The sequence below is a fragment of the Phenylobacterium sp. genome (assembly GCF_965284355.1).
Classification (GTDB): Bacteria; Pseudomonadota; Alphaproteobacteria; order Caulobacterales; family Caulobacteraceae; genus Phenylobacterium.
On sequence record NZ_OZ260078.1, the window covers coordinates 1,116,053 to 1,173,341 of the forward strand.

General features: G+C 68.7%; 49 protein-coding genes and 1 pseudogene (2 of these 50 cut by a window edge). 29 read left to right on the forward strand and 21 right to left on the reverse strand.

Annotated elements, in window-relative coordinates:
- The 3 genes from ACQ66R_RS05420 to ACQ66R_RS05430 form a co-directional block, all read right to left on the reverse strand.
- Positions 1-805 carry the 5' portion of a TSUP family transporter gene (locus ACQ66R_RS05420; protein ID WP_430419918.1) on the reverse strand. It extends 107 nt beyond the left edge of the window, so 805 of the gene's 912 nt are visible here — the first part of the coding sequence; its start codon is at positions 803-805; its stop codon lies beyond the left edge, outside the window.
- Between the two features lie 209 nt (positions 806-1,014).
- Positions 1,015-2,094, reverse strand: a complete 1,080-nt coding sequence (gene recA, locus ACQ66R_RS05425) for a recombinase RecA (protein ID WP_430419919.1) — start codon at positions 2,092-2,094, stop codon at positions 1,015-1,017.
- A gap of 152 nt (positions 2,095-2,246) precedes the next feature.
- Complete coding sequence (locus ACQ66R_RS05430) at positions 2,247-3,371, reverse strand: hypothetical protein (protein WP_430419921.1); 1,125 nt, start codon at positions 3,369-3,371, stop codon at positions 2,247-2,249.
- Positions 3,372-3,552: 181 nt separating this feature from the next.
- Between ACQ66R_RS05430 and ACQ66R_RS05435 the strand changes: the two genes are divergently transcribed.
- Positions 3,553-5,250 carry a class I adenylate-forming enzyme family protein gene (locus tag ACQ66R_RS05435; protein ID WP_430419923.1) on the forward strand — a complete coding sequence of 566 codons (1,698 nt, stop codon included), beginning with the start codon at positions 3,553-3,555 and terminating at the stop codon, positions 5,248-5,250.
- Between the two features lie 103 nt (positions 5,251-5,353).
- Positions 5,354-7,558: a catalase/peroxidase HPI gene (katG, locus tag ACQ66R_RS05440; protein WP_430419925.1), complete on the forward strand. Its 2,205-nt coding sequence runs from the start codon at positions 5,354-5,356 to the stop codon at positions 7,556-7,558.
- A gap of 49 nt (positions 7,559-7,607) precedes the next feature.
- Here the strand turns inward: katG and ACQ66R_RS05445 are convergent, their stop codons facing one another.
- Complete coding sequence (locus ACQ66R_RS05445; RefSeq protein WP_430419927.1) at positions 7,608-9,866, reverse strand: TonB-dependent receptor; 2,259 nt, start codon at positions 9,864-9,866, stop codon at positions 7,608-7,610.
- Between the two features lie 90 nt (positions 9,867-9,956).
- Positions 9,957-11,036, reverse strand: coding sequence for a Gfo/Idh/MocA family protein (locus ACQ66R_RS05450; protein WP_430426214.1), 1,080 nt, complete (start codon positions 11,034-11,036; stop codon positions 9,957-9,959).
- Positions 11,037-11,170: 134 nt separating this feature from the next.
- On the opposite strand from ACQ66R_RS05450, the gene ACQ66R_RS05455 reads away from it, so the two are divergent.
- Positions 11,171-12,448: an MFS transporter gene (locus ACQ66R_RS05455; protein WP_430419929.1), complete on the forward strand. Its 1,278-nt coding sequence runs from the start codon at positions 11,171-11,173 to the stop codon at positions 12,446-12,448.
- Here ACQ66R_RS05455 and ACQ66R_RS05460 read toward each other — a convergent pair.
- Positions 12,434-13,510: an LLM class flavin-dependent oxidoreductase gene (locus tag ACQ66R_RS05460; protein ID WP_430419931.1), complete on the reverse strand. Its 1,077-nt coding sequence runs from the start codon at positions 13,508-13,510 to the stop codon at positions 12,434-12,436. The genes ACQ66R_RS05455 and ACQ66R_RS05460 overlap by 15 nt on opposite strands.
- The gene (locus ACQ66R_RS05465) at positions 13,507-14,415 is read right to left on the reverse strand and encodes an aldo/keto reductase (protein ID WP_430419933.1); all 909 of its coding nucleotides are present in this window, start codon (positions 14,413-14,415) and stop codon (positions 13,507-13,509) included. The genes ACQ66R_RS05460 and ACQ66R_RS05465 overlap by 4 nt, the downstream gene beginning before the upstream one ends.
- A 151-nt stretch (positions 14,416-14,566) precedes the next feature.
- Here ACQ66R_RS05465 and ACQ66R_RS05470 point away from each other — a divergent pair, with 151 nt between their 5' ends.
- A complete protein-coding gene (locus ACQ66R_RS05470) occupies positions 14,567-15,568 on the forward strand; it encodes a YeiH family protein (protein WP_430419935.1) in 1,002 nt (333 codons plus the stop codon).
- Here ACQ66R_RS05470 and ACQ66R_RS05475 read toward each other — a convergent pair.
- The 5 genes from ACQ66R_RS05475 to ACQ66R_RS05495 form a co-directional block, all read right to left on the reverse strand.
- Entirely contained in the window at positions 15,565-16,578 is a 1,014-nt protein-coding gene (locus ACQ66R_RS05475) for a LacI family DNA-binding transcriptional regulator (protein WP_430419937.1), read from the reverse strand. The genes ACQ66R_RS05470 and ACQ66R_RS05475 overlap by 4 nt on opposite strands.
- A 29-nt stretch (positions 16,579-16,607) precedes the next feature.
- The gene (locus ACQ66R_RS05480) at positions 16,608-18,482 is read right to left on the reverse strand and encodes a ShlB/FhaC/HecB family hemolysin secretion/activation protein (RefSeq protein ID WP_430419939.1); all 1,875 of its coding nucleotides are present in this window, start codon (positions 18,480-18,482) and stop codon (positions 16,608-16,610) included.
- Positions 18,479-22,150 carry a filamentous hemagglutinin N-terminal domain-containing protein gene (locus ACQ66R_RS05485; protein WP_430419941.1) on the reverse strand — a complete coding sequence of 1,224 codons (3,672 nt, stop codon included), beginning with the start codon at positions 22,148-22,150 and terminating at the stop codon, positions 18,479-18,481. Before ACQ66R_RS05485 ends, ACQ66R_RS05480 begins: the two co-directional genes overlap by 4 nt.
- 17 nt (positions 22,151-22,167) lie before the next feature.
- Complete coding sequence (locus ACQ66R_RS05490) at positions 22,168-24,576, reverse strand: CHAT domain-containing protein (RefSeq protein ID WP_430419943.1); 2,409 nt, start codon at positions 24,574-24,576, stop codon at positions 22,168-22,170.
- Between the two features lie 79 nt (positions 24,577-24,655).
- The gene (locus ACQ66R_RS05495) at positions 24,656-25,447 is read right to left on the reverse strand and encodes an SDR family oxidoreductase (protein WP_430419944.1); all 792 of its coding nucleotides are present in this window, start codon (positions 25,445-25,447) and stop codon (positions 24,656-24,658) included.
- 342 nt (positions 25,448-25,789) lie between these two features.
- On the opposite strand from ACQ66R_RS05495, the gene ACQ66R_RS05500 reads away from it, so the two are divergent.
- Positions 25,790-27,550, forward strand: coding sequence for a tetratricopeptide repeat-containing protein (locus tag ACQ66R_RS05500; protein ID WP_430419946.1), 1,761 nt, complete (start codon positions 25,790-25,792; stop codon positions 27,548-27,550).
- On the opposite strand, the gene ACQ66R_RS05505 is transcribed toward ACQ66R_RS05500, so the two are convergent.
- Both ACQ66R_RS05505 and ACQ66R_RS05510 read right to left on the reverse strand, forming a co-directional pair.
- A complete protein-coding gene (locus ACQ66R_RS05505) occupies positions 27,547-29,505 on the reverse strand; it encodes a tetratricopeptide repeat protein (protein WP_430419948.1) in 1,959 nt (652 codons plus the stop codon). The two genes, ACQ66R_RS05500 and ACQ66R_RS05505, sit on opposite strands and share 4 nt — an antisense overlap.
- 3 nt (positions 29,506-29,508) lie before the next feature.
- Complete coding sequence (locus ACQ66R_RS05510) at positions 29,509-30,588, reverse strand: PEPxxWA-CTERM sorting domain-containing protein (RefSeq protein WP_430419950.1); 1,080 nt, start codon at positions 30,586-30,588, stop codon at positions 29,509-29,511.
- Between the two features lie 284 nt (positions 30,589-30,872).
- On the opposite strand from ACQ66R_RS05510, the gene ACQ66R_RS05515 reads away from it, so the two are divergent.
- The 13 genes from ACQ66R_RS05515 to ACQ66R_RS05575 all read left to right on the forward strand — a co-directional run bounded on the left by ACQ66R_RS05515 (position 30,873) and on the right by ACQ66R_RS05575 (position 41,447).
- A complete protein-coding gene (locus ACQ66R_RS05515) occupies positions 30,873-31,448 on the forward strand; it encodes a helix-turn-helix domain-containing protein (RefSeq protein WP_430419951.1) in 576 nt (191 codons plus the stop codon).
- Between the two features lie 323 nt (positions 31,449-31,771).
- Positions 31,772-33,733: a methyl-accepting chemotaxis protein gene (locus ACQ66R_RS05520; protein ID WP_430419953.1), complete on the forward strand. Its 1,962-nt coding sequence runs from the start codon at positions 31,772-31,774 to the stop codon at positions 33,731-33,733.
- A gap of 3 nt (positions 33,734-33,736) precedes the next feature.
- A complete protein-coding gene (locus ACQ66R_RS05525) occupies positions 33,737-34,015 on the forward strand; it encodes an STAS domain-containing protein (protein WP_430419954.1) in 279 nt (92 codons plus the stop codon).
- A gap of 5 nt (positions 34,016-34,020) precedes the next feature.
- The gene (locus ACQ66R_RS05530) at positions 34,021-34,386 is read left to right on the forward strand and encodes a response regulator (protein WP_430419956.1); all 366 of its coding nucleotides are present in this window, start codon (positions 34,021-34,023) and stop codon (positions 34,384-34,386) included.
- A gap of 56 nt (positions 34,387-34,442) precedes the next feature.
- The gene (locus ACQ66R_RS05535; protein WP_430419957.1) at positions 34,443-36,668 is read left to right on the forward strand and encodes a chemotaxis protein CheA; all 2,226 of its coding nucleotides are present in this window, start codon (positions 34,443-34,445) and stop codon (positions 36,666-36,668) included.
- 2 nt (positions 36,669-36,670) lie between these two features.
- Positions 36,671-37,150, forward strand: a complete 480-nt coding sequence (locus ACQ66R_RS05540) for a chemotaxis protein CheW (protein ID WP_430419959.1) — start codon at positions 36,671-36,673, stop codon at positions 37,148-37,150.
- Positions 37,151-38,035, forward strand: a complete 885-nt coding sequence (locus ACQ66R_RS05545; protein ID WP_430419961.1) for a CheR family methyltransferase — start codon at positions 37,151-37,153, stop codon at positions 38,033-38,035.
- Positions 38,032-39,054: a protein-glutamate methylesterase/protein-glutamine glutaminase gene (locus tag ACQ66R_RS05550; RefSeq protein WP_430419963.1), complete on the forward strand. Its 1,023-nt coding sequence runs from the start codon at positions 38,032-38,034 to the stop codon at positions 39,052-39,054. The genes ACQ66R_RS05545 and ACQ66R_RS05550 overlap by 4 nt, the downstream gene beginning before the upstream one ends.
- A 1-nt stretch (position 39,055) precedes the next feature.
- A complete protein-coding gene (locus ACQ66R_RS05555; protein WP_293363916.1) occupies positions 39,056-39,445 on the forward strand; it encodes a response regulator in 390 nt (129 codons plus the stop codon).
- On the forward strand, positions 39,442-40,005 hold the full coding sequence (locus tag ACQ66R_RS05560) for a chemotaxis protein CheD (RefSeq protein WP_430419965.1): 564 nt from the start codon (positions 39,442-39,444) through the stop codon (positions 40,003-40,005). Before ACQ66R_RS05555 ends, ACQ66R_RS05560 begins: the two co-directional genes overlap by 4 nt.
- Positions 40,005-40,370 (forward strand): hypothetical protein, encoded by a 366-nt coding sequence (locus tag ACQ66R_RS05565; RefSeq protein WP_430419966.1) that lies wholly within the window; start codon positions 40,005-40,007, stop codon positions 40,368-40,370. Before ACQ66R_RS05560 ends, ACQ66R_RS05565 begins: the two co-directional genes overlap by 1 nt.
- Before the next feature lie 4 nt (positions 40,371-40,374).
- Positions 40,375-40,974, forward strand: coding sequence for a response regulator (locus tag ACQ66R_RS05570; protein ID WP_430419968.1), 600 nt, complete (start codon positions 40,375-40,377; stop codon positions 40,972-40,974).
- Positions 40,974-41,447, forward strand: a complete 474-nt coding sequence (locus tag ACQ66R_RS05575) for a hypothetical protein (RefSeq protein WP_430419970.1) — start codon at positions 40,974-40,976, stop codon at positions 41,445-41,447. Before ACQ66R_RS05570 ends, ACQ66R_RS05575 begins: the two co-directional genes overlap by 1 nt.
- Positions 41,448-41,496: 49 nt before the next feature.
- Here ACQ66R_RS05575 and ACQ66R_RS05580 read toward each other — a convergent pair whose 3' ends face one another.
- Positions 41,497-41,850: a hypothetical protein gene (locus ACQ66R_RS05580; RefSeq protein ID WP_430419972.1), complete on the reverse strand. Its 354-nt coding sequence runs from the start codon at positions 41,848-41,850 to the stop codon at positions 41,497-41,499.
- A gap of 545 nt (positions 41,851-42,395) precedes the next feature.
- Between ACQ66R_RS05580 and ACQ66R_RS05585 the strand changes: the two genes are divergently transcribed.
- Entirely contained in the window at positions 42,396-44,636 is a 2,241-nt protein-coding gene (locus ACQ66R_RS05585) for an ATP-binding protein (protein WP_430419974.1), read from the forward strand.
- Between the two features lie 16 nt (positions 44,637-44,652).
- On the opposite strand, the gene ACQ66R_RS05590 is transcribed toward ACQ66R_RS05585, so the two are convergent.
- A complete protein-coding gene (locus ACQ66R_RS05590) occupies positions 44,653-45,888 on the reverse strand; it encodes an acyl-CoA dehydrogenase family protein (protein ID WP_293363922.1) in 1,236 nt (411 codons plus the stop codon).
- 138 nt (positions 45,889-46,026) lie between these two features.
- On the opposite strand from ACQ66R_RS05590, the gene tauD reads away from it, so the two are divergent.
- The gene (tauD, locus tag ACQ66R_RS05595; RefSeq protein WP_430419976.1) at positions 46,027-46,899 is read left to right on the forward strand and encodes a taurine dioxygenase; all 873 of its coding nucleotides are present in this window, start codon (positions 46,027-46,029) and stop codon (positions 46,897-46,899) included.
- Positions 46,900-46,935: 36 nt separating this feature from the next.
- Here the strand turns inward: tauD and ACQ66R_RS05600 are convergent, their stop codons facing one another.
- The 3 genes from ACQ66R_RS05600 to ACQ66R_RS05610 all read right to left on the reverse strand — a co-directional run bounded on the left by ACQ66R_RS05600 (position 46,936) and on the right by ACQ66R_RS05610 (position 49,608).
- A complete protein-coding gene (locus ACQ66R_RS05600) occupies positions 46,936-47,154 on the reverse strand; it encodes a hypothetical protein (protein ID WP_293363924.1) in 219 nt (72 codons plus the stop codon).
- Between the two features lie 85 nt (positions 47,155-47,239).
- Positions 47,240-48,262 carry an aromatic ring-hydroxylating oxygenase subunit alpha gene (locus ACQ66R_RS05605; protein WP_430419979.1) on the reverse strand — a complete coding sequence of 341 codons (1,023 nt, stop codon included), beginning with the start codon at positions 48,260-48,262 and terminating at the stop codon, positions 47,240-47,242.
- 29 nt (positions 48,263-48,291) lie between these two features.
- Positions 48,292-49,608, reverse strand: coding sequence for an amino acid permease (locus ACQ66R_RS05610; protein ID WP_430419981.1), 1,317 nt, complete (start codon positions 49,606-49,608; stop codon positions 48,292-48,294).
- 115 nt (positions 49,609-49,723) lie between these two features.
- Between ACQ66R_RS05610 and ACQ66R_RS05615 the strand changes: the two genes are divergently transcribed.
- From ACQ66R_RS05615 to ACQ66R_RS05635, 5 genes are all read left to right on the forward strand, one after another.
- Positions 49,724-50,098, forward strand: coding sequence for a BlaI/MecI/CopY family transcriptional regulator (locus ACQ66R_RS05615; RefSeq protein ID WP_430419983.1), 375 nt, complete (start codon positions 49,724-49,726; stop codon positions 50,096-50,098).
- Entirely contained in the window at positions 50,088-50,909 is an 822-nt protein-coding gene (locus ACQ66R_RS05620) for a M56 family metallopeptidase (protein ID WP_430419985.1), read from the forward strand. The genes ACQ66R_RS05615 and ACQ66R_RS05620 overlap by 11 nt, the downstream gene beginning before the upstream one ends.
- Positions 50,910-51,076: 167 nt before the next feature.
- Complete coding sequence (locus ACQ66R_RS05625; RefSeq protein WP_430419987.1) at positions 51,077-51,988, forward strand: M56 family metallopeptidase; 912 nt, start codon at positions 51,077-51,079, stop codon at positions 51,986-51,988.
- A 21-nt stretch (positions 51,989-52,009) separates the two neighbouring features.
- A complete protein-coding gene (locus ACQ66R_RS05630) occupies positions 52,010-52,558 on the forward strand; it encodes a hypothetical protein (RefSeq protein WP_430419988.1) in 549 nt (182 codons plus the stop codon).
- A gap of 81 nt (positions 52,559-52,639) precedes the next feature.
- Entirely contained in the window at positions 52,640-53,674 is a 1,035-nt protein-coding gene (locus ACQ66R_RS05635; protein WP_430419990.1) for an amidohydrolase family protein, read from the forward strand.
- A 128-nt stretch (positions 53,675-53,802) separates the two neighbouring features.
- Here ACQ66R_RS05635 and ACQ66R_RS05640 read toward each other — a convergent pair whose 3' ends face one another.
- Positions 53,803-54,384 (reverse strand): TIGR00730 family Rossman fold protein, encoded by a 582-nt coding sequence (locus tag ACQ66R_RS05640; RefSeq protein WP_430419992.1) that lies wholly within the window; start codon positions 54,382-54,384, stop codon positions 53,803-53,805.
- A gap of 186 nt (positions 54,385-54,570) precedes the next feature.
- Between ACQ66R_RS05640 and ACQ66R_RS05645 the strand changes: the two are divergent.
- From ACQ66R_RS05645 to ACQ66R_RS05655, 3 genes and pseudogenes are all read left to right on the forward strand, one after another.
- A pseudogene (locus tag ACQ66R_RS05645) lies at positions 54,571-54,759 on the forward strand (cold-shock protein); the annotation flags it as partial.
- Positions 54,760-54,939: 180 nt separating this feature from the next.
- Positions 54,940-55,158, forward strand: a complete 219-nt coding sequence (locus ACQ66R_RS05650; protein ID WP_366558486.1) for a cold-shock protein — start codon at positions 54,940-54,942, stop codon at positions 55,156-55,158.
- 109 nt (positions 55,159-55,267) lie between these two features.
- Complete coding sequence (locus tag ACQ66R_RS05655) at positions 55,268-55,789, forward strand: hypothetical protein (protein ID WP_430419994.1); 522 nt, start codon at positions 55,268-55,270, stop codon at positions 55,787-55,789.
- Here ACQ66R_RS05655 and ACQ66R_RS05660 read toward each other — a convergent pair.
- Positions 55,786-56,877, reverse strand: a complete 1,092-nt coding sequence (locus ACQ66R_RS05660) for a phosphatidylinositol-specific phospholipase C1-like protein (protein ID WP_430419996.1) — start codon at positions 56,875-56,877, stop codon at positions 55,786-55,788. The genes ACQ66R_RS05655 and ACQ66R_RS05660 overlap by 4 nt on opposite strands.
- Positions 56,878-57,034: 157 nt before the next feature.
- Between ACQ66R_RS05660 and ACQ66R_RS05665 the strand changes: the two genes are divergently transcribed.
- A protein-coding gene (locus ACQ66R_RS05665; protein ID WP_430419998.1) for an EAL domain-containing protein crosses the window boundary here: on the forward strand, positions 57,035-57,289 show its start. It continues 1,308 nt past the right edge of the window; only the first 255 of its 1,563 coding nucleotides appear in the window; its start codon is at positions 57,035-57,037; its stop codon lies off the right edge, out of view.

Below are 57,289 nucleotides of genomic sequence, written 5' to 3' on the forward strand. Positions count from 1 at the left end.
CGATGTAGGCGGCGACCAGGACCGCCGGGATGCCGCCCAAGGTCAGGCCGAGCGCGGCGCGCGGGCTGTAGCGGCCGCTGGCCACGAACCGGGATCCGCCGACGGGCATCAGGAAGGCGCATGAGCCCATCATGATGGGAAACGCCACCAATGGGCTCATGCCCAGCAGCGCGACCAGGATCAGGCACGGCGCATAGAGGCCGATGCCCAGCATCATCAGCGCGCCGAGAATGAAGTTGGCCCCCAGCGCGAGCGCCAGCTTCGCGCCGGTCAGGCCCTTGGCGTCGCCGCCCACGGGCATGACGCCCAACACGGCGGCGAGAAACAGGCCGGCCGCCACCAGTAGGGCGATGCCCATCGCCAGCTGGATGGTCCGGGCCGGCGCGCGGGCGACGAACGCGCCGCTCAGCCAGGCGCCGGCGACCGCAGCGGCGATCATGCCGACGAGCGTGACGGGATCGACCTCGACAACGGCGATGAAGATGAGCGCCTGGGCGATGGTCGGCAGGGCATGGCCGGCGTTGAGGGTGCCGGGGATCTGTTCGTCGGGCACGCGGCGGAACAGCTTGAAGGCTGCGGTGGTCGTGGCGAAGGCGCCAATGCCCAAGGTGTCGAAGAAGTTCGCGACAGCGCCGATGGCAAGATCGAGAAAGCCGGGCCGGTGCGGCGCGCCATCGGCCGCCCGTGAGCGCTCCACCTGCCACCACCAGGCGGCGAATCCCAAGGCCAGCGCTAGCAGGGCCGCCAGGATGAACGGCGTGACCGGCGGCCCCTCGAACAAGCCGGGGTTCGGTTCCGATGGCATCACGGTCCCCCCAGGTCGAACGCAGGCCGGTGATGACCTTAGCGCCCCTCGCCGCGCCCGATAGCGGTTTCCGGTCCCAGGGGATGCGTTGGGTGTTCAGGCCGCGAGAGCGGGCGCCGAAGGACCGTGACGGGTCAGATGCGTCGCAAACAAAGACGCCCGGGAGGCCCCGGGCGTCGATGTCTTGCCGCAGTGGGTGAGGCCTGCGCCTACAGAGAGCCGTCCTCGGCGTCCGCGTCCTCGGCGGGACCGACGAGCAGCTGCTCCTCGACCACGTCCTTGGCGCCACGGACCTGCTTCTCGATCTGGTTGGCCATGTCGGGGTTCTGCTTGAGGAACTCCCGCACGTTGTCGCGGCCCTGGCCGATTCGCTGGCTGTTCCAAGAGAACCACGAGCCCGACTTCTCAATGACCCCGGCCTTCACGCCCAGGTCGATGATCTCGCCCAGCTTGGAGATGCCCTCGCCGTACATGATGTCGAACTCCACCTCGCGGAACGGCGGGGCCACCTTGTTCTTCACCACCTTCACGCGGACATTGTTGCCGACGATCTCGTCGCGCTGCTTCACCGAGCCGGTGCGGCGGATGTCGAGGCGGACCGAGGCATAGAACTTCAGCGCGTTGCCGCCCGTGGTCGTCTCGGGCGAGCCATACATCACGCCGATCTTCATGCGGATCTGGTTGATGAAGATCACCAGGGTCTTCGCCTTGGAGATCGAGGCGGTCAGCTTGCGCAGCGCCTGGCTCATCAGGCGGGCCTGCAGGCCGGGCAGGCTGTCGCCCATCTCGCCTTCGATTTCGGCGCGCGGCGTGAGCGCCGCCACCGAGTCGATCACGATCACATCGACGGCGTTGGAACGCACCAGGGTGTCAGTGATTTCCAGGGCCTGCTCGCCCGTGTCGGGCTGGGCGACCAGCAGATCGTCGAGATTGACGCCCAGCTTGTGGGCGTAGCCCGGATCCAGCGCATGCTCGGCGTCTACGAAAGCCGCGGTGCCGCCGGCCTTCTGGACCTCGGCGACCACATGCAGGGCGAGCGTCGTCTTGCCCGAGCTTTCCGGCCCATACACCTCGACGATGCGTCCCTTGGGCAGGCCGCCGATGCCCAGCGCCAGGTCGAGGCCGAGCGAGCCGGTGGAGTACGACTCCATCTCGACTTTGCCCTTTTCGCCAAGGCGCATGACCGAGCCCTTGCCGAACGCCCGATCGATCTGCGTCAGCGCCGCCTCGAGCGCCCGCGACTTTTCCGAATCTTCCTTACCCACGAGCCTCAACGCTGATTGCGACATGCTTTAGCGCCCTTCTATCCCACGATTCCGCCAACCGGATGGGCCAACCGCAGGCCCCGCTCGGGATGACCCAAGACGTACTCGCTTTGCCGGATGTTCGCAAGACGTTCCCAGAACATCATGCGTCCGATTTTGACGTAGGTTAGGCCGCCCTAGTCACGAGCGTGGCTGGCGATGAAGTCGCGTAGGTCGCGGTAGGCGTGGGCCTCCATGGCGCGCAGGGCGTCGATCTTGGCGTCGAGGCCGCCGCCGTCGAACTGCGCGCGCGCCTGCACCGCGGCGGCGTTGTACCCGGCGAACCGCACCAGTTCCGCCGAGGGGTACAAAGCGTCGTTGAGGGCCCGCAGGCCCAAAACGACGCCGACGGCTGCGAGAGCCACAGCCGCCGCCGCGCGGGTTACAAGCGTTTCGGGTCCGTGGCCGAGCAAAAGCGCCAGGCCGGCGCCCCCGCCCGCAACGGCCGCGACCACCATCGCGACCTTGGCCAACGCGGCGTTCGCCTCGGCGCGTCGGCGCGGCGCGCCCATCGATTCGCCCAGCTTGCGGCGGCTGTAGGCGATCTGGACGTCGAACCGCTGGGCCCGCAGGCGCTCCAGCAGCCGATCAAGATCGGGGCCTGGCGTGGGCGGCGGGGGCGGCTCGCGCCATTCGGGCAGGATCCAGACCTCGTCGTCGGAGACGTCACGGGCCAGGGCCCGGACCCGGTCGGCCATGTCGCGGGCGGGCGGCAGCGCTTCCAACGCCCGGGCGCGCGTGGCTTTCCAGCCGGCCAGCGCGGTGTTGTCGGTCATCGCCGCAACCGCCTGATCGAGATTGTTGATCAGCACCTGGAAGTAGAGGCCGCGCGCGCGCTCGGTCCAGTAGCGGCTGCCCAGCCAGAGCTCGGTCGAGCGCGTGACCAGTCTGCGCGCCGCGAACAGCGCGCCCGCGACGGCGGCGAGTGTCAGCGCGACCGCGCCCACCACGACGGCGGCTCCCTGCGGCACGAGCAGCGCCACGGCGGCGACGGCCAGGGCCAACACGCCGCAACCCCCCGCCATCAGGCCCAGCTGACGACCGCGCCGGACGTGCTGGTTGGCCGGGCCCTCGTGCTGCTTGAACAACGCCCGCAGCTCGGGCCAGTCGAGAACCCGCAGCAGCTGCGGCTGAACGGCGCCCAGCGCCTGGCGGGCGTCCTTGTCCAGCAGGATGTCGTCGTTGTGCCAGCCGGCCAACGGATCGGCGAAGGCGGCCAGTCTGGAGTCGCCCCCGTCTCTCGGCGCTGAAGCGTCGGCCATGAGCATGTCTCGTGAATCCCCTGCCCGCCAGAACTCCCGACCCACAGCCCGCGGTCAAGGCCCGGCATGCCGATGCCCGGCCCTCACCTTACGTCGGCTCGCGCTGCGGCGCCCCACGCGCTACCAAGGGCAGGCGCGAGCCGACCCGAGATGTCCGCCGCCGCCTTGCAGGGATGAGACGATGCACTACGCCGAGCTGAACCGGGCCTGGGCCGAGCTGACCGCGCCCGGGGCGCCCTTCGAGATCGCGATCCAGGAGGTCGGCGGCGCGCCGATCCGCACGTTCAAGAATGCGCCCCCGAACGTGAGGGCGCTGTGGCTGTCGACGGCGCAGTTCGCCGATCGCGACTATCTGGTCTTCGGCGATGAACGGATCACCTACGGCGAAGCCCACCGGCAGGTCGCCTCCATCGCCAACTGGCTTATCGCGAAGGGAGTCAGGCCCGGCGACCGCCTGGCGGTCGCGATGCGGAACTACCCCGAGTGGATGCTCATCTATTGGACCTGCGCCAGCATCGGTGTCGCCTGCGTCGGCATGAACGCGTGGTGGACGGCGGCGGAGATGGCCTACGGCATGACCGACGCCGGGCCCAAGGTGCTGTTCGCCGACGCCGAGCGGATCGCGCGGCTGGACGAGCAGCCGGGCATGCTGGGCGACACGCTGCTGGTTGCGGTTCGGGCCGAGGCCCCCGCCGGCGCTGCATCGTGGGCCGAGGTGGTGGCGCACGGCGGGACACTGCCCGACGTGGCGATCGCCCCCGACGACGACCTCTGCATCTTCTACACCTCGGGCACGACCGGCTTTCCGAAGGGCGCGCAGCTGACGCACCGGAGCTGCGTCTCCAATCTCATGAACATGATGTTCGCCGGTCAGGTCTCGACGCTGGCGACCCAGCGGGCGACGGGCGTGACGCCCGATCCGACGGTGGCCCCGCCGATCCCGGTCACCCTGGTGACCACGCCCCTCTTCCACGTCACGGCCAACAACTGCGGCGCCTACGCCACCACCGCGGCGGGCGGCAAGATGGTGCTGATGTACCGCTGGGACGCCGGCGAGGCGCTGAAACTGATCGAACGCGAGCGCTGCACCTCGGCGGGCGGCGTGCCGGTGATGGCGCGCGAGCTGATCGGTCACCCCGACTTCGCCAAGTACGACACCTCCAGCCTGCTGTCGGTCGGCGGCGGGGGCGCCCAGCTGCAGCCCGACCTGGTGGACAAGATCGACAAGGCGGTGGCGACGGCCCGTCCCAACACCGGCTACGGCATGACCGAGACGTCGGGGATCATCACTTCGATCTCGGGCGACTTCTTCGTCGACAAGCCGGCGAGCTGCGGGCGCGCGATGCCCACCTTCGAGGTGCGCGTGGTGGGCGACGACGGCCAGCCGCTGCCCCCGGGCCAGCCGGGCGAGCTGTGGGTGCGCGGGTCGTCGGTCATCAAGGGCTACATCAATCGGCCCGAGGCCACGGCCGAGAGCATCACCGACGGCTGGCTGCACACCGGCGACGTGGCCTACCTCGACGAGGACCAGTTCATCTATCTGGTGGACCGCAAGAAGGACATGGTCCTGCGCGGCGGCGAGAATATCTACTGCGCCGAGGTCGAGGCAGCGCTGCACGGCCATCCGGGCGTGGCGGAATGCTCGGTGTTCGGGGTCGCTGATCCCCGCTTGGGCGAGGAAGTGGGCGTGGCCGTCTTCCTCAAGCCGGACGCCGACGTGACGCCCGACGCGCTGCGCCAGCACTGCGGCGCGGCGATCGCGAAGCACAAGGTGCCCCGCTACATCTGGATGATGAGCGAGCCGCTACCGCGGAACGCCAACGGCAAGTTCCTGAAGCGCGAGTTGCGAGACACCCTGAACGTCGAGGACGCCGTCTAGGGGCGTCGCATAGGAAATATCGATCGATCAGATAAGAACGATCGTTTTGTCAGATGTCCTGGGGCGGCCTAGCTTGGGGGAACCAACCCAGCGAGGTGACCCCATGGACGACGCCGCTCCCACCGGATGCCCGGTCAAACACTCCGGCGCCCGCCGCACGCTCACGGGCCGCACGAACCGCGACTGGTGGCCGAACCAGCTGTCGCTCGACATCCTGCACCAGCACGGCGCCTCGGGCGATCCGATGGGCGCGGGCTTCGACTATGCCGCCGAGTTCAAGAGCCTCGACTACGCCGCGGTGAAGCGTGACCTGACGGCGCTGATGACCGACAGCCAGCCCTGGTGGCCGGCCGATTACGGCCACTACGGCCCGTTCTTCATCCGCATGGCCTGGCACAGCGCCGGAACCTATCGCACCGGCGACGGGCGCGGCGGCGCCTCGGCGGGCGGACAGCGGTTCGCGCCGCTGAACAGCTGGCCCGACAACGCCAATCTGGACAAGGCGCGCCGGCTGCTCTGGCCTATCAAGCAGAAGTACGGCCGCAAGCTGAGCTGGGCCGACCTGATGATCCTGGCCGGCAACGTCGCCATCGAGTCCATGGGCGGGCCGGTGTTCGGCTTCGGCGGCGGCCGCGCCGATATCTGGGAGCCCCAGAAGGACATCTATTGGGGCGGCGAGGAGGAGTGGGTCGGCCTGACCCGCATCGACGAGGACGCCGGCCGCGCGCTGGAGAACCCGCTGGCGGCGATCCAGATGGGCCTGATCTACGTGAACCCCGAGGGTCCGGGCGGCAACGCCAACCCGACCCAGTCGGCCCGCGACATCCGCGAGACGTTCGCCCGCATGGGCATGAACGACGAGGAGACGGTGGCCCTGACCGCCGGCGGCCACACGTTCGGCAAGTGCCACGGCGCGGGCGACGCCTCGAACGTGGGTCCCGAGCCCGAGGGCGCGGACATCGCCGAGCAGGGCCTGGGTTGGCGCAGCGGCCACGAAAGCGGCCTGGGCGACCACACCATCACCAGCGGCCTCGAGGGCGCCTGGACGCCGAACCCCACCCAGTGGGATGGCGACTACTTCCGGATGCTCCTGGATTACGAGTACGAGCTGGTCCACAGCCCCGCCGGGGCCCGCCAGTGGCAGCCCGTAGGCCAGAAGCCGGAAGACCTAGCCCCCGGCGCGCACAGCCCCGACAAACGCCTGCCCACCATGATGACCACCGCCGACATGGCGATGAAGGTCGATCCGGCCTACCGCGCGATCTCGGAACGGTTCCGCGCCCATCCCGAGCAGTTCGCCGACGCCTTCGCCCGCGCCTGGTTCAAGCTGTGCCACCGCGACATGGGTCCCAAGGCCCGCTACCTCGGACCCGAAGTCCCGGCGGAAGACCTGATCTGGCAGGATCCGATCCCGGCGGCCCAACATCCGTTGGTCAGCGAAGCCGACATCGAGGTCCTGAAGGACAAGATCATGGCCTCGGGCCTGTCGGTCGCCGAACTGGTGCAGACGGCCTGGGCTTCGGCCTCGACCTATCGCCGGTCGGACCATCGGGGCGGCGCCAATGGCGCGCGCATCCGCCTGGCGCCCCAGAAGGACTGGGAGGTGAACCGGCCGGCTCAGCTCGCCAAGGTGCTGACGGTGCTCGAGGGCATCAAGGCCGAGTTCGACGCGTCCGCCGGTGGCGGCAAGACGGTGTCGATGGCCGACCTGATCGTCCTGGGCGGCGCCGCGGCGGTGGCCAAGGCCGCCCGCGAGGCGGGCTTCGACGTCGGCGTGCCCTTCACGCCCGGCCGCACCGACGCGACCGCCGAGCAGACCGACGCCGACAGCTTCGCGGTGCTCGAGCCCAAGGCCGACGGCTTCCGCAACTACCAGCAGACAGCCTTCAGCGTGTCGCCGGAAGAACTGCTGATCGACCGCGCCCAGCTTCTCGGCCTGACGGCGCCGGAGATGACGGCGCTGGTTGGCGGGCTGCGCGTGCTGGGGGCCAACCATGGCGACAGCCGGCACGGGGTGTTCACGGACCGGCCGGGCCAGCTGACCAACGACTTCTTCATCAACCTGCTCGACATGGGCGTGGCGTGGAAGCCGGCGGACAGCGACGGCGCCTTTATCGGCACGGACCGCGATACGGGACAGCCGAAATGGACGGCGACCCGCGTCGACCTGATCTTCGGTTCAAATTCCCAGCTGCGGGCATTGTCGGAGGTCTATGCGGCGGCCGATGCCGGCGAGGCGTTCGTCCGGGCGTTCGTGGCCGCCTGGACCAAGGTGATGAACGCCGACCGCTTCGACCTGACGGCGTAGGCGACGGCACCGTGACGCCGGGAAGCTCCCGGCGTCACGGACCCCTGGATCAGAAGTTCACGCGGGCGGTGACGCCGTAGTAGCGGTCGGCTTCGCGCGGGATCAGGTAGCGGAAGCTGCCGCCCGGTCCGCCGCTAGTGATCGCGGACGGGAAGCTGGTGTCGAACAGGTTCTTCACCTGCAGCAGCACGCGGTAGCGGTCCTGCGGATCGGCGATGCCGGCCGAAAGGTCCACCAGCGCATAGCTGTCGATGGTGGTCGCCGCGCGGATGACCGGGTTGGCGTCGAACTGGCTCAGCTGCTTCGACTGGAACGAGCCCTGGGCGCCCAGCACCACGTCCACCGGGCCGACGTCGCGGATCCGGTAGTCCATGGCCAGCGAGCCCTTCCACTTCGGCGCGTACCCCAGGGTGGTGCCCGAGGGCACGACGCCAGTGATCACGCCGTTGGTGGGCAGCTTGAACTGGTCGACCTTGGCGTCGGTGTAGGCCAGGCCGCCCGAGAAGCTGAGGTCGTCGATCGGGCGGAACAGAAAGTCCAGCTCGCCGCCACGGGTCGAGATCGTGCCCGCGTTGGTGAAGCGGGTCACCAACACGCCGGCCACGACGTCGGGGTTGTTGGCCTGGAAGTTGTGGTACTTGGCGTAGTAGGCGGCGAGGTTCAGGACCAGCCGTCCGCCCATCAGGGTGTTCTTGAGACCCACCTCAAAGCTGTCGGCCGTCTCGGCGTCGATGACGTTCGTGCCGGTGGCGGTGAGGTTGTAGAAGACGTTGTAGGCCGGACCCTTATAGCCGCGCGAGTACGTGGCGTAGGCGGTCGACGCGTCCGACAGGTCGAACTGGGCGCCGGCCTTGCCCGACAGGTTCTCGTTCGAGGTCGAGTCGGCGAACGGCCCGAAGCTGGGCTGGATGCCCGGGCCCGCCAAGGTGGTGATCCGCTGGTGGTAGACCGACAGCTTGTCCGAGGTGAACCGCAGACCGGCGATCAGGCGGAAGCGTTCGCTGACGTTGATCACGCCCTGGCCGAACAGGGCGTAGTTCTTGAAGACCGAACCGAAGGTGGCCGTCCCCGCCGGCGTGGTGACCACCGTGCCCGGCGCCGTGCAGGGCGTGATGACCGTGGAGGCCGGCGTCAGCGAGCAGACGATATCGTTACGCGTGAACGTGCGGTCGGTCTCGGCGCGCGAGTAATAGGCGCCCAGGACGTAGCTGACGGTCTGGTCCGCGGGCGAGGTCACCCGCAGTTCCTGGGTCATGGTGTTGCTGGTCTGGGGGCCCAGGTCATGCAGCTGGTTGAAGCCCACGTAGGCGCGCGGCAGCCAGTCGCCGTCGCGGACCTCGGTGTTGTCGTACTCGCGATACGAGCCGATGTAGGTGACCACATGGTCGGCCACGTCCCAGTCGGCCTGCAGCGAGACACCGCCGCTCTTTTCCGTGGTCGAGGTGATCAGGTCCTGCGCCACGCGCCGGGTGCGGTCGCCACGCGGGGTGGGTAGGACGGTGGCCGTCAGGTTGGTCGGCACGGTCCCGATCAGCTCTGCGCAGCAGTCGTCGTCGCTCTCGCGGTAGTCGGCGATGAAGGTCAGCGACAGGGTCTCGCTGGGGTCGGCGACGATCATGCCGCGCACCCCCCAGTGCTCATAACCGTTGACGCGGGTGTCGCGCGTCACGTTGCGGATGTTGCCGCCGTAGGTCCCGTAGAAGGCGGTGAAGCGGCCCTTGACGGTGTCGCTGAACGGCACGTCGATGCCGCCGCGCAGGCGGTACTCGCCGCCGTTCGAGAACGCGCCGCCGTCCACATAGCCGCCGGCCTCGTTCCCCGGCCGCTTGGTGACGATGTTGATCACGCCCGCCGAGGTGTTCTTGCCGAACAACGTGCCCTGGGGCCCGCGCAGAACTTCGATACGCTCGACGTCGATGAGGTCGCTGAAGGCCTCGCCCGCGCGGCTGTAGACGACCCCGTCCACCACCGTCGAGATCGAGGGTTCGCCGGCGATCGAGAACGTCGAGGTGCCGACGCCGCGCAGGAAGAGCGTCTGGTTGATGGTGGTGCCCGACTTCCGGAAGTTCAGCGTCGGCACCAGGTACTGCGCGCTCTCCAGGTTGACCGAGCCGCGCGCCGCAATGGCGTCGCCCGACACCACCGAAACGGCGGCCGGCACGTCCTGCAGACGCTCTTCCCGCTTCTGCGCGGTGACGACGATCTCGGTCAGGTCGGTGGCGCCCTCGCCGCCGGTCTGCGCCAGCGCCGGGCCCGCGGCGACTATCGCTGCGATGGCCGCGCTCGTGATGAGGATGGTCTTCTTCATAGCTCCCCCGATTCCTTGTTCTCGTTGGATTTGTCTGACGCTGTCATAGCGACAGCAGATTTGTTCGTTCCGTCTGGTCCTGGCTTCGGTTCAGAAACCCAGTTCGCTCATCTCCACGACGCGCTTTTCTCGCGCGCTGATCTCAGCGGCGGTCCCGATGGCGACCGCCATCAGCCCGTCGTGAGCGGTGACCTCCACGGGACCGGCGCCGCGCACCGCGGCATTGAACCGCTGGTGCTCGTAGAAGGTCGAGCCGTGGTGCGTGCCGGCCTTCAGCGCGGTGGCGTCGACATCCACGATGCGCTGTTCGACCTGCTTCGGATTGCGAAACCCGACGCGCGGCGCATATACTATTGATCCAGTAGGAATTAAAACATCCAATCGACCGGCATCGCCGACGGCCGTGATTTCTTCCTGGTTCTCGGCCCCTTCCGCGAACATGCAGAGGTCGAGCATCGCCCGGACGCCGTTGGCGAAATCGACGGTGGTGTAGCTGTTGTCGATGATGTCGGGGCGGTGGCCGTCGTAGCGCTCGTCCAGGTGGTTCACGTCCATGGCGCCCGAGCAATAGACCCGCACCGCTTCCGAACGGACGATCAGGCGCATCAAGTCAAAGAAATGACAGCACTTTTCGACCATCGTGCCGCCGGTGTTGACCGAGAAGCGGTTCCAGTCGCCAACCTTGGAAAGGAACGGAAAGCGGTGCTCGCGGATCGACAGCATCCGCAGCGCGCCGATGCGCCCGCCGTGCACCTCCTCGATGAAGGCCGCCGCCGGCGGCATGTATCGGTACTCCATCGCGGTCCAGAACGGCGCGGGGCTCCTGGCCGCCCGCTCGACGATCCAGCGCGCATCCTCCAGCGTGGTGGCGAGCGGCTTCTCGCACAGGATGGGCAGGCCGGCATCGAACAGCGGCTCGAGGACGTCGCGGTGCGTGTAGTTGGGGCTGGAGACGATGACGCAATCCACCTCGCCGCTGGCCGCCAGCGCCGCACTGTCGGCATAGGCCTTGGCCTGCCCGGCGCGATCGCCCAGGGCCTCGCGCGCCCAGCTCAGCGACGTCTCCACCGGGTCGGCAAGCGCCGTCACGACCGCCCCCGGCGTGACCGCCAGGTTGTGGATGTGCTCCACGCCCATCATGCCCGTGCCGACCAGGCCGTAGCGCACCACCTCGGGCAAAAGCCCCTCCCCGGAATCCATATGACAACGCTGACTTATTATGAGCATTCTCCCAGACCGCCCGGCGGGGCAAGCTTAAATGTTGCGCAGACGACAGCCCTGCCGGGATCGAGGGGAGGCCTGACTTGACGAGCTCCACGCGCGCCGAATCCCGCGAGCCCAGCCTGCGGATGCGTTGGATCCTGTTCGGATTCCTCGCGGCGTCGGGCGTGCTGGCGCTGGTGGATCGCCAGATCATCTCGGTTCTGAAGCCCGAGATGGCCGCCGAGCTGGGCTGGACCGACGACGACTATGGCACCCTTGGAGCCTGGTTCCAGGGTGCGACGGCGGTGGCGCTGCTGGCGGCCGGGCCGCTGGTGGACAAGCTGGGCGTGAAGTGGGCCAACCCCATCGCCGTGTTCAGCTGGAGCGTGGCGGCCATGTTCCACGGCATGGCCCACAGCCTGGTGCAGTTCACCCTCTGTCGCATCGGCCTGGGCGCGACCGAGGCCGCCGTGACGCCGACCGCAGTGAAGACCATCGCCACGATCTTTCCACCCAATATGCGATCCACCGGCGTCGGGCTGCAGAACGCGATCGCCAGCTTCGGAGCGATCAGCGCCCCCTTCATCATCCCTCTCATCGCCGCGCCGTTCGGGTGGCGGGGCGCCTTCCTGGTGGCGGGCGCTATGGGCATCGTCTGGTCGATCGGCTGGCTGCTGGTCACCCGCCGGGTGAACTTCGGCGACACCGCGCCCGCGACCCCGGCGGAGATCGCCCTGCCCCGCGGCGCCTTCTTCCGGGACCGCGCGGCCTGGGCCGTCGCCGGCGCCAAGTTCCTAAGCGATTCGACCTGGTGGCTGCTGCTGTTCTGGATGCCCGACTTCCTGAACCGGCAGTTCGGCCTCTCGGGCGCCGGAATCGCCGCGCCCCTGGCGCTGGCTTACACAGGCGCCGCGGTGGGCTCGCTGGTCAGCGGCGCGCTGGCCACGCGATTCCTGGCGATGGGGGTTCCCGTGAACCGGGTGCGCAAGGTGGCGATGCTGATCAGCGGCCTGCTGGTGCTGCCCATGCCGCTGGCGCTGCAGGCGACCAGCCCCTTCGCCGCGGCAGGCGTCCTGGCGCTGGTGCTGGCCGCGCACCAGGGTTTCTCGACCAACCTCTTCGCCCTCATCACCGACGTGACTGAGAAGTCGAAGATCGGCCGCATGACCAGCTTCGGCGTCTTCAGCGGCAACATCGGCGGCATGCTGATCCTGAAGATCGCCGGCATGGTTCTGGCCGCAGGCTTCGGATACCTGCCGCTCTTCCTGTTCGCGTCGATGTCGTATCTGCTGGCGCTGGGCTGGATCCACGTGATGCTGCCGAACATCCGGATGGTCGACGCCAGCGAGCGGGGCGAAACGCCGCTAGGGTTCCACTGAGAGCGGACCGTGTTCCAGCTTGGGCAGGACGTGGCGGGCGAACAGGTCGGCCTCGGCCGCGTGCGGATAGCCTGACAGGATGAAGGCCTCGATGCCCATCTCGCGGTAGTCGTTGAGCTTGGCCAGCACCTGGTCGGGGTCGCCCACGATAGCCGCGCCACAGCCCGAGCGGGCCCGGCCAACACCGGTCCACAGGTTGGGCTCGGCATAGCCGTCGTCGGCGGCGCTCTCCCGCAGAGCGGCCTGCGCCTGGACACCGACCGAGGTGGAGTCGAGCGACTTGGCGCGGATCGCCGCGCCCTGAGCGTCATCCAGTTTCGACAGCAGACGATCGGCGGCGGCGCGGGCCTCCGCTTCGGTGTCACGCACGATCACGTGGGCGCGGTAGCCGAACTTGAGCTTGCGGCCGTACTTCGCCGCGCGCGCCGTCATGTCGGCGATGATGTCGGCCACCACCTCCTTGCGGTCGGGCCACATCAGGAAGACGTCGCAGCCCTTGGCCGCCGCCTCGCGGGCGTCCTCCGACAGACCGCCGAAATAGAGCAGCGGGGCCTGGCCCGAGACGGTGGTGACGCGCGGCGGGTCCAGCTTGAGCTTCCAGTGCTCGCCGTCGTGATCCAGAGGCTGCCCATTCAGCATGGTCTTCAGGATGCTCATGGCCTCGACCGTGCGGCCGTAGCGCGGGGCCGACGCCATCTTCTCGCCGGGCATGTCGGACGAGATGATGTTCACCGTCAGGCGCCCCCCCAGCAGCCGGTCGATCGTGGCGATCTGACGGGCCAGCTGCGGCGGCCACATCTCGCCGATGCGCACGGCCATCAGCAGGCGCATCCGCTTCAGCTGCGGCGCGATGGCGGCGGCGAAGGCGGTGGTGTCGATGCCCAGCTCGTAGCCCGACGGCAGCAGGATGTTGTCGAAACCGCCGGCCTCGGCCTGCAGCACGATATCGCGGCAGTGCTCCCAGCTGGACTTCAGCATCGGGTCGGGCACGCCCAGGAACTCATAGTCGTCGTCGCACAGCGCCGAGAACCAGGACACTTCGCAGGGAGGACGGGTCGTCATGGCAGCGGCGCTCCGAGGCTTGCGACGAGGACCGCGTACCACTCGGCGCGGGTCCAGCGGGGGATGTAGGCTTGCGGGATCTCCGCGATGCGCGCGGGGGCCTGGGTGCCCACGATCGGGATCGGCTGCGCGGGATGGGCCATGATCCAGCTGTAGGCGGCGGCGGCGCGGCTGACGCCGGCCTCCTCCGCCTTGGCGTCCAGGGCCTGCGCGACGGCGCGCGTGCGCTCATCGGAGGGGTTCGCGAGGCGCCCGCCGCCCAGAGGCGACCAGGCCAGCACGGCCATGCCGCGCGCGACGGCCTGATCCAGCACGCCGTCGCTCAACGGGCCCACGGCCAGCGGGGAAAACTCGGGCTGGCACGACACGATGGGCAGCGGCAGGTGGGCGGCCAGCGCCTCGACCTGCCAGGCCGTGAAGTTCGAGACGCCGACCGCGCCGATCTTGCCCGCGTGATGCGCTGCCAGCAGCGCCTCGCCGATCTCTGCGGGGTGGGTGAGCGGATCGGGACGGTGGATCTGCCAGAGCGCCACGTGGTCGACGCCCATCCGGGTAAGCGACGCGTCGATGGCCGAGGTGAGATAGCCGGCGCTCGAATCGTAGGGCACGCCCATCGAGATGCCGCCCTTGGTGGCGATGACCATCCGTTGCGCGAGCGCCGGATTCGCGGCCAGCACGCGGCCCAGCAGCGCCTCGGCCGCGCCGAATGGCTCGCCGTTGTCGGGGCCGTAGATGTCGGCGGTGTCGAAGAGAGTCACGCCCGAATCCAGGGCGGCCTGCACGCGCGCCTCCGCGGCGGCGACGTCATCCCCGGCGAAACGCCACATGCCCCAGGCGATCGAGGAAACCTCGGGGCCGCCGACATACAGGGCGCGACGGGTCGGCGGTACGGGGAGATGGGTCATGGGCCTCTTCGTCACCAGCCTGAAGACTGCGTTTCTGCGACGCCAAACCGGCGGCTTGCCCCGGATGACGCCGTATGACTACGTTGTCATATTGATAGGTGAGCGGACGGGCCCTTGGCAAGCGGCGCCTGTCCGAAAGGGGGCGGGTCCGGTGAGCGAGAGCGAGGTCATGAAGGGCGGCGTGCGGGCGCATCTGCCCGGGCTCGCGGTCACGATCCTGGCCACGCTGGCGGCGGCCTACGTTTCGGACCACTACGGCGCGCCGCTCACGCTGATGTGCCTGCTGTTCGGCCTCGGCTTGAACTTCCTGAGCGCGGACCGGCGTCTGGACCTGGGACTGGCGTTCGCCTCGCGCACCCTGCTGCGCTGGGGAATTGTCTTCGTCGCCGCTCGGGTCACCCTGGTGGAAATCGCCGATCTCGGGCCCATCGCGCTCCTCTGCGTGGCGGCGATCGTGGCGGCCACCCTGACGACCGGTGTATTGGCGGCGCGGGGGTTGGGTTTCAGCGGGGCGTTCGGAGCACTGTGTGGCGGCGCGGTGGCGATCTGCGGGGCGTCGGCGGCGATGGCGTTCGCGAGCCTGCTGGGCGAGCGCCGCGTGAGCCAGGCGCAGCTGACCCTGGTGCTGGTGGGCGTGTCGGCCGCAAGCGCGGTGACCATGACGCTCTACCCGGTGCTGGCGCACCAGCTGGCGTTCAGCGACGTGCAGGCCGGCTTCCTGATGGGCGCCTCGATCCACGACGTCGCCCAGGCGCTGGGAGCCGGCTACGCTTTCTCGAACCCGGCCGGAGAAACGGCGACGATCGTCAAGCTGGCGCGGGTGGCTCTGCTGGCGCCGGCCATGCTGGCGGTGGCGCTGTTCATCCCGCGCGAACCGGGCACGAAGATCGCCGCGTTCGTCCTGCCCTGGTTCGTGCTGGGCTTCTTCGGACTCGCCGGTGTGAACTCGCTGGGGTGGATCCCGCCACAGGTCGCCGACGTCTCGGCCGACGCCAGCAAGGCGCTGCTGGCCTGCGCCGTCACGGCCACCGGCGTGCGCTCCAACCTTCAGACGCTGACCGCCGAAGGTTTGCGACCGCTGCTCGCCGTCGTGGCGGCCACCCTGGTGGCGCTGGCCCTGGCGACCGGCGCGGCGGCGTTCCTGATCGGTTAGGGCTTCTTCGGCGCCGCTGTGGAGCCGCGGATCACCAGTTCATGCGGCAGACGGCGGTGCACCACCTCCCCCTCCGCGCCGAACAGCAGGCTGGCGGCCGCATAGGCCAGTTCGCGGGTTGGCTGGCGGACAGTCGTCAGCGGCGGCCAAAGCTGGCTGGCCAGCGCCGTGTCGTCGAAGCCCGCGACCGACAGGTCGCCCGGCACGCTCAGGCCGCGCCGGTGGGCCACGGTCAGCACGCCGGCCGCCATGTCGTCGTTGCTCGCGAAGATCGCGGTGGGCGGCTGCGGCAGGTCGAGCAGGACGTCGGCCGCCGCCTCGCCCGAGGCGAAGTCGAACTGGCCCGGCCGCACATACTTGGGCTCGAACGCGAGACCCGCTCGGTCCATCGCCCGGCGATAGCCGAACAGGCGCAGGTCGCTGGCGGTGTGGTTGGTGTGGCCGATGATGAAGCCGATGCGGCGGTGGCCCAGCGCGATCAGGTGGCTGGTCATGTCGTCGGCGGCCTGGACGTCGTCCATCGAAACCGACGAGCTGCGATCATGCTCGGTGCCCGGTGAGATCCGGACGTAGGGCACCCCACGGCGGTCCAGCTCAGCGAGGGCCACCGCCGCATCAGTCACGGGCGACGACAGGATCACGCCGTCCACCTGGGTCTGGTCGATCAACCCCCCTATCTCGCGCGCCAGGTTCGCCAAGGCCACGTCGGTCGGCTGGGCCAGCATGCGGACCCCCTCCTCGATGCAGCGGGCCCAGACGCCGGTCTGGATCTGGTGGATGTAGTGGGGGCTGTGGTTGTCGTAGATCAGCGCGATCTGATAGCTGCGGCTGCCCTTCAGGATGCGCGCCGCCACGCTGGGCTGGAAGTTGAGCTGGGCCACGGCGCGCTCGACGGCCAACCGCGTCTTCTCAGAGACGTACTTCTCCTTGTTGAGCACACGCGAGACCGTCTTCATGGACACGCCGGCGATGTCCGAGACGTCTTTGATGGTCGGGCGCATGTCGCTCATCTATGGCCTGCCTGACCGGCTCGCGCCACCTAAGGCAACAGCAGCGGCCGCACGGTGATGCGGAACGACACGCCACGGTCCTGCAAGTCGCGCCGGCCTGCCGATTCGACGCCCTTCAGCGCCTCGGCGTAGGTGATCCGGGCCGAGAGCGCATCGGCGGGAGTCCAGGCCAGTGAGCCGCCGACGCTGTAGATGCGATGCACCGGCTGCGGATCCTCCACGTTGGTCATGTAGGCCGCATCGGCGAAACCCGAGATGGTGAAGGCGCCCCAGTCGAAGGTCCGGCCTGCCCCCTGGCGTCCGCCCAGGCGGATCGGACGGGCCAGCTCGACCGAACCCACCGCGCCCCTGTCGGCCAGAAGCAGGTTCTCGCGATAGCCGCGCACTGTGCTCTCGCCCCCGGCGGAGAAGCGCTCGCCCGAATAGAGGACGCCATCGGCCCATTGGCCGTAGACCCGGGCCCGCAGTTCCAGGCCGTCGTCGGTCAGACGCCGCGCGTAGTTCACCTGGGCCAGCACGGCGCGGAAGTCGCGCTCGGGGACGGGCAGTCCCGCAACGTCGGACTTGGTGCCATCCAGCCCTTGTGTCCCGGTGACCGAGACCGCGAACACCTGGTCGACGTTGCGGACCACGTAGTCACCCACGAACCGCAGAGCCCGGTACTCGGTCTGGCCATCGACGGCGCCCGGCGCGAACGAGAACCGCTCGCCCAGCAGGTAGGCGGTGGACTGGCGCCACGCGAACATCATGCCGGCGGTCAGCGTGCGGGCCGAACGCCAGCGACCCGGCTGCGCGGCGGGCAGCAGCGGGGCGTCCAGCAGCTTGCGGGTGACCCCCGCCTCGAACGCCAGGTCCTTGGCCTTGATGTCGAGCGGCGCCAGCAAGGCGTCGGTGACCGCCGCCTCGTTGATCGCGCCGCGCACCGAAATGGTGGTTTTCGGCGACACGAACGGGAAGGCGTAGGCGACGGTGGCGTCCTCGACCCCGTCGGTCAGGCCGGCCTCGACGCTCAGCCGATCGCCCGCGCCGAGCACGTTGCGCATCGCGCCGCCGACGGCCTTGCGTTCCCCGCCCACCGAGGGCGAGCGGTTGTTGGCGTAGGTGACGTACAGGTCGAAACGGTCCTGCGGCAGGACCGCCAGCGCCAGGCTGGCCTCGCCGGGCCGCGAGCCTGGACGCAGGTCGGCGTTGATCGTGCGGATCGCCGGGTCCTCGGCCAGCAGGCGGAAGTCGCGCTCCAGCTCGACGGCGCTCAGCGGCCGGCGGCCCGCGGCGGGCATGCGGTCTTCGATATAGCGGGCGTCCAGGCCCTTGGCCCGACCGCCGATCCACTCGACGGTCAGGGGCGGAAGATCGCCGCCGGGCGACGCCAGCGCGCCGTAAATGATCTCCAGCTCCAGGACGCCCGGCGCGCTCGACGGCCGCACCACGACGCCTGAATTGATGTAGCCGGCGCCCAGGAAGGCGCGGTTGGCGGCCTGGACCACGGCCAGCGCCCGCGACACGCCCCCGCCAGGCACGCCATTGTTGGCGAACTGGCGGCGCAGCCACGCCTCGTCCAGCGCCTCGCCCGGAGTGTGGTCCAGGCGCAGACCGCCGATGTCGGCCGGCGGGGTCCATTGAGGCGGCGGGACCGCATCACGGTGCGGACCCGAGACCTTGATGCGCAGATCGGTGACCGGCGCACCACCGGTCGGCGCGACGCCGACCAGACCGGAGGCTGAGGGCGCCGGCGCAAGACCGGGCGCCGGCTGCGCATAGGATGGCGTCATCGGCGGCGTCGACTGGGGGCCGGTCCGCCCTTGCGACAGGTCGGCCGGTTGCGCCGCGGCGGGCGCGGCGGGCGCGGCGGCGGCCAGGACGACGAACGCGGCGGCCGTCGAAGCTTCGGACCAGCGCCTCAACGGCAGCCTCCGCTGGGCGTCTCGGCGGACGGGCTGGGGGCCGCGGGCTGGGCCTCGCGGGCGTAGGGGCCAACGGGCCGGGTGATCAGCTGGCTGACCGCGCCGGTGGAGCGCGCCGCCGGGCACTGACCGCGCAACACCTTCGAAGCGTCCAGCACCGACAGGTCGCGACTGACCGTGCCGCTGGAGACGTCATACAGCCCGGTCTGAAGCCGGAAATCGCCATCGACGTCCACCACGTTCAGCCGGTCGGTGGAGTTGATGAAGTAGCGGCTCTGGATCACCACGTTGGCGCCCCGCTGCTGGCCCAGGGCGAGGATGCGGCCGCCGTTCGAGATGATCGCGAGGGGATCGACGATGGTGATCGCGCCCCCCGTGCCCGGTCCGGACGACGTCTGGATCACACCGGGCGCCTCGGCGCCCTCGAGGACGAAGAGGCCGGGCCGCTTGATCGCGATGTTGATGTCCCCCGCCGCGCCCGCAAACGAATTGGTGCTGACGCGACCGCCGTTCGAGATCGTGAGGTTGTCGGTGGACACCCGGATACTGCCCGCGTCGCCGCCAGGGCCGGGTTGGCCGCCGGGCTTAGGCATGCCGGCGCCGTTTTCGCTCGAGATGATCGACAGCTCGCCATCGACCAACAGTGTTCCGGCGGTGATTTCGATACGTCCGGCCTGCTTGGGATTGTCGGAGTAGGTGGATATGGCGCCACCATTTTCGACCCGGAGCGATTCAGTCGCCGTAATCCGCACGTCACGCGCCGCGCCCGTCGAGCCAGCGTCTGCGGACGAGGAGATGTCGCCGCCGCTGACCTGCAGCCGTTTGGCAGTGATGTCGACAAGCCCCGCATCGCCCAGGCTGAGGGTGGAGGTCGTAACGCTGGCCCCCTTGCTGACCAGGACATCGTCGGCGCGGATCGCGATAGAGCCGGCGTTGCCGCCGTCGGAGACGCCTGTGGCCGCGGAGATGATGAGCGTGCCCTCATCCATGACCAAGCTCTTGGCCTGGATGTCGATAGAGCCTGCGTTGTCGAAGCCTTGGGTGCTGGAACTGATAGCGCCGAGATTCTTTAGGACGATGCTGTCGGCCTTGATTTTGACGTCGCCAGCATTGCCGACGAGGAGCGTGTCCGACGATATCTGGCCGTAGTCGACGAGCAGCGATCGCACATTCAGGCTGATGTTACCCCCGCCACCGCCGAATCCCGCCGACGTGATGGCTGAGGGGAGGAACTCGCCGCTCGATCGAATCTCGAGTTTGTTCGCCGAGATCTCGATATCGCCGGATCGCCCGTCTCCAGCGGCAATGGCCGCGATGCCGCTGTTATTGAGCAGCAGCAACTCGTCGACGTCGATCTTGATGTTGCCTGCGTCAGACTCGCCTTGGCTGATGGTCGAGACGACGGCGGTGCGGTCGACGGTGAGCTTCCGCGCAACGATTGCGACGCTGCCCCCCTCGCCGCCGAGGTTTGACTCAGATGCGATTGCAGTCGCCTCGAAGCCCTCGCCATCGAGCAGAATGTCGTCGGCCGTCACGACCACCGAGCCGGCCCTGCCGGGGCTGCTTGTCGTGGACGAGATGGTGCCGCCGCGAAGCACCGTGAGGCGGTCCACATCGATGTTCACAGTTCCGGCGTCGCCCCTGGCCCCATTCCGGGAGTCGGACGAGATCGACGAGTCTCGCATGCTTAGGGTGTCGGCGCTGACGGTCACCTCGCCAGCTGCGCCGGTGCTGCCCGACAAGGCGTCCGAGCGAAGCGCTGAGCCGAAGTTAAGGCTGATGTTGCGCGCCTCGGCGCGCACATCACCGGCCCTGCCTTCGCCGCCTGTGTTCGAGGTGACGAACGTCGCTGCGTCCATGGTCAGGTCGCCGGTCGCCTTCACAAGCACCCGACCGGCGTCTCCCACCGAGATCGTGTCGGTCTGGATAATCGAGCTCTCCAGCTCGATGTTGCGCCCCCTGACTTCGATGACGCCGCCATCTGCGGCGCCGTTCGCATTCGAACGCAGGAACGACGTTCGCATGAAGACATCGCCAGTCGCGTTAAGCCGGAACAGACCCGGCAATGCGCCGGCTCCGTCCTTCGCGTCCCCGACGAAAGTAAAGTCGTCGAAGATGGCGTTGCCGGTATCGATGATCACGCGTCCAGGCGCGCCAAGACCGCTCGCCTGAGTGAAGAGGTTGCTTTGCAGCATCACCAGCTCGGAAGAGCGGATCGTGATGGCGCCCGCGGCGACCGTGTCGCCGAAGTCATTGAAGGTCGAGACCCCAATGAAGGCCCCCTCGGCCTCGAAGCGTCCTGTCAGATTGATACTCACATTGCCCGAGTCTGACCTGCCGCCGGGCGTCGAACCCATCGACCCGCCCGACATGACCAGCGAGCCGCCTTCGAGCACGACGTCGCCAGCGCGCCCCGCGCCGAAACCCTGAGTGGTGATCGTTGCCGCGCCCAGTTCGAACGCATTGGCGCGCAGGCGGATGCTGCTACCGCGACCCGTGCTGCCGGGCAGGTTCGCCGTGTTGATGATCGCCGTGTCGATGACAAGGTTCTTGGCCGTGATCTGAATGTCGCCGGCGTCGGCCGCGCCACCGACGTTTGAACCGACGAAGGCGCCGCCCTGGAGACGGACGTTGTCCGCCGTCAAACTGACCAGACCCGCCGGCCCGGCGACCGTGGCCACAGATGCAATCCCCGCCACGAACGTCGTGCTGCCCGTGCCATCGATGACGAGGTCGCCCGCGTTGACCTGAACCTGACCGCCGCGCCCGGTTCCTCGGGAGGAGGTCACGAACAAGCTGTTCGCGCCGAGCCGAACCGAGCTGCCCTTGATGCGAATATCGGCGCCCTCCGCCGCGCCTGCGGTATCCGTGGTCAGCCGCGCGTTGTCGAAGTTGATGGACCCGCCGTTCAGCCTGAACGACCCGACAGGCGCGCTTGTGTTGGCCGCGACCAGCGCGCTGTTACCGAGCTGGATCGCACCCGTTTGCGCGCCGACCAGCGGATCGGTGAGCGAAACCGTCGTGGCGGCCGCGCCGACTGCGGTCAAATCGAGACCGGCCACGCTGAAACTGGCGTTGGTGAAGGCGATGTTTGCGGCCGAGAACGACAGCGGTTTGTCGCCCGCCGTGAACGCAGCGCCCACGTCAGCGACCGTGATGTCCCCCTGCCCGCCCACGAAGCCCCAGGCCTCAGGCGTCGCCACCGACAGCGTGGATCCGTTCGGCGTGGCGATGGCGAAGCGCTCGCCATTGGCGAAGCGGAGTTCGCCGGCGGTCGAGAAGTGCGCCACCGAGGGGACATTCACCTGGGCGCCCGGGCCGAAGACGATGCCCGCCGGGTTCACGAAGTAGAACGTTGCGTTCGGCAGGGCCGTGGAATCGATCGTCCCGTTGATGCGCGAAGCCTGGCCGCCGGTGACCCGGTTGATGACGTTGGTGACCGCCGCCGCGTCGCCGCCGCCGACCCAGCGGGCCGTATCGCCGGCGCCAAGGTCGAACTGGCTGAAGCTGTGGAACAGGTTGCCCCCGGCGCGCGTGCCGCCGGAGATCGTGTAGGTGACGCCCGCCTGACCAACGGTGGTGCCCAGGGCGCGGCCGGCCACGACGTCGGGACTGATGACCGTCTGGCCGACGGCGGCCAAGGGCCAGCCGGCCAGAACCAGGCCCATGGCCGCGACCGCGCCCCTCAACGCCACGCTCCCAGCAGGGTGAAGGCCGCCCAGATGTTGGGGTTGGCCAGGTCGCCGCCCTGGGCGATCAGGGCCAGCTGAGCCTCGCGCAGGGCCTCGGACTTGGAACGGCCCTCTCGATAGCGGCCGTAGAAGCTCTTCATCAGTTCCGCCGTGCCGGCGTCGCTGACGGGCCACAGCGAGGCGATGGCGCTGCGGGCCCCCGCCTGCACGGCCGCGCCGGCCAGGCCCATACTGGCTTCATCGTCGCCGACAGCCGTTTCGCAGGCGCTGAGGATCAGGAGGTCCAGCTCCCCGCCACGGGTACGGTTCGCGCTCAGGATCTGGCGCAGTTCCGACAGCAGGATCACCTCGCCGTTGGCGACGATGAACGCTCGGTCCGAGCGGCCGTTGAACGAGGCGTGAGTGGCCAGATGCAGCACGTCGACCTGCTCACGGGTCAGCGCGCTCACGAGGTCGGCCTTGCTGAAGTTCTCGATCACCCACGAGCGCTGGATGCGGTTGCCGTCGGTGACGGCGGCCAGACGGGCCTCGGCGCCGGTGCCGTCCAGCTTCTCGAAGCGGCCGGCCGGGACGCGGACCTCCATCTCAAGGGAGGCGGCGACCAGCTGCTGGTTCTGGGCCTGGATGCCGCCCGCCTGGGAGTAGGCCAGTGCGGGAGCGATCGTGACGCGCGTCTTTTCGACCAGGTAGCGGTTCTGGCTGTCGATCAGCACCGAGAACGGCAGGCTGCGGAGCGCCCCGTCAGGCACCACCGCCAGCAGCGACCCGGGGGTCAGCTCGGCCTCGATGGGCTTGATCAGGATGTCGTAGAGCTGCCGCGAGGCGGCGCGCCAGCTGTCGTCCTCGCCGCCGCTCAGCGACACCACGGCGGCTTCGACGAGACGCGCCACGTCCTGGCGATTGACGCTGCGATTGGGCGGCAGACGGCGGAACTCTGCGCCGGCCTGACCTCCGGCCACGTAGAGCATCTCCAGCCGGTCGGGCAGGAGGATCGGGTAGAGCAGCACCTCGCCCGGTCGCAGGGCCTCGGGCTTCAGGGGGTCGCGGGCGGGGATGCACTCGCTGCCGAACACGCTCTGAAGCTCGGCCTGGCGATAGGCCTCAAGGATCTGCTGGGCGCTCTTCACCCGGATCGCGGCGCCGGCGTCGGTGGCGCCGGCCAGTTGCACGTCGACGGCGCCCTGGAACACCCGGCGCATGTAGAGCGAGAACGCCGTCTCCTCGGTCAGCGGATCGAACCGCGGCAGCAGCGGGCGGATCGCCTCCAGCGCCTCGTAAGCGGCCAGCACGTGGGCCTCGCGGTTACCCGGATCGAATTCGGAGAGCAGCAGGTGGAACTCGGGCAGGCGCGCCGGCAGGCTGCGCTGGGCTTCGAGCAGCAGCGCCTGGTCCATCATCTGGCGGGCCGCGGCCGTGTCGCCGGCGGCGGCGACCATGCGGGCCTCCAGCGCGGCGGCATAGGCCTGCGCGGCCGGGGTTTGGACTCGCCGGATCTCGGGGATCAGCCGGCCAACATCGGTCGTGGCACCGGTCGTCGCGCCACTCGCGTCGAGGGACGCCGAGATGAGTCGGCCCAGCAACTCGGCGCGCAACTCGGGCTCGCTCACCCTCAAAGCCGCGTCGATGCCGCGACGGCTATCCGCCAGCGCTTCGGTGCGGAAACTGGCGGCGGTCGCCGCGTTGGTGTCGGCCACCGAGAGCCGCAGGCGGGTGAGGCGCAGCTCCGCCAACGCGGCCGTGCGGTAGTCGCCCGCCGCCTTGGCCTGGGCGGCGGCGCAGCCCAGCGAAGCCACCGACAGCGAGAGGCTGGAGTTCACCACGAAGCTGGTGCGCATCAGCGCATCGCAGGGATTGTCGCCCCCCTGCTGCACGACCTCGCGCGCTGCCTCGGAAGGACCACGGCTGGCGCGGCGTCCGCCCCCTCGCGTCCCCGTGGCGGGCGCGCCGGACAGAGAGACCAGGCCCAGGCGATAGGCGGCGACGGACGCGGGACCCTGCAGATTGGCCCGGCTGGCCGCCTGGAACGCGCCCAGCAGGTAGGTCTGGGCCTGCAGTTGGCTGCCCTGCGCGCTGACGCGCATCAACTCGCCGGCGGCCGAGCAGTATTCCGCGATCGCAAGCGGCGAAGGGCGCTCAGAGCCCGACCCGCGCAGCTCAAGAGAGGGCGCGATGTCGGCGAACGGATCGGCGGCGCCACGGCGGGCCAGGCGGGACTCCGCCAGTTCGGCGGCCTGTTGCAGATCGCCGGCGCTGGGATAGCTCGCCAGGGTGGCGTTGCCGGACGGCAGGCACAGGTCGTCGGTCAGGGCCGCGCGGGCGACGTCGGGCGACGCCGCCAGCACTCCAGACACCACCGCGGCTCCCGCCGCGGCCCACAGCCGTGTGACGCCCCCGCGTCCCATGTGCACCCCCAAGAACTCCCCGGTAGTGTGCCCGCGTATCGGGGGGCACTGTCAATGTACGGCGGCGCTGATCGCACGGTCAGGCCATCCCGCGCGCCAGATCGCGGCGGCTGGCGTCGCCCAACTGAGAGCCGCCGTCGCAGTCCAGGATCGTCCCGGTGATGTAGCTGGCCGAACAGCTGCAGAGGAAGACGGCGGCCTCGGCCACCTCGTCGATGCGGCCCCAGCGCTTGAGCGGGATACGCTCCTGGTGGCCGCCGTCGGCCGACGCGCCGGGCGCGAGCCGGCTCATGCCCTCGGTGCCGGCGATCGGGCCCGGCGAGATGCCGTTCACGCGCACTTCGGGGCCCCACTCCATGGCCAGCACCCGGACGGCCTGGTTGATGCCGGCCTTGGCGGCGCACGCGTGGATCTGCAGCGGCGAGGCGTTCACGGCCTGACCCGCGGTGATGGCGATCAGCGAGGCGCCGGGCCGCGCCAACAGGTCGTAGCAGCCGCGGAAGACGTTGAACGTGCCATTGAGGTCGATGTCGACCACCGTTCGGAAGGCGTTGGCCGACATGCCCAACGCCGGCGCCAGGAAGTTGCCGGCCGCGCCCGAGATCACGATGTCCAGCGCGCCCATCTCATTGGCGGCGTGCTCCATGGCCCCACGGATGGCGGCGTAGTCGCGCACGTCGGCGGTGAGGCCCAGCGCCCCCTGCCCGATCCCGGCCGCGGCGTTCGCGGCCTTCTCGGGGTTGCGGCCCAGCACGGCCACCTTCGCGCCCAGTTCGGCGAAGCGCTTGGCGATGCCCAGGTTGATGCCGCTGGTGCCGCCGGCCACGAACGCCGTCTTGCCGACCAGCAGGTTGTCCTTGAATGCGCTCACGTCCCGCTCCCTTCGAATGTGTGGGCCATGAGATGGACGTCTGCCGCTACGGATGGGAAGGCGGTTGGCGCCCGCGACGGCAGGATCTCGCCGGCACGGCCAAGTACACGCCATGCGACGTCCGCCTCCACCGATGGACGCAGCCGGATTGTCGCGATAGCGTCCCCGTAGCAATTGAGGCCGGGAACGCCGCCTCTATTGGACGGGACCAGAGGACGGGGCTGGAGTGCAAGGTCAGAGTAGCGATAGCGGCCCCGTGAACTTCGGCGGATGCACGCGGTCTTCGGGATCGCGTCTTTGCAGAGGTTTCGGCGAGGCGTGTTTCACCTCTAAGGACGCGGCGTGACGATCCCACAGTCTCCGCCGACCCCCGAACATCGGGCCGCCTCGGTGCGCGCCGCACTCGCGCGAGGCGACCTTTTGGGCGCCTACGACGAGGTCGCGCGCCGCGGCAGCACCGATCATCACGGCCTGAACTACCTTGAGGTGCTGACCCTCGCACGGCTTGGCGACACCGAGCGCGCGCTGCGTCTCTATGACGATTACGGCCTGGCCGAAGTGGACGACGTCGACTCTCTGTCGCTGAAGGCGCGGCTCCTCAAGGACCTGGCGTTCCAGGCCGACGGCGAGCCCAACCACGACAGGCTGATGGCCGCCTGCGAACTGTATCAGGCGGTGCACATCCGCACCCATTCCAGCTATCCGGCGATCAACGCCGCCAGCCTGGCGCTGATCGCAGGCCAGACCGAGCTGGCGCGCAGGCTGGCCCAGGAGGTGGCGCAGGAAACCGCGCCCGAGCGGCGGCGCGGCTATTTCTCGCTGGCGACTCTGGCTGAGGCGCTGGTGGTGCTGGGCGACGTGGCGGGCGCGCGCGATGCGCTGAGCCGGGCGCTCCAGGCCGAAGACGCCGACGTGGGCGCGAGGTCCACCACCGTGCTGCAGCTGCAACGTCTCGTGGCGGCCAAGAGCGTGGCGCCGGGGATGGAAAGCCTGCTGGAACTGGTCCAGCCGCCGCGGGTGGCGATGTTCTGCGGCAACATTTTTGTCGGCGGCGAGGCCCTCGAATCCAAGCTGGCGGCCGAGATGTCGGCGCTGATCGCCCGCGAGAACGTGGGCTTCGCCTATGGCGCACTGGCCGCCGGCAGCGACATCGTGATCGCCGAGCAGCTGATCGCGCGCGGCGCCGAGCTGCATGTCGTGCTGCCCTTCGCCGAGGCCGACTTCCTCGAACAGTCGGTCGCGCCGGCCGGCGAGGGCTGGGTCGCCCGCTACCACGCCTGCAAGGCCGCCGCGACCGAGGTCACCTATGCCAGCAACATGACCTACATGGGCGGGATGGAGCAGTTCGCCTACGGATCCAAGGTGACCATGGGCATGGCCCGCCTACGCGCCCGCCAGCTGCACGCCGAGGCCATCCAGCTGGTGATCGTCGAGGACCGAGGCGACGGCACGCTTTCGGGTTCGGACGTCACGGCCTGGCGCTCGACGGGCGGCCGCGCCGAGGTGGTGGCGGCGCCGCCTCTGACCCGGCCGGTGATGCCGCCGCCACCGCCCAAGCTGAATGTGGACCGAGGCGACTACGGCCTGATGTTCACAGACTATCCCGGCTTCTCGAAGCTGGACGAGCGCGTCCTGCCCCTCTTCTGGGAGGAGGTGATGGTGCGCTCGGCCGGGATCCTCGAGGCCTACGGCGAGGTGATCCGCCAGGGCAACACCTGGGGCGATGCGATCTTCGCCGTCTTCGGCGACGCGCCCACAGCTGCTGCAGCGGCGCTCGATCTCTGCGAAGGTCTGGCCAAGGTGGACTGCAAGCGCTTGGGCGTGCGCGAGGGCACCGCGATGCGGATCGCGCTGCACTACGGCTCGACCTACTCGGGCTATGACCCTGTGACCAAGCGGATGAACTACTACGGCAGCGAGGTCTCGAAGGCGGCGCGGATCGAACCGGTGACGCCGTCGGGCAGCGTGTACGTGACCGAGCCGTTCGCTGCGGTTTTGGAGATGCAGAGCGACCACCCGTTCGTCTGCAACTATGTGGGCAAGATCGCCCTGCCCAAGAACTACGGGACCTTCCCGCTCTATCGCCTCAGCCGCGCCGGCTAGTTCGCCGCGACCCGGCGCTCGCCCTGCTGGGCAATCGCCTTGCACTCAGCGCCCAGCTGTCGCGTGAAGCTGGCGTCGGCGCCCAGGGTGTCGGTGAGGATCGCCATGCCCGCAGCGCAGTCCTTGCGGGCCTCGGTCAGCCGGCCGGCCTTGGCGAGGATCTTGGCCCGGTTGACCAGCAGGTCCCCATGGTTGGGGTGGGTCTTTCCGTAGCTGGCGTCGTAATTCTTCTTGGCGTCGGCGAGCGTGGCCAAGGCTGCGTCGGGCTGGCCGCGCTCAGACTCGATAAGGGCAAGGTAGACCTCGGCGATGCCGATCAGGAAATGCGGGCCGCCGAAAGCCTGGCGGTAGATGGCCACCGCCTCGCGCAGAGACCGTTCGGCCTCGGTGAGCTGACCCAAGCCCTGGAATATCTGGCCTTGCATCGAGAGGGTGTCGGCCAGGATGGGGTTGTCGCGGTCCAGGACCTTTCGCTCAATCCTGAGGGCCTCCGCGATCTGGCGCTGGGCTTTGCGCAAGTCTCCCGCGTTGAACGAATTCTGGGCCAGCGCGAACCACGCCTTGCCCGACTGCAGATGCTCTGGGCCCAACTCTTTCTGGAAGAGCGCCAGCGACTCCTGGAGGGAGGCCTCGGCGGCGGCAAACTGGCCGTCGTCCGAGAGCAACAGGCCGCGGTTGTTCAGCACCCTGGCCACCGAGCCCGGCGGCGCGTCCTCGGCGCGGCGGAAGTGGTACATGGCCTGATCGAACGCCGCGACGCCCTCCTTCAGACGGGAAGCGTTGACCAGGATGCGACCGCGCGTGAGCGCGGCTGCGCCGCGCAGATTCGCATTGGACTCGGGGTTCGGCCCGATGAGCCCCTCGCTTCGACGCACGGTCTCCAGCGCCTTGTCGAGCGAGCCCTGCGCCCCATAGGTCTGGGCCAGAACCAGCAACGCATCGACCCCGTCGGGCCCCGCCTTCTCGAGCGTGGGCATGGCGCTTTCAAGCGACGCCTGAGCTTCGTTCAGGAGCCCCAGGTTGATGTAAGCGCGGCCCAGAGTGGCCAGCAGGCGCGCCTCGATCGCCGGCTGCCCGGCCAGTTCGCGACGGGCCCGCTCGGCGCTGCGGCCAAGGATGGTGAGGGCCGTGATGGTGCGCGGGTTTTCGGTGGCGGGATTCGACAGTTCGAACGTGCCCACCAGATAGTCGGACGCGGCGCGGGCGGCGGCGGCCTCGTGCTGGGCGATCGTGCGCTGGCGATCCGCCTCGATCCGAAGCGAGTTGGCGTAGAAGGCCAGGCCGCCGGTGACCACCATGCCCATCACCGCACCGACCGCCACCGCGGTGGCCTGGGCGATCCGCCGCTGGGTCTCGCGCTGAACCAGATCGTCGAGCTTGAGGCCGGTGAGGCCGGCGATCAGCTTCTGGGTGGCCAGGCGCGGGCCGTCGGCCTCGCGCCGGTAGTCGGCTGCGATCGGCTCGGCCGGCACATCCGACAGTTGGCCATCCGGGCCCACCCGCAACCGCAGGGCCTCAGGGAAGCACTCGCGGTGGTCGAGGCCGGGGACTTCGGTGGCGTTGGGTTCGCCGTCGACCACCAGCGCCAGCACGCGGCTGTCGCCATGGACCGCCTTGAACTGCCGGATTTCCTCGTTGACCCAGCGCGACCGCGCCGAGGCCGGCGAGCAGATCACGATCAGGAACATCGACTGCTGGAGGGCCCGGGTCAGTTCTGCGCTGAGATCGCCCGAGGCCGGCAGTTCCTCGCGGTCGCGAAAGATCGGGCGCAACCGACGGGGCGTCCGGCCGAGAGCCGTGACCTTCCCGATCAGCTTCGAAGGGATGCGATAGGATTCGATCGCCCGGTGCAGTCGCTGGGCGATCTCCTTATCCCGATGGGAATAGCTGATGAACGCCCGGTAGGCGTAGGCGGTGTCCGTGCGAGTTGCGGATTCCGTATCAGCCAGCGTCATACCCTAGCTGTACGACGGCGTACGCCGGCGCCGCAACGCCGCTCCCAACAGACCGAAGCCAAGAATGAGCGTCGTCCACGTGGCAGGTTCCGGAACCGCGCCGCCCGGGTTCAGTTCCAGGGGCACGAACGCTTGCGGGCTGAACACGATGCCGGTGATGCCCTGCGGGCCGTCGAGGCTTTGAGCGCCGAACCCACCGCGGCCGAGACTGGACATCTGCATGTTGTCCTGCAGCGAGGCCGCGAACGACGCGCCGCCGCCGCGGCCGATGGGGTCGCCGAAACCGGAGTAGGCCACTAGGCAGGTCGTCGGCGTGATGCAGTCGGCGCGCGTGTAGCTGGTCACGCGGGTGCGGTACTCGATCAACCGGCTATCGCCTTGTTCGAGCAGAGCGTTCAGCGGCAGCACGATGTGGGTGGCGTCCCAGGCGAACGCATAGGCGAGGTCGTTGTCGTAAGCGGTGACCAGGCCGTCGAGCGCATTCGGGTCGCTGAGCCAGAAATTCCGCTCGACGTTACCGTAGTAATCCATGCTGAGCGAGGCATAGCCGCTCAGAGTGTAGAGGGTGACGTCATTGCTCACGACGCTGAACTCGAAGTCCGAGTAAGCGAACGGCCCTGCCTCGACGGTCGGGTTGAGGTCCTCGAAGGTCAGTCCCGAATAGGTCTGGCCATAGCCCGTGAAAATGTTGTTGCCGGTTGCGGCTCCGCTCCTCTCCTGAAGGTAGAAGCCCATGCCCGCCGGAATGATCGTCGAACCGAATTCCTCGATTGAGACCAGGCTGCTGGTGTTGTTGTAGAGCGTGATGTCGACGCCCGAGTACGACGTCGCCGAAGCAAAGCCGCCCGACACCGCGACGCCGCTTTCGAAGCTGATGGTCACGGGACTGATGTTTACGATCGCCTCGACGCTGCCGCCTTCGCCGCCGCCGACCCAGTAACCCGTGGGCGGCGTGACAGGAATCGTCACGGTATCTTGCGTGATCCCGCCGCTTGCCACGCCGGTCGCTTCGATTGTCTGAGCTTGCGCGCTCGCAGTAGATAGCAAGGCAACGGCCGCAGCCGTGATCATCAGGGCCCGCATCAACTCTCTCCAGCTCGCTTAGCGAGGCGGCGCTCAATTCGCCGGACCCGCACCCACATTTCATCAACCCTAACATGGCCTGTATGGCGCGCGATGCCGTTCTTGTGTGGGTTGAATTATACTCGCGCTTCTCTCTTGAGGGGTCTCGGCGGGCGCCGCTTAAACAGGCGCGCTTTCGCTCAAAGTGGGCGCCCTCGTCTGCGGCCTCGCGTGCCGCGCGATGTGAATCGGCTTAGCTTAGTATGACTTATACCTAGAGGAATTTCGCGCGCATGCGCCCCCGCATGTCCGATCGAACCGGCGCTGCTATCCGAAAACTGCGGCTGGCGCGCGGCTGGAACCTCGCCACGCTCAGCGCTGAGAGCGGGGTGCCGATCTCGACGATCTCTCGGGTCGAGCTGGGCCAGAACGCCCTCAACTATGAAAAGCTGATGCGCCTCTGCCGCGCGCTGGACGTGGACCTTGAGGGCCTGGTGACGCGCGAAGCTGAGGCTGCGCATGGCCGGTCGGGCCGTCGCGCCGTGATGCGGGCAGGCGACGGACCGCCCACCCGCATTTCAGGCAACACAGGCCGCCGCGCGGCCGCTGACCTGAAGGCCAAGAGCCTGTCGCCGATCGTCGTGGACGTCACCGCCGCCAGTCTCGGCGCGCATGGCCCGATGACGGCTCACGATGGTGAAGCCTACCTCCTGGTCCTGGACGGCGAGGTCGAGTTCCACTCCGAGCACTATGCGCCCCTGCGGCTGGCGGCCGGCGACGCCATCTACTTTGACGCCACATCGGGCTACGCCTTGATAGCCCCCACGCGGCCGGCCCGGGCGCTCGTGGTCGCGGCTGGCGAGACCGCCTTCGGGCCCTGATTCCCGTATAGCGCCCTCGGGTTGCGCAGTCGGCCCAGTCAGCTCAAGTCACGGTTGAGAATAGGCGTGCGTCAAAACAGCCATTCCCATTCTCCGGCTCCGTTTCCCACTATTTACCAATAATCAAACCGCGCCTGGGATTGTCGGTATCAGCGGGGCCAATCGGCTTCGCTCCAGCCCCGAAACGGCAATGGCGAACCACCCCATGCGGCGCTTCCGTTCCCCAGAACACGACAATCGCGCCGTGTCGCGCGGTGTCGACCGCGCCTGGGCGTTCGCGAACCTCGCGTTCATCTACCGCCGCTAAACGCTCAGAGATGATGATGGCATTTCTCAACAACGTGAACATCTCCAAGAAGCTGATGGTCGGCTTCGCGGTCGTGGTGACCGTCGTCGCCGTCATGTGCGCGGCGGTGTTCGCCAGCCTCATGAGCATCAAGAGCGCCGTGTCGCTCAACAGCGAGACGGTAGCTGAACGCGAACTGGCGGACGGCTTCCTCTACGCCCGGGTGGAGCGTCAGAACGCGATCCGCGGCCTCGTCGCCAGCGGGGACCCCGCGTTCCTGAAGACGATTGAGGAGGCCGAGAAGAAGTACGCCGACAAGCTCGAGGCCTTGGAGCGCGCCGCCCCGGAAGACGCGGCCCTGATCGGCGCGATCAAGGCCGCCGCCGCCAAGGTGCAGGCCGAAGAGGCCGAACTGATCGCCGCGGGCCAGGATCCGACGCGTCAGGCCGAGGCGATGATGCAACTCGGCACGAAAGGCCGCCTCACAGAATACCGCGCCGCCGTCGCGGCCCTCGTGAAGCAGCAGGAAGCGACCCTGAACCGTCGCGCCGACGCAAAGGATGCCGCACAAGCCTTCGCCGTCACGGTGCTGGCCGTCGGCTCGCTCCTCGCCGTCGCGCTGTCGGTGCTGATGGGCGCAGTGCTGTCGGGCGCCATCGCCAAGCCGGTGGCCGCCATGACCAACGCCATGGGCAAATTGGCGTCGGGCGACACCAACGTCGATGTGCCGGCCGTCGGCCGCAAGGACGAGGTGGGCCGCATGGCCGCCGCCGTCCAGCACTTCAAGGACGCCGCCATCGAAAAGGCCCGCGTTGAAGCCGACGCCGCCGAACACCGCCGTTCGGCCGACGCCCTGCGCCAGCAGAGCGACGAGGAACGCGCCGCCACCGCCGCCGAGCAGGCCAAGGTGGTCGAAGGCCTCGCTCAGGGCCTGGATCGTCTCGCCGCCGGCGTGCTGACCTTCCGGCTGAACACCGCCTTCCCGTCGCACTACGAGCAGCTGCGCGCCGACTTCAACCGCGCCATGGATACGCTGCAGACCACGATGCGCGAGGTCACGGTCAACGCCACGGCCGTCCGCTCGGGCGCCGGCGAGATCACCTCGGCCTCGGACGATTTGTCGCGCCGCACCGAGCAGCAAGCCGCCAGCCTTGAAGAAACCGCCGCGGCGCTCGACGAGATCACCGCGACCGTTCGCAAGACAGCCGAAGGCGCCGCCCAGTCGCGTGAAGCCGTTGGCGCCGCCAAGGGTGACGCCGAACGCTCGGGCATCGTTGTACGCGACGCCGTGGCCGCCATGAGCGAGATCGAGGGATCGGCCAAGCAGATCGGCCAGATCATCGGCGTGATCGACGAGATCGCCTTCCAGACCAACCTGCTGGCCCTGAACGCCGGCGTCGAAGCGGCGCGCGCCGGCGATGCGGGCAAGGGCTTCGCGGTCGTGGCGTCGGAAGTCCGCGCGCTGGCTCAGCGCTCGGCCGAGGCCGCCAAGGAGATCAAATCGCTGATCTCGGCCTCTTCTCAGCAGGTCGAGCGCGGCGTGGGTCTGGTGGGCGAGACGGGCAAGGTGCTGGAGCGGATCGTCTCGCAGGTCACCCAGATCAGCGGCGCGGTCGCCGAGATCGCCGCTTCGGCCCAGGAACAAGCCACCGGTCTGCAGCAGGTGAACACCGCCATCAACCAGATGGACCAAGTGACCCAGCAGAACGCCGCCATGGTCGAGCAGGCCACCGCGGCCAGCCACGCCCTGGCTTCCGAGAGCGAGGCCCTGACCCGCCTGATCTCGCGCTTCGACACCGGCGCCGGCGCCAGCGCACCGGTCGCGGCTTCAGCTCCGGCTCCGGCCGCGGCTCCGGCCCGCGCGCCCCGGGCGACTCCGCAATTCAGCGCCCCGGCCCCGGCCCCCGTCACCACGACCGCCATGAAGCAAACCGGCCGCGGCGGCGCCGCGATCAAGTCGGTGACCGACATGGATGAAGACGCCTGGGATGAGTTCTAGACCATGACCCACACCGTGACCCTGGGCGACGCCCTCGACATGACCGCCGCCGCCCCGCTCGTCAAAGAGCTGCTAGGCGTCCGCGGCCGGCCCGTCTCGCTGAACGCCTCAGGCGTCCGCCGGATCGGCGGCCAATGCCTGCAGGTTCTGCTGTCCGCCCAGACGACCTGGGCGGCCGACGGCCAGCCCTTCACGATCGTCGAACCTTCGCCCGAGTTTACGGAAGGCCTCGCCCTGATGGGTGCGACCGACCTGTGCCCCATCTCCATTGTCCAGGACTGAACCCCATGAGCATGACTGTCCTTACCGTCGATGACTCCCGGACCATGCGCGAAATGCTGCGCCTGGCCCTAGCTGACGCCGGCTTCCGCGTCGTCCAGGCCGAAGACGGCCTCCATGGGCTCGAAGTCCTGCAGGCCGAACACCCGCAGGTCATCGTGACCGACATCAACATGCCGCGCATGGACGGCTTCGGCTTCATCGAGGAAGTCCGTGGCGACCAGCGCTATCGCGCCATCCCGATCCTGGTGCTCACGACCGAAAGCGACGCGGAAAAGAAGAACCGCGCGCGGATGGCCGGCGCCACCGGCTGGATCGTGAAGCCCTTCAATCCCGACAAGCTGGTCGACGCCATCCGCCGCGTCGCCGCCTGACGACCTGAACGCGACCACCCCTTCGCCCGCCCAAGACGAGTTCAAGGAAACGCCCAGTGGATCCGCTAGCCGCAATCCGGGAAACATTCTTCCAGGAATGTGAGGAACAGCTCGCCGAGCTGGAATCCGGCCTGCTCGCCATGGAAGGCGGGGACCAGGATCCCGAGACCATCAACGCGGTCTTCCGCGCGGTACACTCGATCAAGGGAGGCGCCGGAGCCTTCCAGCTGGAAGCGCTGATCCGCTTCGCGCACGTCTTCGAGACCGCCCTGGACGAGATGCGCTCTGGCCGGGTGCCCATCACGCCAGACGTCCTGAAGACCATGCTGCGGGCCGCCGACGTCCTGGCCGACCTGGTCCGTGCGGCGCACGAGGGATCGGAAGCCGAGCATCCCCTCGCCTCCAGTCTCGTGGACGAACTGAAGGCCATGAGCGGCCAGGCCGCAGACGAGGACGAGGCCGAAGAAGACTGGGGCGACTTCGAATTCCAGCCGATGGCCGCGGCCGTCGACATGCCCGAGGCACCTGCGGGCCCCGCCGGCTTCGTGGTGAAATTCAAGCCGCGCGGCGACCTTTACGCCAAAGCCAACGAAGCGGCCCTGCTGCTGCGCGAACTCGCGCGCCTGGGCCAAGCCGTGGTGGAGTTGGACGCCCACGAGGTGCCGGCCCTGACCGACATCGACCCCGAGGCGGCCTATCTCGCCTGGACCATCACCATCACCGGCGACACCGACGAGATCGCGATCCGCGAAGTCTTCGAGTGGGTCGACGGGGACTGCGAGCTCGAGATCACCAAGCGGGGCGAGGCCGACGGCGGCTTCGATATGGCCGCTCTGATGGCGCGCGTGCAGGACGAAGCGCCCGCAGAAGACGAGGGGCCCGCAGTGGTCCCCGCCAACGCCGGCGAAGTCGATGTGGCCTCGCTGATCGCCAACCTCTCGCCGACCACGGCGCCGGAACCCGAGCCCGCGCCCGTTGCCGCCGCGCCGGTCGCGGCCGCGCCGACCCTGTCGGTCGTGGCGAGCGTCCCCGCTCCGGCTGCTCCCGAAGCTGCGCCGGAATCGCAGGCCGCCGGCGGCCCGCGCAAGACCGAGGCGGGCGCGACCATCCGCGTGGACCTCGATCGCGTCGATCGCCTGATCGACCTCGTGGGCGAGCTGGTCATCAACCAGGCCGTGCTGGCCCAGCGCGTGATGGAGGCGGGCCTGGCCCGCGCCAGCGCCGTCGCCATGGGCCTTGACGAGCTGGAGCAGCTGACCCGGGAGATCCAGGACAGCGTAATGGCCATCCGCGCCCAGCCGGTGAAGTCGGTGTTCCAGCGGATGCCGCGCCTGGTGCGCGAAGTGGCCGCCATGACCGGCAAGCCGGTCCGCCTGGTCACCGAAGGCGAAGGCACCGAGGTCGACAAGACCGTCATCGAGCGCCTGGCCGACCCGCTGACGCACATGATCCGCAACGCGATCGACCACGGGCTGGAAAGCCCCGAAAAGCGCGCGGCCGCCGGCAAGCCGGCCGAGGGCGTGGTCAAGCTGGCCGCGTTCCACCGCTCGGGCCGCATCGTGATCGAAGTCTCGGACGACGGCGGCGGCATCAACCGCGAACGCGTCAAGGGCATCGCCATCGAGAAGGGCCTGGTTGCGCCCGAGGCGACGCTCTCGGACGAGGAGATCGACAACCTGATCTTCATGCCGGGCTTCTCCACCGCCACCGAGGTCTCCGACATCTCCGGCCGCGGCGTGGGCATGGACGTGGTCCGTCGCTCGATCCAGGCCCTGGGCGGCCGGATCAACATCGTCTCCAAGCCCGGAAAGGGCTCGACCTTCACCATGAGCCTGCCGCTGACGCTGGCGGTCCTGGACGGCATGGTGGTCTCGGCCCACGGCCAGACGCTCGTCGCCCCGATCACCGCGATCGTCGAGACGCTGCAGCCGAAGGCCGAAGACGTCCACAGCCTGGGCGGCCACGCCCGGGTCATCTCGATCCGCGGCGGCTTCGTCCCCCTGATCGATGTGGGCATGGCGCTGGGCTACCGGCGTGATCCCCTCGAAGCGACCCAGGGCGTCGCGCTGCTGATCGAAGGCGAAGGCGGGTCCCGCGCGGCCCTGCTGGTCGATGCGATCCAGGGCCAGCGCCAGGTGGTCATCAAGTCTCTGGAAGCGAACTACCGGCAGGTGCCGGGCGTCGCCGCCGCCACAATCCTGGGCGACGGCCGCGTGGCCCTCATCCTTGATATCGACACCATCGTCACCGTCTCCCGCGGCGACATGCGCAAGGCATCCTGATCATGAACCAGATCCTCACCTCCAACGGCCAGACGCAGGCTGGCGGCATGAAAGAGCTGATCTCCTTCCGGATCGGCGCGCAGGAATTCTGCGTCGACATCATGGCCATCCGCGAGATCCGCGGCTGGACAGCCGCCACGGCGCTCCCGCAATCCCCCTCCTTCGTGAAGGGCGTGATCAACCTGCGCGGGGCCGTGCTGCCCATCGTCGACCTGGCCTCGCGCCTGGGCTTCGAGAGCACCGAGGCCAGCGACCGGAACGTCATCATCGTCGCCCAGATCGGCGAGCAGGTCGTGGGCCTGCTGGTCGACGCGGTGAGCGACATCCTGACGGTCACCGACGACGTTATCCAGCCGACCCCGGACGTCGCGTCGGAAACGGCCAAGTCGTTCATCCGCGGCCTCATCGCGATGGATGGCCGCATGATCAGCCTCATCGGCCTCGATCGCGTCCTGCCCGACATGGAGCTGGAAGCCGCCTAGATGACCGTCTCTACGACCACATCAGCGCGCCAGGGCGCCAATATGGTCGAAGGCGAGTTCGCCTTCACCGAAGCCGACTTCCGCAAGATTTCGGCGATGGTCCATGGTGACGCCGGCATCTCGCTGCCGGAGGCGAAGGCGACGCTGGTCTATTCGCGTCTGGCCAAGCGCCTGCGCGCCCTCGGCCTGACGAGCTTCAAGGACTATTGCGAGCTGGTGGCCGACGGCAACGGCGTGGACGAGCGCCAGAAGATGCTTGCCGCGCTGACGACGAACGTCACCCGCTTCTTCCGCGAGCCGCATCACTTCGACCATTTGAAGGAAAAGGTGCTTCCGCCGCTGCTGGATGCGGCGCGGCGCGGCGGCAAGGTGCGGATCTGGTCCGCCGCCTGCTCCAGCGGGCAGGAACCCTTCTCGATTGCGATGACCATCCTGTCGCTGATGCCCGAGGCCGTCGACAAGGACGTCAAGATCCTGGCCACCGACATCGACCCGAACATGGTCGCCGAAGGCCGTGGCGGGGCCTACGCGCCGCACCTGCTGGAGGGCATTCCCGACGCCTACCGCAAACGCTGGACCTCCAGCGCCGGCGACGGCCGGGTGCGCATGAGCGACGACCTCCGCTCGATGATCACCTTCAACGAGCTGAACCTGATCGGCGATTGGCCCATGAAGGGAAAGTTCGACGCCATCTTCTGCCGCAACGTCGCAATCTACTTCGAAGACGACACCCAGGCTCGCCTGTGGAGCCGCTTCGCCCCCCTCAACCAGGTGAATGGCGCCCTCTACATCGGCCACTCCGAACGGATCCAAGGCCCGGCTGTAGCGGCCTACAAGCCGGACGGCGTCACCACCTATCGCCGCGTCCAGGAGGGCGCTCGATGAACACTCGTGTACTCGTCGTCGACGACTCGACCGTCATGCGGCAGCTGATCGGCGCCGCCCTCTCGGCCGACCCCGAACTGGAGGTCGTTGGCGAAGCCGGCGACCCCTTGCAGGCCCGCGAAGCCATCAAGCTGTTGAACCCCGACGTCATCACCCTCGATGTCGAGATGCCGAACATGAACGGCATCGACTTCCTGGAACGGATCATGCGCCTGCGGCCGATGCCGGTGGTGATGGTCTCGACCCTGACCGCCCGGGGCACCGACGCCACGCTCGCGGCCCTGGAGCTGGGGGCCGTGGATTGCATCGAAAAGCCGCGAGGCTCTGACGCGGAAGGCTTCCGCCAGATCGCCGAGAAGGTGAAGATGGCCGCCAAGGCCCGGGTCCGCCAGCGCATCAAGCGCGAAGAGCCTCAGGCTACCGACGACTTCACCCCGAACGACAAGATCGTGGCGATCGGTTCGTCGACCGGCGGGGTCGAGGCCCTGCTGACGATGATCGAGCGGCTGCCCGCCAACTGCGCGCCGACGGTAATCACCCAGCATATGCCGGCCAGCTTCACCAAGAGCTTTGCCGAACGGCTGAACCGCGCCAGCGCGGCTACCGTCTCGGAGGCCCGCGATGGCGACCCACTGGTCCCCGGCCGCGTCTATGTAGCCCCGGGCGGCGATTTCCACCTCGAAGTCGAGGGCACGCGGCACTTGCGCTGCAAGGTCACCCGGGGCGACCCGGTCAGCGGCCACTGCCCCTCGGTCGATGTGCTTTTCAATTCCGTCGCGCGGTGCGCGAAGGACCGAAGCGTGGGCGTCATCCTGACCGGCATGGGCCGGGACGGCGCCAACGGGCTGCTCGCGATCCGCCAGGCCGGCGGTCGCACCCTCGGGCAGGACGAAGCCACCTGCGTTGTCTACGGCATGCCCCGCGCCGCCTACGAACTGGGCGCGGTGGAACGCCAACTCCCCCTGGAACGGCTGGGACCGGCCGTTCGAAACCTGACCAACAAGGAAATGGAACGCTGAGATGCCGGCGAGCTCTTCCCTCACCTGCCTGATCGTCGACGACCAGCAAACCATGCGTTCGCTGGTTCGCACAGGCCTTCAACAGCTCGGCTTCCGGACCATCTATGAGGCTCCGGATGGCGAAGAAGGCCTTCGCCAGATGCTGGCGCGGCCGATCCACCTCGTGATCTCCGACTACAACATGCCCAAGCTGGACGGCCTGGGGCTGCTGCGCGCCATTCGCTCGCACCCGCCGATCCAGAAGACGGCCTTCATCATGCTCACCGGCCGCGCCGACAAGGAGCTGGTGCAGCGGGCGGTGCAGTTCGGGGTCAACAACTACCTCGTGAAGCCATTCACCGTGGGCACCCTCAAGGAAAAGATCGAAGCGATCTTCGGCGTCCTCGCGTGAGCTTCGGTTCCCACGCACAAGACCCCGTCCATGACGCGGAACTGCGCAAGATCCATGTGATCCAAGGGCAGTTCCACGTCGCGGAAGGCGAAGATGTGGTCCTGACCACGATCCTGGGGTCGTGCGTGGCCGCATGCATTCGCGACACGGCGCTGGGTATCGGGGGCATGAACCACTTCCTGCTGCCCGGCGCGACCGGCGACGAAGGCCTGCGCTACGGCGTGCAGTCGATGGAACTCCTGCTGAACGCCCTTCTGCGGAGGGGCGCGCGGCGCGAGCGACTGGAGGTCAAGCTGTTCGGAGGGGCTCATCTTTTCGACGGCCTGTCGGATGTCGGCGCCCAAAACTCGGCGTTCGCCGAACAGTTCGTGCGCGACGAAGGCCTGAACTACCTGGGCGGCTCCCTGCGCGGAGATCGCGCGCGCCGGATCCAGTATTGGCCGGTCAGCGGCCGCGCCCGGCAGATCCTTCTCGCGCCGACGGAATCCAAGGTCTTCGCCACCGAGCGTCGCCAGCCTGTCGCCAAGGTGGAAGACACCGGCGCCCTGGAACTCTTCTGATGAGCGGGCGCGCCGCGACTCAACCCTGCCTGCGAGAATCCCTGGACCTTGTGGCCCAGGAGGCCAGCGACCTGGTGAATCTGGGCGACCAGCTCCAGGGCCTGATCTCGCGGCTCGTGGGTGCGGCGCTGCCCAGCGATCCGAGCCTGATCATCGACGCCCAGGCGGCCGATCTGCTCAGCCAACGCCTGTCCGGCCTCGCGAGCTTCGTGGGCGCCCTGGCCGAGGCCGCGCCGGCCGGTCTGGCCGCCGACATTGAGGCGGCGATTCGCACCCTGACCCTGGCCGAGCAGGCGCGACGCCTGTCCGGCCCGTCGATGAGCCCCGCCCCGGAGGCGGGCGAGCAGATGACCTTCTGGGACTGACGTCGTGAGCCTGCCGCAAAGCAAGTCACAACGGGTCAACCTCTCGACCGCCGAGGTGATGCTGGCCTGCGGCGATCCTGAAGGGCTCAATATCCTGGCCGAAATGTTCGCCGGCTTCGGCGTGCACACCCCTCGCCGCTGCCTCACCGGCGCCGAGGCCCGCACGTCGGTCAACGAGCGGATCCTGAACCTCGTGGTGGTCGACAGCGCCCTGCAGGACCAGACCGGCTACGACTTCATCCATTGGCTGCGGCGCAGCGACATTGCGCCGAACTGCTACGCGCCCGTCATTCTGCTCACCGGCCACACCAAGCCGTCGCAGATCTTCAAGGGTCGTGACGCGGGCGCCAGTTTCGTGGTGCGCAAGCCGGTCGCACCGATGGTGATGATGCAGCGGATCCTTTGGCTGCTGAACGATCAACGCAAATTCGTAACCTCGCCCGGCTACTGTGGGCCCGATCGCCGCGTGAAGGCGCTGGGTCCGCCCGTCGGAGTCAAAGGCCGCCGACACGACGACCTGTCAGCAGAAGTCGGGGCCGCCTCCACGCCAAACCTCGAACAGGACGAAATCGACGCCCTGTTCAAGCCGAAAGCCATCGTCTGATGTCCACTGCACGCATCTTCACCGTCGAGAACCAGCTCGCCAAGCTCGTCGACAGGCCCGGCGGCAAGACCGTCGCGGACCACGTCAGGGCCGCCGAGATGCGGGTCCAGGGCGTCCGCGATGTCACGCTCGCCTCACTCATCGAGAAGGCCGAGGCCATGGCGACGGCCGTCACCGCGGGCAAGAACGGCAGCGATCCCAAGGCGTTCGACACGATCTACGACATTTCCAACGCCATCTTTGGTCTGGCCGGCACGTTCGGCCTGAAGGGCTTGGCCGAGGCCGCGTTCAGCCTCTGCGACCTGGCCGACAGCTTCCGCAGCGGCGAAACCGTGAACTGGCCGGCGATTGACGTACATGTCGACGGCATCCGGCTGCTCGCCACCCTGGGCGACAAGGCGGAGGCCGCCGGCGCCGATACGATCCTGGACGGCCTCCGCCGCGTTCGCGCCCGGGTGCTTCCGACCGGCTGACGCCGCGACGGCGTCTCTTCAGATATAGCGGCTGAGGAGTCGGGCGACGCTATTGTGGGCGCTGCGACCCGGCGTTCGCGTCCTCGTCGAGATCGGGCAGCGCATCGGCGGCAGCCTGCAGCGCCTCTTCCAGAACGCCCATCAGGGCCATTTGCGCCGGCAGAACCTGCAGCCGCGCCCGAGCGTCTTCCAGCACCTCGACAGTCCGGATCGCCGAGAACTCGTGGGCCCGCTCCAGCTCTTCATCCAGGGCCAGCTCCGTCGCGGCGCAATGAGCCGTCGAAAGGGTCGCAACCGCGTGCAGCGCCGCGCGGCTCAGCGCCAGGGCGGCTTCAATGTCGGCGCTCATGGTGCAGACGGCGCGACGAAGATCGTCATTCGTCGAGTGGATCGGGTGCGACACGGGGGGTCCTCTTGGTCTTGCCCGCAGCGTTACGGCGCGACTGTTAACGCGTGGATACTGTTGCAGGCCGGCGCCCCATGTCCTGTTGCGGCCGGTTGTCGCACCAGCGCGAAAGTCAAGGGGTGAGGCGCAAATTGAGGACCCGACCGGAGCGGGGGGTGAGGCTCCGGCCGGGTCAACGTCGCATCCCGGCTATGGTGGCGCCGGGCGCGCCGAACTCGTACGCAGAAGCAATCATGAGTTCGTTGCCTGGTCGTTAAGATGACAGGCATGGTCAGACCGGACGATGTCTAAAGGCATGCGCCAGATCGTCGCACATCTGCCTCCAATTCTATCGCGTCCGGAATCTCCTCCAGACAAAACTCCCGTTACTCGAACGCTCGGCCCGCAGATTGGAAATTTGTCCCGGCTCCTACACCTGGAACGTCTCCAGATTCCCACAATTAACTGCGGATTAGGCCGCCCCGCCTAACTCTCAGTTTGAGTAGCTCGGCGAGGCATCAGGCGATGCGTATCCCTTCTGGCGTCCGCGGAATGACGGTCCCATGACCGTCAGCTCCGCCGTGCGCCAGCTGCAGGACGAGAGCGGAAGCTTCCAGGTGGTGCTGCGTCGGCGCGTCCGCGCGCACCTGACGCGGGCGGGCGAAGCGGGCCTTGTCGGCGCCCTGTCCTGGCTCGCCACCGGCAACAACTGGGTGGGCGTCTGGTTCGCCGTCACCCTGGCCGCCGGGTTGATCGAAACGATCGTGAGCCGCCGCGCCCTGGCCGCGGCGGATCCCTGGATCCACCGGCGCTCGGCTGCCGCGGCGCAGAGCGCGAGCGCTGTGATCTTTGCGAGTCTGGCCGGGGTCATCATCATGACGCCGACGGCCACCGCGCTTTGCGGCGCCTGCTTCCTGCTTTGTGCGGTGTCGCTGGCGAATGCGCTGAAGGCGTCCGGCTCGCGGCTCGCCATGTGGGCGTTGGTTCCGCCACCCGCCGTCGGTCTGATCGCGGCCCCGCTCTGGGTGGGGTTCGCGGGTGGAACCGACGTGCCGCTCGGCGACACGCTGCTGATGGCGGTGGGCGGCGTGGGCTACACCATCTTCATCGTTCGGGCGGCGATGACGCTGGCGGCCGAGCGCAGCGCAATGCGGGCGGCGATGCGCGAAGCCGAGGCGGGCAGGCATCGCTGGCGCCAGGTGTTCCACCACAGCCCCATGGCGCGGGTCTGCTTCAATGCCGAGAAGCTCTACGCCAGCCTGAAGGCGGCGGCGCGTGGCCGCACCAGGCTGGGCGACGTACTGCTTGAGCTCTACCCCACCCGGGCGTCGGTATTCGAAGCCGTGCAGATGATCGAGGCCAACGAGGAGGCGCGCGGCCTGTTTGCGCGTTATGGCGGCGCGGGCGGTTTTGGCGAGGACTTCCTGCCTGCCTTTGCGGAGGCGATGAACGCGATTGACGCGGATGGCGCCATGCCGTCCTTCGAGACCACCATGACGCTGGGCGACGGCTCGATCCGCACCATCCGCGTGCACTACCGCGCCACCGCCGATGCGAACGGCGCGCCGTGGAGCATGTGCCTGGGCGCCTATGACGACGTGACCGAGGCCAGGCGCGCGGTCCAGGTCCAGGAAGAGGCCCGACTGGCCGCGGAAGCCGCCAATCGCACGAAGAGCGACTTCCTGGCCCGGATGAGCCACGAGATCCGTACGCCCCTGAACGGCGTCCTGGGGATGGCCCAGGCGATGGATCTCGAGCACCTGGAGCCGCGTCAGCGCGAGCGCCTGAAGGTGATCCGCAACAGCGGCGGCGCCCTGCTCGACCTCTTGGACGATCTGCTCGACATCGCCCGCATCGACGCCGGTCGGTTGACCCTGCGCATGGAAGAGTTCGACCTGCAGGCGGTCGTCCGCAGCGCGCACGGCGCCTTCGCGGCGCAGGCCGCCGCGAAGGGCCTGTCCTTCCCGTTGGACCTGGACCCGGACGTGGAGGGCCTATGGCGCGGCGACGCCGGCCGGCTACGTCAGATTCTCACCAACCTGATCTCGAACGGCGTGAAGTTTACCGAGAGAGGCCAGGTCTCGGTGCAGGTCCGGCTGACCGGCGCCGGGGTCCGCATTGAGGTGGCTGACACGGGCATCGGCATCGCGCCCGACCGCATCGGCCGCCTGTTCGAGAAGTTCGTGCAGGCCGACGAGTCCTCTACGCGCGCCTACGGCGGCACAGGCCTTGGATTGGCGATCTGCCAGGAACTGAGCCGGGCGATGGACGGGTCGATCACCGCGACCAGCGCCACCGGCATGGGCAGCACCTTCGCCCTCGATCTGCCTCTGGGCCGGGTGGGCGACGGCGCGTCCGAGGACCGCCCAGCCCCCCTCACGGGCGCCCTCGCCTCCAGCGGCCTGCGCGTGCTGGCCGCAGAGGACAACGACGTGAACCGCATTGTCCTGAAGACCCTGCTGAGCCAACTGGGTATCGAGGCGACTCTCGTGGAAAACGGCGCCGAGGCAGTGCGCGCCTGGGAATCGGCGCACTGGGACATGATCCTGATGGACGTCCAGATGCCCGTGATGGATGGCCCCACCGCGACCATGACGATCCGCGCCCGCGAGACGTTGCTCAGCCGCCCCCGCACTCCGATCCTTGCCGTCACCGCCAACACCATGCCGCATCAGGTCGCGAGCTACCGCGCCGCCGGGATGGACAACGTCGTGGCCAAGCCGCTGAACGTGCGCGACCTCTTGGGGGCGCTGATCGGCGCCGCGTCGATGGAAGAGGCGATACCCGAGCGTATCGCCTCCTGAACGCAGATCGTTCCGCCTACAGCAGGTCGCCGCCGCAGGCGCCGGCCGTTGTGCCCGTGGCCTGGAAGGCCTTGATCACGTTGCGGCCCACGGTCCAGCGGTGCACCTCGTCCGGCCCGTCGACCAGACGCTGCGAGCGGATATGGGTGTACCACGCGGCCAGCGGCGTATCACGGCTGTAGCCCAAGGCGCCGTGGAGCTGGATCGCGGTGTCGACCACGTGGTGGACCATGTGGGCCAGGTAGACCTTGGCGATCGAGTTCTCCTGCCGCATGTCCATGCCCTTCTCGGCCTTGTAGGCGATGTGGAGCAGCATAAGGCGGCTGATGTAGAGCTGGCTCGCGCACTCGGCCATCATGAACTGGACGGCCTGACGCTTGTGCAGGGCCGAGCCGAAGGTCTCGCGGTTGGTGATGTGCGCCGCGGCCAGGTCCAGCGCCCGCTGCGCCATGGCGATGTTGTGCATGCCGTGGCGAAGGCGACCGTAGGCCAGGCGGTGCTGGCCCATGTCAAAGCCGCGGCCCACGCCGCCGACGATGTTCTCGGCCGGGACCACGAGGTCCTTGATCTCGATCTCGGAGTGACCGCCGCCCATGATGTGGCTGAGCGGACCCTCGGCGGCCATCGTCGGGATGTCGCGCTTGATCTTGTAGCCGGGGTTCGGCAGCTCGACGATGAAGGTCGAGAACTGCTGGTGGCGCGGGCCCTCGGTGTCGGTTCGAGCCATGACCAGGGCCAGGTCAGCGGCGCTGGCGGCCGACGAGAACCACTTCTCGCCGTTCAGCACGTAGTTTTCGTTGCCGTCCTTGACCGCAGTCGTGCGCATGCCCGTCGCGTCGGCGCCGGCGGCCTTCTCCGTCATGGAGTAGCAGACGCGCTTCTCGCCGTTCAGCAGCGGCTTGAGGAACTTCTCCTTCTGGTACTCGGTGCCGTGGGCGATCAGCGTGAGGATGGTGGCGTCGTCGGGCCCCTGGGAGTTCATCGACAGCGCGCCGATGTAGCTCTCGCCCAGCTCCATCTGGACCAGCGCATTGGCCAGCGGGCCCAGGCCCATGCCGCCGTACTCCTTGGGCACGAAGGGCATCCAGAGGCCCTGGGCGCGCGCCTTGGTGCGCAGCTCGTCGATGACCTTCTTGTAGCTTTCCTTGTCGGTGATCCGCTCCTGCGCGGGAATGCACTCGTCATGGACCCACTGGCGGACGCGCTCGCGGATGGCCTTGGCCTCGGCGGGAATTTCGAAGTCGATGGACATGGCGGCGCGTCTCCCAACAGTTGTTTGAATTTAGAAGCCACGGTGCGGCGCCCACCCCTCGCAGGCAAGCGGAAAGCGCCCATCTTTGACGTGGCGTCCGGGATGTCGTTCCCGCTGCCGCGCAAGGAGAGAAGCGTGATGACGATGACGGTGCGGGCGTTGACGCCCACGATCGGGGCGATGGTCGAGGGCGTGGACCTCTCACAGGGCGTATCGGCCGACCTGGCAGGGACGCTGCGCGCCGCACTCTTGAAGCACCAGGTCCTGTTCTTCGAGGACCAGCACCTGACCCCGGTCCAGCACCGGGACTTCGCCGCGCGCTTCGGCGACCTGCACACGCACCCGCTCTATCCCGGCGTGCCCGAGGCGCCTGAGCTGTTCATCCTGGACAACCACAAGGACAATCCGACCGACAACGACAGCTGGCACACGGATGTCACCTTCATCGAGACCCCACCGATGGGCTCGATCCTCTACGCCAAGAGCCTGCCGGCCAGTGGCGGCGACACGATCTGGGCAAACATGAAGGCGGCCTACGAGGCGCTGTCGCCGTCGTTCCGCGGCTATCTGGAGGGCCTGGACGCCGTCCATGACTTCGCTCGCGGCTTTCCGCAGCGGGGCATCGTCGCCAACGCCGCCGGGGCAGAGAAACACGCCAAGGCCATGGCCGAGCACCCGCCGGTGCTGCACCCCGTGGTCCGCACCCACCCCGAGACCGGAGAGGACGCGCTGTTCGTGAACTTCGGCTTCACCGAGCGGCTGAAGGGCCTGCGCCGCAAAGAGAGCGACGCGATCCTGGGCATGCTGTTCGAGCATGTCACAAAGCCCGAGTTCCAGGTCCGCTTCCGCTGGAGCGACAACGCCATCGCGTTCTGGGACAACCGGATCACCCAGCACTACGCGGTCAACGACTACCTGCCGCACCGCCGGATCATGAACCGCGCCACGATCCTGGGAGACCGCCCCTATCACCGATCGCGCAAGCCGGCCCAGGCGTTGGCGGCCGAGTAGACGTCCGCCTCGCGCCGCGCCGGATCGGCCTCCGGTCTAGGCGTTCAGCGCCGCTTCCGTGGCTTCCATCTCGTCGCGGATCCAGTCGTGGCCACTGGTCACCATCACGCCTTCCAGCGCAGTGATGTGGCCGCGCAGGCGATCGCGGATGTCCTTGGGTACGTCGTCCCGCGTGGCGATCCATCGGGCGATCTGATGGACCGCGAAGGCGCTGTGCAGGGCCAGACGATCACGGTCGTCGTCGGAGAGCTTCATAGGCAGGCTCCGTTGTTGCATACCCACCATAGCACGCGATCCGCCAAGGTGTTCCCTGGGCCACGCGATCGAGGCGCCCATGGCCCTAGCTGACGGCCGCCAGCTTCGGCGGCCCGGGGAGGCCGAGGCCCTGCGCGACGCGATCCTGGAACCAGGCCACGCCCTGTTCGTGCTTCGGCGACAGGACGCCGCCCTGGTACACGCCCGCCTCGAGGTTGCGCTGCACCTCCTCGCAGACCTGCAGGTCTTGGACGGTGACCAGGTCGGAGAACTCGAACAGCGCCGGCAGCTCATCGGCGTAGGCCGGATCGAAGAAGTAGAAGTAGTCCAGCCGGGTGTGCGCCGGGCCTGCGGCCGTCATCCGTTCGACCATGTAGCCGTGCCGGTAGACGTTGATCGCCAGGTTCGGCCACAGCCACGCCCACAGGCCGCCGTAGACGGATGCATCGCGCAAAGGCGCGTGGGCGAAGATCACCTCGCCCTCGATCTCCGTGCGGTACTCGGCCACAACGACGTCGCCGTCGAACTCGGGATGCACCGACTTGATGTGATAGCCTTCGAGGTAGTTCTCGACGTAGGCCTTCCAGTTGCAGCGGATGTCGTGGCGACGCGCCTCGACCAGCGGGAACGACGACTGCTCGTCGGCCCAGCGCCGCGCCAGGGGCGCCATTAGGTCGGCCAGCGGCGCGGCGTCCAGATCCTGGTTGACGAAGATCAGTCCGCGCCAGGTCTCCAGCCGCACGGGGTAGAGGCCGTACTCGCGGGGGTCGAACCCCGGCAGGGCGCCGAAGTCGACGGCGCTGCGCAGGCGCCCGTCCAGGGCGTACCTCCAGCCGTGGTAGCGGCAGGTGAAGGCCTCGCCGCAGTTGCCCGACCCATCGGCCACGAGGGCGCCCGCCCGGTGGCGGCAGACATTGTGGAAGCCGGCGAGCGCGCCGTCCGCCTTGCGCACCACCAGGATCGGCGCGCCGCCCAGGACGTCAGCCAGGTAGTCGCCGGCGGCCGGCAACCGGCTCTCGTGGCCGATGAACTGCCAGCTTGGGCGGATCACGCGTTCACGGTCGTTCCGCAGGGCCTCGTCGCCGCGATAGAGTTCGACCGGGAGCATGGAGCCGCCTCCGCTGGATAACCGGCCTTCTAGCGCCGCTTCAGCCAGAGATACAGCAGGCCCGCGGCGGCGAGCGGCACGACGGCCAGGGCCAGCTCCAGCGGCTTGGCCTGCGCGATCAGCGCCAGCGAGCACGCGATGGCCGCCGCCGCGGTCGCCATGGCCCCGGTGCGCCGGCCGCCCCCGAACCGGCCCGCCAGCCGGATCAGCGACACACCGGCCAGGATGTAGCAGTAGAGCGCCAGCAGCACCGCCATGTTGGCCAGCGTGCCGAACTGTTCGCCGATGGTGGGCGTGGCGGTCAGCACCGCCACCACGCTCATCAGCACCCCGGCCGCCAGCAGGTTGATCTCCGAGGCGCGCTCGCCCGGGCGGGTCCGGAAGATCGGCGGGAAAGCGCCGGCGTCGGCGCCGCTGCGGGTGGTCTCGGCGGTGACCAGGGTCCAGCCGGTCAGGCACCCGGCGGCGCGCAACAGAGCGCACACGGCGATGACCGCGCCCAGGCCAATGCCCAGGACGCTGCGGGCCGCGTCGGCGAACGGCGCTGTCGAGCTGGCCAGCTCGGCCCCTGGGATGATGCCCATCACCACGGAGGTGGCGGCGATGTAGAGAACCGCCACCCCGCCCACGCCCACCAGGGTGGCGCGGGGCACGTTGCGGGCAGGGTCACGGACCACGCCTGCGGCGGCGGCGGCGCACTCCAGCCCCAGGAAGGCCCAGAAGGCGGTGAGCGCCGAGCGGCCTATGGCTTCGCCGACGCCCAGGTCCTGCGGGTTCCAGGCGTCGAGAAACACCTGCGGCTGGAACCATAGCCAGCCGCCGATCGCCGCCGCCGCCACAGGCAGCAAGCCGACGCCCAGGGTCAGGCCCTCCATTCGTGCGACGGCGCGAGGCCCGATCCAGCTGATCGCGACCGCCATCCAGAGGACGACCAGGGTGGCGCCCAGGCGCGGACCGGAGTCATTGAGCGCCGGCACGAGGTAGGCCCCAGCGCCGACGACGGCGAGCGCCACCGCCACGTTGCCGATCCAGCAGAGCGTCCAGAACGCCACGGTGGTCTGCACGCCGAAGAACTGGCCGAGGCCCGCCTGGACGTAGCCGCCCATCCCCGTGGCCTCGGGCGCCGCCTGGGATAGCCAGGCGAACAGGCCGGCGATGGCCAGCGCCGCCAGCGTGGCGGCCCCCCAACCCAGGATCGAGATCGAGCCGACGGCGCCGAAGGTGGCCGGCAGAAGATAGACGCCTGAGCCCACCATCGAACCCGCCACCAGGGCCGCGGCGCCCATGACGCCCACCTTCCCATGGTGGGACCGGACGTTCGCCTGCGCCGCTGCCGCTTCCGCCATCAATTCGCCCCCGGGACTCAGGCGACTATGGAAGCTCGCCGACTGGCTTGACAGTCCAATTTACACGCGTAACGTCAGAGACTTGCTACGCGCGTAAGATCTGAAGAACCCCCACATGTCGAAAATCTCCGGCGCCGAAAGCCACATCATGGAAGCCCTCTGGACTCGGGGCCCGCTGACCGCCGAGGAGCTGGTGCAGTCGGTGGGGCCCGAGCAGGAATGGGGCGAGGCCACCGTCAAGACACTGATCAACCGCCTCCTTAAGAAGAAGGCGCTGAAATCCGAACGTTCGGGCGGCCGCGCACTCTACCATGCGCTGGTCAGCCGCGAGGACTACGTCACCGGCGAGAGCCAGGGTCTGCTCGACCGCCTGTTCGGCGGACAACTGGCCCCGCTCGTCGCCCACTACGCCCAGCACCGTGCGCTGTCGCCCGCCGAGGTGACGCGGCTGAAGAAGCTGATCGCGGAGCTGGACGACGATGGCAAGTAGCCTGGAGGCGGTCTTCGGCCCTGAGCCCGGCGCCTTCATCGCCAGCGCCTTCGTCCTGGCCAATGTGGTGGGCGGCGCGGCGGTCGCCACGGTCGCCGTCCTGAGGCTCCCGCTCCGCCGGCTGATCGGCCCCAGCGCCGCCTACAACCTCTGGATCCTGCCGCCGCTGGCCGGCTTCGCCACACCGGTTGTCATCCTGGCTTCTCACGACGACACCCCCGTCGGCGCGCTGTTCAATCTGCCAGTGTCGGCGGCGGGCCTGGGCCTCGCGTGGCTGCTGGGCGCGCTGGCGCTATCCCTGGTATTCGCCGTGGCGCAGACGCGGTTCATGGCCGAGGTGCGCGCCGGTCGCGCCGGCCCCGCCGTGATCGGGCTGATCTATCCCCGCATCTTGTTGCCCTCGGAAGACAGCGGCTACACCGCCCAGGAGCGCGACCTGATCCGAGCGCACGAACGCGAGCACGTGGCCCGCAAGGACCCCCGCGCCGCCGCGCTGGCGGCCCTGTTCCAGTGCCTGTGCTGGTTCAACCCGCTGGTCCACCTGGCCGCCTACCTGCTGCGTCTGGACCAGGAACTGGCCTGCGACGCCGCGGTGATCCGCAGCCGGCCGCAGGCGCGCGGGCTCTACGCCCAGACGCTGCTCAAGACCCAGCTGGCGCACACGCCCCTACCCTTCGGCTGCTACTGGCCGGCCCGCGGCCTTCACCCGCTGGAGGTGCGGATCGGCCTGCTCAAACGCCGTAATGGTCTCCTGGGCCGCAGCGACGGGTCCGCCGTCGTCAGCGCCACGGTCGAGTCCATCCGCCCCTAGCGCGCGGCGCGAACACACCCGAATTCGGGCGAGCTGCGCCATAAATCCGCCGTCACGCAGGTCGCCCGATTGTGACCTTGCAACGTCGCTTGACAGTGGAATTTACGAGCGTAACTTCTAGTCAGGCTACGCATGTAAGACGCAGCTCATCGCGGAGTGGGACGCCGATGACGAGTGAGATCCTGGCGGCGATCATCCGGGCCAACCTGGTCGGGGCCCTGGCGATCGTGGTGGTGCTGGGGCTGCGGCTGCCGATGCGCCGCCGCTTCGGGCCAGAGCTGGCTTACGGCCTTTGGGCCATCCCGCCCATCGCGTTCGTCGCCACCCTGATGCCGCCGCCAGTGCTGCTGGACGATCCGGCGGCCGACCCCTTCGCCCTGGCGCGCGATCACTCGGCCGTGGCGATGGCGCTGTGGGTGTCCGGCCTGGCGCTGGCCGTCGCGCTGTTTACCCGCGCCCAGATGAAGTTCCTGGCCGCCGCCCGCGCCGGCCGGGCCGGGCCGTCGGTGGTGGGCGTCGTCAATCCACGGCTCATCATGCCCACGGACGACGGAGCCTATTCCGCCGAGGAGCGCGACCTGATCCGCGCCCATGAGCGGCAGCACATCGCCCGGTCCGATCCCCGCGCCGGCGCCCTGGCGACCGCCTTCCAGGCCCTGTGCTGGTTCAACCCGCTGGTCCACGTGGCCGCCCACCTGATGCGGCTGGACCAGGAGCTGGCCTGCGACGCGGGCGTCCTGCGCGCTCGTCCGCACGACCGCGCCCTCTATGCGCGTACCCTGCTGAAGACCCAGCTCGCGACCCAGGCCCTGCCCTTCGGCTGCCACTGGCCCGCGGCCGCGCCGCATCCGCTGGAGGTGAGGGTCATGACCCTGGCCCGGCCGGTCAGCCATGACGGGATCACCGGCCCGGTCCTGCTGGGCCTGGCGATCGTCACCGCCGCCCTGATGGCCTGGAACGCCCAGCCGCCCGGCGAGAAGCATCCGCCGCCCGTGATCGTCTTCCTCGAGCAGCAGGCCAAGCGTCCCGTCTCGGTGATGCTGGTCGACGCCCCGCGCCGCCCGACCGCACAGCCCTAAGTCCGACTTCGGAGACCTCCGGTGAAGACCCTGCCCTCACGGGCGCGACGGTTCGCGCCTGCGATCCTGCTCGCGCCTATTCTGCTCACCCTGGCGGCCTGCAGCGCCCCCCAGCGCCAATCGCGACTGACCGAACTGCAAGCCCAGAACGACCCACCGGAACTCTGGCGCGTAGAGAGCCTGGACAGCCGGGGCCGGGTGAACGGCGCCATCCACGTCTGCGTCGACCAGTCGATGCGCGACGGCTTCGCCCGCGCCGACGCCGAGATCTGGGGGCGGCCCTGCCTGCCGCATCGCGACGCGGTGGACACGCCCCACCTCTACGCCGTGCGCTGCGAGATCGATGGCCGCCGCTTCGGCCTGACGCTCAACCGCAGCGGCGACCTGCGGCGCGACTTCACCGCCGCCTTCTCTCTGACGGCGCTGGACGGAAGCGGCGCGACCGCCAAACAGGTGCGGCGCTTCCGGCGCGAGGGCGCGTGCCCTGCCGGTTGGATCATCGGGGACCAGGCCCGGCTCGGGAGCACGAAAGGGGTGAACGCTCTGGCGGGGACCTGGAACATGGATTGATTGTCGCCCCCATTCCTTCGGCGGTTGAAGGCCCTCACGTCACCCGGCTAGCTTGCCCGCAAGAACAAGCGGGAGAAAACGATGCCGGAAGCCATTCTCGAACCCGAGCTGCCGATCGTCGATCCGCACCACCACCTGTGGGATCGCAGCATGGCGCCGCCGCCCACGGGCCCGCAGCACCCATTCACCACCGCCATCGAGCCGGCCCAGCGCTACCTGCTGGACGAACTGCTGGCCGACACCGGCAGCGGCCACAACGTGATCGCCACGGTCTTCCTTGAGTGCGGCGCCTTCTACAAGGCTGATGGCCCGGTCGAGCTGCGGTCGGTGGGCGAGACCGAGTTCGTGAACGGCGTCGCCGCCATGAGCGCCAGCGGCCTGTATGGGCCGACACGGGCGTGCGCCGGCATCGTCAGCCGCGCCGACCTGACCCTGGGCGACGGCGTGAAGGCGGTGCTGGAGGCGCATGACCGCGTGGGCGGCGGGCGTTTCCGTGGCATCCGCAACAGCGCCTCGTGGGACGCCGATCCCGAGGTGCTGGGCCCGCTCAATCGCATGCAGGCGGGCCACTACCTGCGCGACGACTTCCGCGCGGGCTTCAGGCACCTCGCGCCCATGGGCTTCTCGTTCGACGCCTGGATGCTGGAGCCGCAGCTGCCGGACCTGATCGACCTGGCCCGCGCCTTCCCCGACACGACCATCGTGCTCGACCACGTGGGCACGCCCATCGGCCGTGGCGTCTACACCGGCAAGCTGGATGAGCGCTTCGGGGTCTGGCGCGAGAATATCCGTGAGCTGGCGAAGTCGCCCAACGTGGTGGTGAAGCTGGGCGGGCTGGCCATGGCCTTCTGCAACTTCCCCTCGTTCCTGGCCGAGCCGCGGGTTCCGTCCGAACAGCTGGCCAAGGAGTGGGGCCCCTACATCGAAACCTGCATCGAAGCCTTCGGCGTGGACCGCTGCATGTTCGAGTCGAACTTCCCGGTCGACATGGGCAGCTGCACCTACGCCGTGCTGTGGAATGCCTTCAAGCGCATCGCCGCGGGCGCCTCCACCGACGAGAAGACGGCGCTGTTCTCGGGCACCGCGACGAAGGTGTATCGGCTCACCCTCCCTTGATGGGGAGGGACAGGCCGCGCCAGCGGCCAGGGTGAGGAAGTGTGGGCCCGAACTCAGAGGTCGGGGAGGATCGTTACTCCCTCACCTTGCTTGCTTCGCAATCTGTCCCTCCCCAACGGGGAGGGACATTACGGCTGGGGCTTTGCGTTGCTCCATTTCGGCGGGGGCGCGACGTAGTTGCGGAAGGCCTCCAGCGCCGGCTCGGTCGCGTCGGCGTAGATCAGCATGTCGACGTACGCCTGCGCGATGAACCCGCTGTCGGCCATCTTCTGGATCGTCTGGGCCATCAGGTCGTAGTAGCCGCTGGTGTTCACGAAGCCGCACGGCTTGGCGTGGATGCCCAGCAGCGCCCACGTCCACTGCTCGAAGATCTCCTCGAACGTGCCGGGACCGCCCGGCAGGCACAGGAACGCATCCGACAGGTCGGCCATCTTCAGCTTGCGCTCGTGCATCGACTGCACGACGTGCAGCTCTGTCAGGCCCCGGTGCGCGATCTCTGCGTTGACGAGATCCTCCGGCATCACGCCCAGCACGCGGCCGCCCGCCGCCAACGCCGCGTCGGCCACGGCGCCCATCAATCCGGTCTTGCCGCCGCCATAGACCAGGGTCAGTCCGACATGCGCGATGGCCGTCCCGCAAAGGACCGCTTCCTGCATGAATTTCGGGTCCGCTCCAGGCGATGACCCACAGAAAACACAGATGTTCTTCAAGTCAGCGCCTGACTGCAGAGCTGTGGCGAAAGGGTCGCTCCCTTATTCCGAATACCGGCGTGTGTCACGACCGCTGGTCTAACGGAAATTCCGCGGCTACAACTTCTGTACGGCTCGTCAGGGCGATTAGCCGGGCGCATCCCTGTGGGCGGCGCGGGACTTCTATTTGCGGTTAGGTTTCGACGAATGGCGAGCGGCACGGTTAAGTGGTTCAACACGGCTAAAGGCTTCGGTTTCATCCAACCTGACGATGGCGGCGCAGACGTCTTCGTTCACATTTCGGCTCTGAATCAAGCAGGCCTCGACAGCCTCAACGAGGGCGACAAGGTCGCCTACGAACTCGAGCAGGATCGGCGCTCGGGCAAGCTGGCGGCGACCGGCATCGTGGTCACCGAGGCGGGCGCCCCTGCGCCGCGTCGCTCGGGCGGCTTCGGCGGCGGTGACCGTGGCGGCTACGGCGGCGGCGGTGGCGGCGGCTACGGCGGCGGTCGTGACCGTGGCTTCGGCGGCGGCGGCGGCTTCGGCGGCGGCGGCGGTCGTGACCGCGGCGCCGTGATGGGCTCCGGTTCGGGCGAAGTGAAGTGGTTCAACCCCACTAAGGGCTTCGGCTTCATCAAGCCGGAGGGTGGCGGCCAGGACATCTTCGTCCACATCTCGGCGGTCGAGCAGGCCGGCCTGTCGGGCCTCAACGAAGGCCAGCGGGTCAACTTCGACCTCGAGCAGGACCGTCGTTCGGGCAAGACCTCCGCGACCAACCTGAAGGTCTCGGGCTAAAGCTCCTGGGGGCCTGCTCCGGCGGGCCCCCGTCCAGCCCCGGCTGAACCGCAACGCCTCTACGGCGTTGAGAACGCTCCAAGCGAGAGAGCCTCGTGGAGCGTTGATTGTGCGTCCCTTTCTGAGCATCGCCGCCTGCAGCCTGATCGCTGCGCCGGGCGCCGCTATGGCGCAGCCTCTGGCGCTTACCGAGCCGCCGCCTGCCGGGGCCCTGGCGCCCACGCCCACGCTGGCGCCGACCGAGCCCGCGCCCGACGCGGTCACCGTCCCGCCGCCGCCAGTTGTCCAAGGGGGCGCCGCGCCTCCCGACCTCGAGCCGCCCACGACCGTCCCCCCGGTGATCGTGGCCAAAGAGGACAAGGGCGGCGCGGCCAAGACCGTGGTCGGCACGACGGCCTTTGGCGTCGCCGGGGGCCTCGCCGGAGCCGCGGTGGCCGGCCCTGTCGGCAAGTTCGCCGGGGGCTTCATCTTCAAGCGCGTCGCCCAGAGCCTGTTCGGCGACAAGGACAAGACACCGGAACTGAAGGTGATCCCGCAGACGCCGGCGGCTGCGGACACCGCCATGCCGGCCTCCGACCGCGTCATGGACGCCGCCTCCCTTGACGCGACGCGGATCGCCGACGAGCGCTAGCGCTGAACGGGCGACAGCCGCGCGACGCCCCCGCCCGGCAGCTTCGCCACGTAGGGCCCGAAGCGCGTATCGGGCGTCATGTAGTCGGTCGAGACGTATTGCGCCCCCGAAGCGAAGGCTGCGGCCTGCCGCGAGCTATCGTTCGTGCGGGCCTCGCGGGTGTCGGCGTCAGCGCGCGTGCGCACGATCAGGCCCGCCTTCACCGCCGCGGCGATCCGGGCCGACTGCTCCTGGGGTTCGTTAAGCGTGATGTAGCCGGCGGCCGGCGAGGTCTCGTCGACGTTCACGAAGGCCGCGCGCCCGTCCAGCACCTTGCGAACGCCGCGGTAGCGGGCGACCTGATCCGGCGGGCAGTCCAGCGCGATCATCACCTTGCCGCGTGCGGCCTTCAGTTTGGGCCAGGCGCCTGCCGCGGCGGCGTCGCGGAGGGTGGCGTGTCTTCCCTGCACCTTGTCTGGCGTGATCAGGTCGACCTCTGGAAACACCGACCGGATCTCAGTGTCGATGAGGTCCATGGCCTTGGCGTCGAACGGCGGCGCCTTGATCGCGCCGGGCATCGAGAGGCCGCCTTCCTTCAGGTTCAGGAGGATGATCAACGGGACGTGGTCACGATGCTTGAGCGACCAGGCTCGGACTTCCTTCAGGCATTGAACGAACAGCGGACAGGTCACGCGATAGTCCACCGACGGCTCGTGGATCACCTTGAGGCCCGGCTGGCGGTAGGGCGTGAAGTCGTAGGGCGCGGCCTTGGCGCCGGCCATCTTGAACCCCAGCGGCGCGGCATAGAGGCCGGTGTCGGGATCGTAGACGATGTCGATCTCCAGCTGCCGGGCGCCGGCGTCCAGCTGCTGGGTCAGCGGCGGATGGCTGTAGTCGATGGCGTCGGCCTCCTTGGCGTTGATCGCGCGAATCATCGCCAGCTCGTTGGGCGCGATCGCCAGTTTGTACGAGTTGTGGGTGCCGATCGCCTGCATCGCGTTCATCGGCAGGGCGTCAACGGCCGCACGCGTGCAGCCAGGCTCGCCCGACGGCTTCTCCAGGTCGCAGACGGCAGAGACGGCGGCGGCGGCGATCAGGGCGGCGAGCATATGGGTTCCTAGCGGAGGGTTCGCGACGCTAGCGTGACGCCCGCGTCCAGGGAATGCGGCCCGGGTGTTGGCGGCCGGTGTCTCGAGGCGCCCTGGCGGTCGGGTTGAACACGCTGTCTTAAGGCTGGCCGGGCATTCTGGCAGCGAAGGAAGCCTCTTGCCCACACCCCACAGACTCCTCGGATTCGGCTTCGCGGCTGCCGACCTGCTCCTCGAAATTCGCCTCGATGGTCGGGTGGGGCTGGCCCTTGGCGACGGTGAGGCCATCCTTGGCGTCCCGGACACCAAGCTGGGCAACCGATCGTGGCGCAGCCTGATCGACGCGGCCGACCATCCGATGGTCGAGGCGCTGTTCGCCGGCCTGGGCGACGGCGCGCGCGCTGGGCCGGTCGTGGTGGCCGTGGATGGCGCG

Coding starts and splice junctions, on each gene's coding strand:
- recA (WP_430419919.1), bottom strand. CDS start 2,094: ATGTCGCAATCAGCGTTGAGGCTCGTGGGTAAGGAAGATTCGGAAAAG.
- ACQ66R_RS05430 (WP_430419921.1), bottom strand. CDS start 3,371: ATGGCCGACGCTTCAGCGCCGAGAGACGGGGGCGACTCCAGACTGGCC.
- ACQ66R_RS05435 (WP_430419923.1), top strand. CDS start 3,553: ATGCACTACGCCGAGCTGAACCGGGCCTGGGCCGAGCTGACCGCGCCC.
- katG (WP_430419925.1), top strand. CDS start 5,354: ATGGACGACGCCGCTCCCACCGGATGCCCGGTCAAACACTCCGGCGCC.
- ACQ66R_RS05445 (WP_430419927.1), bottom strand. CDS start 9,866: ATGAAGAAGACCATCCTCATCACGAGCGCGGCCATCGCAGCGATAGTC.
- ACQ66R_RS05460 (WP_430419931.1), bottom strand. CDS start 13,510: ATGACGACCCGTCCTCCCTGCGAAGTGTCCTGGTTCTCGGCGCTGTGC.
- ACQ66R_RS05465 (WP_430419933.1), bottom strand. CDS start 14,415: ATGACCCATCTCCCCGTACCGCCGACCCGTCGCGCCCTGTATGTCGGC.
- ACQ66R_RS05475 (WP_430419937.1), bottom strand. CDS start 16,578: ATGAGCGACATGCGCCCGACCATCAAAGACGTCTCGGACATCGCCGGC.
- ACQ66R_RS05485 (WP_430419941.1), bottom strand. CDS start 22,150: ATGGGCCTGGTTCTGGCCGGCTGGCCCTTGGCCGCCGTCGGCCAGACG.
- ACQ66R_RS05490 (WP_430419943.1), bottom strand. CDS start 24,576: ATGGGACGCGGGGGCGTCACACGGCTGTGGGCCGCGGCGGGAGCCGCG.
- ACQ66R_RS05505 (WP_430419948.1), bottom strand. CDS start 29,505: ATGACGCTGGCTGATACGGAATCCGCAACTCGCACGGACACCGCCTAC.
- ACQ66R_RS05510 (WP_430419950.1), bottom strand. CDS start 30,588: ATGCGGGCCCTGATGATCACGGCTGCGGCCGTTGCCTTGCTATCTACT.
- ACQ66R_RS05515 (WP_430419951.1), top strand. CDS start 30,873: ATGTCCGATCGAACCGGCGCTGCTATCCGAAAACTGCGGCTGGCGCGC.
- ACQ66R_RS05520 (WP_430419953.1), top strand. CDS start 31,772: ATGGCATTTCTCAACAACGTGAACATCTCCAAGAAGCTGATGGTCGGC.
- ACQ66R_RS05525 (WP_430419954.1), top strand. CDS start 33,737: ATGACCCACACCGTGACCCTGGGCGACGCCCTCGACATGACCGCCGCC.
- ACQ66R_RS05530 (WP_430419956.1), top strand. CDS start 34,021: ATGAGCATGACTGTCCTTACCGTCGATGACTCCCGGACCATGCGCGAA.
- ACQ66R_RS05540 (WP_430419959.1), top strand. CDS start 36,671: ATGAACCAGATCCTCACCTCCAACGGCCAGACGCAGGCTGGCGGCATG.
- ACQ66R_RS05545 (WP_430419961.1), top strand. CDS start 37,151: ATGACCGTCTCTACGACCACATCAGCGCGCCAGGGCGCCAATATGGTC.
- ACQ66R_RS05550 (WP_430419963.1), top strand. CDS start 38,032: ATGAACACTCGTGTACTCGTCGTCGACGACTCGACCGTCATGCGGCAG.
- ACQ66R_RS05555 (WP_293363916.1), top strand. CDS start 39,056: ATGCCGGCGAGCTCTTCCCTCACCTGCCTGATCGTCGACGACCAGCAA.
- ACQ66R_RS05565 (WP_430419966.1), top strand. CDS start 40,005: ATGAGCGGGCGCGCCGCGACTCAACCCTGCCTGCGAGAATCCCTGGAC.
- ACQ66R_RS05575 (WP_430419970.1), top strand. CDS start 40,974: ATGTCCACTGCACGCATCTTCACCGTCGAGAACCAGCTCGCCAAGCTC.
- ACQ66R_RS05585 (WP_430419974.1), top strand. CDS start 42,396: ATGACCGTCAGCTCCGCCGTGCGCCAGCTGCAGGACGAGAGCGGAAGC.
- ACQ66R_RS05590 (WP_293363922.1), bottom strand. CDS start 45,888: ATGTCCATCGACTTCGAAATTCCCGCCGAGGCCAAGGCCATCCGCGAG.
- tauD (WP_430419976.1), top strand. CDS start 46,027: ATGACGATGACGGTGCGGGCGTTGACGCCCACGATCGGGGCGATGGTC.
- ACQ66R_RS05600 (WP_293363924.1), bottom strand. CDS start 47,154: ATGAAGCTCTCCGACGACGACCGTGATCGTCTGGCCCTGCACAGCGCC.
- ACQ66R_RS05605 (WP_430419979.1), bottom strand. CDS start 48,262: ATGCTCCCGGTCGAACTCTATCGCGGCGACGAGGCCCTGCGGAACGAC.
- ACQ66R_RS05610 (WP_430419981.1), bottom strand. CDS start 49,608: ATGGCGGAAGCGGCAGCGGCGCAGGCGAACGTCCGGTCCCACCATGGG.
- ACQ66R_RS05615 (WP_430419983.1), top strand. CDS start 49,724: ATGTCGAAAATCTCCGGCGCCGAAAGCCACATCATGGAAGCCCTCTGG.
- ACQ66R_RS05620 (WP_430419985.1), top strand. CDS start 50,088: ATGGCAAGTAGCCTGGAGGCGGTCTTCGGCCCTGAGCCCGGCGCCTTC.
- ACQ66R_RS05625 (WP_430419987.1), top strand. CDS start 51,077: ATGACGAGTGAGATCCTGGCGGCGATCATCCGGGCCAACCTGGTCGGG.
- ACQ66R_RS05635 (WP_430419990.1), top strand. CDS start 52,640: ATGCCGGAAGCCATTCTCGAACCCGAGCTGCCGATCGTCGATCCGCAC.
- ACQ66R_RS05650 (WP_366558486.1), top strand. CDS start 54,940: ATGGGCTCCGGTTCGGGCGAAGTGAAGTGGTTCAACCCCACTAAGGGC.
- ACQ66R_RS05660 (WP_430419996.1), bottom strand. CDS start 56,877: ATGCTCGCCGCCCTGATCGCCGCCGCCGCCGTCTCTGCCGTCTGCGAC.